59 protein-coding genes and 1 tRNA gene (2 of these 60 only partly in view) are annotated in these 55,504 nt (G+C 62.9%); 27 read left to right on the plus strand and 33 right to left on the minus strand.

Going from position 1 to position 55,504, the window contains the following annotated elements; genetic code table 11:
* On the plus strand, positions 1 to 169 hold the final stretch of the coding sequence (locus NP503_RS27530; protein ID WP_127271611.1) for a hypothetical protein. 557 nt of this gene lie to the left of the window's left edge; the window shows 169 of its 726 coding nt (coding positions 558-726); the start codon falls outside the window, past its left edge; its stop codon occupies positions 167 to 169.
* A gap of 69 nt (positions 170 to 238) precedes the next feature.
* On the opposite strand, the gene NP503_RS27535 is transcribed toward NP503_RS27530, so the two are convergent.
* Positions 239 to 442, minus strand: a complete 204-nt coding sequence (locus tag NP503_RS27535) for a DUF3126 family protein (protein ID WP_013531334.1) — start codon at positions 440 to 442, stop codon at positions 239 to 241.
* A 151-nt stretch (positions 443 to 593) separates the two neighbouring features.
* Entirely contained in the window at positions 594 to 1,442 is an 849-nt protein-coding gene (gene cysE, locus NP503_RS27540; protein ID WP_013531333.1) for a serine O-acetyltransferase, read from the minus strand.
* 147 nt (positions 1,443 to 1,589) lie between these two features.
* Here cysE and NP503_RS27545 point away from each other — a divergent pair, with 147 nt between their 5' ends.
* A complete protein-coding gene (locus tag NP503_RS27545; protein ID WP_127268140.1) occupies positions 1,590 to 2,195 on the plus strand; it encodes a hypothetical protein in 606 nt (201 codons plus the stop codon).
* 30 nt (positions 2,196 to 2,225) lie between these two features.
* Here NP503_RS27545 and NP503_RS27550 read toward each other — a convergent pair whose 3' ends face one another.
* Positions 2,226 to 3,131 carry a LysR family transcriptional regulator gene (locus NP503_RS27550; RefSeq protein ID WP_127268139.1) on the minus strand — a complete coding sequence of 302 codons (906 nt, stop codon included), beginning with the start codon at positions 3,129 to 3,131 and terminating at the stop codon, positions 2,226 to 2,228.
* Positions 3,132 to 3,252: 121 nt separating this feature from the next.
* Between NP503_RS27550 and NP503_RS27555 the strand changes: the two genes are divergently transcribed.
* The 7 genes from NP503_RS27555 to speB all read left to right on the plus strand — a co-directional run bounded on the left by NP503_RS27555 (position 3,253) and on the right by speB (position 9,126).
* The gene (locus NP503_RS27555) at positions 3,253 to 4,245 is read left to right on the plus strand and encodes an ABC transporter substrate-binding protein (protein WP_127268138.1); all 993 of its coding nucleotides are present in this window, start codon (positions 3,253 to 3,255) and stop codon (positions 4,243 to 4,245) included.
* 103 nt (positions 4,246 to 4,348) lie between these two features.
* Entirely contained in the window at positions 4,349 to 5,131 is a 783-nt protein-coding gene (locus tag NP503_RS27560; protein ID WP_236383447.1) for an ABC transporter permease, read from the plus strand.
* Between the two features lie 10 nt (positions 5,132 to 5,141).
* A complete protein-coding gene (locus NP503_RS27565) occupies positions 5,142 to 5,912 on the plus strand; it encodes an ABC transporter ATP-binding protein (RefSeq protein WP_127268137.1) in 771 nt (256 codons plus the stop codon).
* Positions 5,909 to 6,664: an SDR family NAD(P)-dependent oxidoreductase gene (locus NP503_RS27570; RefSeq protein ID WP_127268136.1), complete on the plus strand. Its 756-nt coding sequence runs from the start codon at positions 5,909 to 5,911 to the stop codon at positions 6,662 to 6,664. The genes NP503_RS27565 and NP503_RS27570 overlap by 4 nt, the downstream gene beginning before the upstream one ends.
* Positions 6,658 to 7,365 carry an SDR family NAD(P)-dependent oxidoreductase gene (locus tag NP503_RS27575; protein ID WP_127271827.1) on the plus strand — a complete coding sequence of 236 codons (708 nt, stop codon included), beginning with the start codon at positions 6,658 to 6,660 and terminating at the stop codon, positions 7,363 to 7,365. The genes NP503_RS27570 and NP503_RS27575 overlap by 7 nt, the downstream gene beginning before the upstream one ends.
* A 12-nt stretch (positions 7,366 to 7,377) precedes the next feature.
* Complete coding sequence (locus tag NP503_RS27580) at positions 7,378 to 8,148, plus strand: creatininase (RefSeq protein WP_127271829.1); 771 nt, start codon at positions 7,378 to 7,380, stop codon at positions 8,146 to 8,148.
* A 12-nt stretch (positions 8,149 to 8,160) separates the two neighbouring features.
* Positions 8,161 to 9,126, plus strand: a complete 966-nt coding sequence (gene speB, locus NP503_RS27585; protein WP_127271573.1) for an agmatinase — start codon at positions 8,161 to 8,163, stop codon at positions 9,124 to 9,126.
* 38 nt (positions 9,127 to 9,164) lie between these two features.
* Here speB and NP503_RS27590 read toward each other — a convergent pair whose 3' ends face one another.
* Genes NP503_RS27590 through NP503_RS27600 form a run of 3 tightly spaced genes read right to left on the minus strand, consistent with a single transcriptional unit; the run spans position 9,165 to position 11,134 of the window.
* The gene (locus tag NP503_RS27590; protein WP_164749085.1) at positions 9,165 to 9,932 is read right to left on the minus strand and encodes an alpha/beta fold hydrolase; all 768 of its coding nucleotides are present in this window, start codon (positions 9,930 to 9,932) and stop codon (positions 9,165 to 9,167) included.
* Between the two features lie 20 nt (positions 9,933 to 9,952).
* Positions 9,953 to 10,513, minus strand: coding sequence for a DUF192 domain-containing protein (locus tag NP503_RS27595; protein ID WP_127271578.1), 561 nt, complete (start codon positions 10,511 to 10,513; stop codon positions 9,953 to 9,955).
* Positions 10,514 to 10,537: 24 nt separating this feature from the next.
* Complete coding sequence (locus tag NP503_RS27600) at positions 10,538 to 11,134, minus strand: cold-shock protein (protein WP_032901396.1); 597 nt, start codon at positions 11,132 to 11,134, stop codon at positions 10,538 to 10,540.
* 217 nt (positions 11,135 to 11,351) lie between these two features.
* On the opposite strand from NP503_RS27600, the gene gloA reads away from it, so the two are divergent.
* Both gloA and NP503_RS27610 read left to right on the plus strand, forming a co-directional pair.
* Entirely contained in the window at positions 11,352 to 11,792 is a 441-nt protein-coding gene (gene gloA, locus NP503_RS27605) for a lactoylglutathione lyase (protein ID WP_127271577.1), read from the plus strand.
* Between the two features lie 145 nt (positions 11,793 to 11,937).
* Positions 11,938 to 12,231, plus strand: coding sequence for a DUF2218 domain-containing protein (locus tag NP503_RS27610; RefSeq protein ID WP_127271774.1), 294 nt, complete (start codon positions 11,938 to 11,940; stop codon positions 12,229 to 12,231).
* A 5-nt stretch (positions 12,232 to 12,236) separates the two neighbouring features.
* Here NP503_RS27610 and NP503_RS27615 read toward each other — a convergent pair whose 3' ends face one another.
* Positions 12,237 to 12,803, minus strand: a complete 567-nt coding sequence (locus NP503_RS27615) for a DUF1697 domain-containing protein (protein WP_127271772.1) — start codon at positions 12,801 to 12,803, stop codon at positions 12,237 to 12,239.
* The gene (ilvA, locus tag NP503_RS27620) at positions 12,800 to 14,056 is read right to left on the minus strand and encodes a threonine ammonia-lyase IlvA (RefSeq protein ID WP_127271834.1); all 1,257 of its coding nucleotides are present in this window, start codon (positions 14,054 to 14,056) and stop codon (positions 12,800 to 12,802) included. Before ilvA ends, NP503_RS27615 begins: the two co-directional genes overlap by 4 nt.
* Positions 14,057 to 14,490: 434 nt before the next feature.
* Between ilvA and NP503_RS27625 the strand changes: the two genes are divergently transcribed.
* The gene (locus tag NP503_RS27625; protein ID WP_127270256.1) at positions 14,491 to 15,564 is read left to right on the plus strand and encodes an alpha/beta hydrolase; all 1,074 of its coding nucleotides are present in this window, start codon (positions 14,491 to 14,493) and stop codon (positions 15,562 to 15,564) included.
* A gap of 143 nt (positions 15,565 to 15,707) precedes the next feature.
* Positions 15,708 to 16,871, plus strand: coding sequence for an alpha/beta hydrolase (locus NP503_RS27630; protein ID WP_127270257.1), 1,164 nt, complete (start codon positions 15,708 to 15,710; stop codon positions 16,869 to 16,871).
* A gap of 293 nt (positions 16,872 to 17,164) precedes the next feature.
* Here NP503_RS27630 and ade read toward each other — a convergent pair whose 3' ends face one another.
* Positions 17,165 to 18,973 (minus strand): adenine deaminase, encoded by a 1,809-nt coding sequence (gene ade / locus NP503_RS27635; protein ID WP_127271836.1) that lies wholly within the window; start codon positions 18,971 to 18,973, stop codon positions 17,165 to 17,167.
* Positions 18,974 to 19,120: 147 nt separating this feature from the next.
* Here ade and NP503_RS27640 point away from each other — a divergent pair, with 147 nt between their 5' ends.
* The 3 genes from NP503_RS27640 to NP503_RS27650 all read left to right on the plus strand — a co-directional run bounded on the left by NP503_RS27640 (position 19,121) and on the right by NP503_RS27650 (position 21,100).
* Positions 19,121 to 19,972, plus strand: coding sequence for an alpha/beta fold hydrolase (locus NP503_RS27640; RefSeq protein ID WP_127271933.1), 852 nt, complete (start codon positions 19,121 to 19,123; stop codon positions 19,970 to 19,972).
* Positions 19,973 to 20,066: 94 nt separating this feature from the next.
* Positions 20,067 to 20,732, plus strand: a complete 666-nt coding sequence (locus NP503_RS27645) for an outer membrane protein (RefSeq protein ID WP_127272804.1) — start codon at positions 20,067 to 20,069, stop codon at positions 20,730 to 20,732.
* Positions 20,733 to 21,014: 282 nt separating this feature from the next.
* Positions 21,015 to 21,100, plus strand: a tRNA-Leu gene (locus tag NP503_RS27650).
* Positions 21,101 to 21,293: 193 nt separating this feature from the next.
* On the opposite strand, the gene NP503_RS27655 is transcribed toward NP503_RS27650, so the two are convergent.
* The 3 genes from NP503_RS27655 to NP503_RS27665 are packed head-to-tail and all read right to left on the minus strand — an operon-like array spanning position 21,294 to position 24,468.
* Positions 21,294 to 22,742 carry an aromatic amino acid lyase gene (locus NP503_RS27655; protein WP_127271568.1) on the minus strand — a complete coding sequence of 483 codons (1,449 nt, stop codon included), beginning with the start codon at positions 22,740 to 22,742 and terminating at the stop codon, positions 21,294 to 21,296.
* A 26-nt stretch (positions 22,743 to 22,768) separates the two neighbouring features.
* Positions 22,769 to 23,353: a GDYXXLXY domain-containing protein gene (locus NP503_RS27660; RefSeq protein WP_127328233.1), complete on the minus strand. Its 585-nt coding sequence runs from the start codon at positions 23,351 to 23,353 to the stop codon at positions 22,769 to 22,771.
* Complete coding sequence (locus NP503_RS27665) at positions 23,350 to 24,468, minus strand: DUF2157 domain-containing protein (RefSeq protein WP_127269099.1); 1,119 nt, start codon at positions 24,466 to 24,468, stop codon at positions 23,350 to 23,352. The genes NP503_RS27660 and NP503_RS27665 overlap by 4 nt, the downstream gene beginning before the upstream one ends.
* A 236-nt stretch (positions 24,469 to 24,704) precedes the next feature.
* On the opposite strand from NP503_RS27665, the gene NP503_RS27670 reads away from it, so the two are divergent.
* The 5 genes from NP503_RS27670 (at position 24,705) to NP503_RS27690 (ending at position 27,945) form a co-directional block, all read left to right on the plus strand.
* Positions 24,705 to 24,845 (plus strand): DUF1127 domain-containing protein, encoded by a 141-nt coding sequence (locus NP503_RS27670; RefSeq protein ID WP_013531315.1) that lies wholly within the window; start codon positions 24,705 to 24,707, stop codon positions 24,843 to 24,845.
* A 49-nt stretch (positions 24,846 to 24,894) separates the two neighbouring features.
* Positions 24,895 to 25,035 (plus strand): DUF1127 domain-containing protein, encoded by a 141-nt coding sequence (locus tag NP503_RS27675; protein WP_013531314.1) that lies wholly within the window; start codon positions 24,895 to 24,897, stop codon positions 25,033 to 25,035.
* Between the two features lie 568 nt (positions 25,036 to 25,603).
* A complete protein-coding gene (trmFO, locus tag NP503_RS27680) occupies positions 25,604 to 27,013 on the plus strand; it encodes a methylenetetrahydrofolate--tRNA-(uracil(54)-C(5))-methyltransferase (FADH(2)-oxidizing) TrmFO (RefSeq protein ID WP_127269100.1) in 1,410 nt (469 codons plus the stop codon).
* A 3-nt stretch (positions 27,014 to 27,016) separates the two neighbouring features.
* Positions 27,017 to 27,583, plus strand: a complete 567-nt coding sequence (locus NP503_RS27685) for a hypothetical protein (protein ID WP_127269101.1) — start codon at positions 27,017 to 27,019, stop codon at positions 27,581 to 27,583.
* Between the two features lie 68 nt (positions 27,584 to 27,651).
* Positions 27,652 to 27,945 carry a type II toxin-antitoxin system ParD family antitoxin gene (locus NP503_RS27690; protein WP_164748858.1) on the plus strand — a complete coding sequence of 98 codons (294 nt, stop codon included), beginning with the start codon at positions 27,652 to 27,654 and terminating at the stop codon, positions 27,943 to 27,945.
* Between the two features lie 11 nt (positions 27,946 to 27,956).
* Here NP503_RS27690 and NP503_RS27695 read toward each other — a convergent pair whose 3' ends face one another.
* From NP503_RS27695 to yajC, 6 genes are all read right to left on the minus strand, one after another.
* Positions 27,957 to 28,907 (minus strand): sterol desaturase family protein, encoded by a 951-nt coding sequence (locus NP503_RS27695; RefSeq protein WP_206517173.1) that lies wholly within the window; start codon positions 28,905 to 28,907, stop codon positions 27,957 to 27,959.
* Positions 28,907 to 29,341 (minus strand): hypothetical protein, encoded by a 435-nt coding sequence (locus tag NP503_RS27700; protein WP_127271503.1) that lies wholly within the window; start codon positions 29,339 to 29,341, stop codon positions 28,907 to 28,909. Before NP503_RS27700 ends, NP503_RS27695 begins: the two co-directional genes overlap by 1 nt.
* Before the next feature lie 76 nt (positions 29,342 to 29,417).
* Entirely contained in the window at positions 29,418 to 30,260 is an 843-nt protein-coding gene (locus tag NP503_RS27705; RefSeq protein WP_164748857.1) for a phytoene/squalene synthase family protein, read from the minus strand.
* 1 nt (position 30,261) lies between these two features.
* A complete protein-coding gene (locus NP503_RS27710) occupies positions 30,262 to 30,654 on the minus strand; it encodes an Mth938-like domain-containing protein (RefSeq protein ID WP_127271505.1) in 393 nt (130 codons plus the stop codon).
* Between the two features lie 25 nt (positions 30,655 to 30,679).
* Positions 30,680 to 33,229, minus strand: a complete 2,550-nt coding sequence (gene secDF, locus NP503_RS27715) for a protein translocase subunit SecDF (RefSeq protein ID WP_127273192.1) — start codon at positions 33,227 to 33,229, stop codon at positions 30,680 to 30,682.
* Between the two features lie 51 nt (positions 33,230 to 33,280).
* The gene (gene yajC, locus NP503_RS27720) at positions 33,281 to 33,619 is read right to left on the minus strand and encodes a preprotein translocase subunit YajC (RefSeq protein WP_127270542.1); all 339 of its coding nucleotides are present in this window, start codon (positions 33,617 to 33,619) and stop codon (positions 33,281 to 33,283) included.
* Between the two features lie 276 nt (positions 33,620 to 33,895).
* On the opposite strand from yajC, the gene NP503_RS27725 reads away from it, so the two are divergent.
* Positions 33,896 to 34,771 carry an ATP-binding protein gene (locus NP503_RS27725; RefSeq protein WP_127272750.1) on the plus strand — a complete coding sequence of 292 codons (876 nt, stop codon included), beginning with the start codon at positions 33,896 to 33,898 and terminating at the stop codon, positions 34,769 to 34,771.
* A 39-nt stretch (positions 34,772 to 34,810) separates the two neighbouring features.
* Here NP503_RS27725 and NP503_RS27730 read toward each other — a convergent pair whose 3' ends face one another.
* On the minus strand, positions 34,811 to 35,629 hold the full coding sequence (locus NP503_RS27730; RefSeq protein WP_127273191.1) for an AraC family transcriptional regulator: 819 nt from the start codon (positions 35,627 to 35,629) through the stop codon (positions 34,811 to 34,813).
* Between the two features lie 112 nt (positions 35,630 to 35,741).
* On the opposite strand from NP503_RS27730, the gene NP503_RS27735 reads away from it, so the two are divergent.
* Complete coding sequence (locus tag NP503_RS27735; protein ID WP_127267603.1) at positions 35,742 to 36,632, plus strand: NAD-dependent epimerase/dehydratase family protein; 891 nt, start codon at positions 35,742 to 35,744, stop codon at positions 36,630 to 36,632.
* Positions 36,633 to 36,745: 113 nt separating this feature from the next.
* On the opposite strand, the gene NP503_RS27740 is transcribed toward NP503_RS27735, so the two are convergent.
* The 13 genes from NP503_RS27740 to NP503_RS27800 form a co-directional block, all read right to left on the minus strand.
* Positions 36,746 to 38,257, minus strand: coding sequence for a peptidoglycan DD-metalloendopeptidase family protein (locus tag NP503_RS27740; RefSeq protein WP_127267602.1), 1,512 nt, complete (start codon positions 38,255 to 38,257; stop codon positions 36,746 to 36,748).
* A gap of 196 nt (positions 38,258 to 38,453) precedes the next feature.
* Positions 38,454 to 39,107, minus strand: a complete 654-nt coding sequence (locus NP503_RS27745) for a protein-L-isoaspartate(D-aspartate) O-methyltransferase (protein ID WP_127267601.1) — start codon at positions 39,105 to 39,107, stop codon at positions 38,454 to 38,456.
* Entirely contained in the window at positions 39,104 to 39,862 is a 759-nt protein-coding gene (gene surE, locus NP503_RS27750; RefSeq protein ID WP_023812184.1) for a 5'/3'-nucleotidase SurE, read from the minus strand. Before surE ends, NP503_RS27745 begins: the two co-directional genes overlap by 4 nt.
* A complete protein-coding gene (gene serS / locus NP503_RS27755; protein WP_127267600.1) occupies positions 39,862 to 41,166 on the minus strand; it encodes a serine--tRNA ligase in 1,305 nt (434 codons plus the stop codon). The genes surE and serS overlap by 1 nt, the downstream gene beginning before the upstream one ends.
* Before the next feature lie 196 nt (positions 41,167 to 41,362).
* Positions 41,363 to 42,238, minus strand: coding sequence for a twin-arginine translocase subunit TatC (tatC, locus tag NP503_RS27760; RefSeq protein WP_127267599.1), 876 nt, complete (start codon positions 42,236 to 42,238; stop codon positions 41,363 to 41,365).
* Positions 42,235 to 43,020: a Sec-independent protein translocase protein TatB gene (tatB, locus tag NP503_RS27765; RefSeq protein ID WP_127267598.1), complete on the minus strand. Its 786-nt coding sequence runs from the start codon at positions 43,018 to 43,020 to the stop codon at positions 42,235 to 42,237. The genes tatC and tatB overlap by 4 nt, the downstream gene beginning before the upstream one ends.
* 29 nt (positions 43,021 to 43,049) lie before the next feature.
* Positions 43,050 to 43,271 (minus strand): twin-arginine translocase TatA/TatE family subunit, encoded by a 222-nt coding sequence (locus NP503_RS27770; protein WP_023812188.1) that lies wholly within the window; start codon positions 43,269 to 43,271, stop codon positions 43,050 to 43,052.
* Positions 43,272 to 43,440: 169 nt separating this feature from the next.
* Positions 43,441 to 44,205 (minus strand): SMC-Scp complex subunit ScpB, encoded by a 765-nt coding sequence (gene scpB, locus NP503_RS27775; RefSeq protein ID WP_127267597.1) that lies wholly within the window; start codon positions 44,203 to 44,205, stop codon positions 43,441 to 43,443.
* A complete protein-coding gene (locus NP503_RS27780; protein WP_050596706.1) occupies positions 44,202 to 45,002 on the minus strand; it encodes a ScpA family protein in 801 nt (266 codons plus the stop codon). Before NP503_RS27780 ends, scpB begins: the two co-directional genes overlap by 4 nt.
* Positions 45,003 to 45,061: 59 nt before the next feature.
* On the minus strand, positions 45,062 to 46,081 hold the full coding sequence (gene nagZ, locus NP503_RS27785; protein ID WP_127267596.1) for a beta-N-acetylhexosaminidase: 1,020 nt from the start codon (positions 46,079 to 46,081) through the stop codon (positions 45,062 to 45,064).
* Between the two features lie 132 nt (positions 46,082 to 46,213).
* On the minus strand, positions 46,214 to 49,582 hold the full coding sequence (locus NP503_RS27790; RefSeq protein WP_127372995.1) for an SPOR domain-containing protein: 3,369 nt from the start codon (positions 49,580 to 49,582) through the stop codon (positions 46,214 to 46,216).
* 103 nt (positions 49,583 to 49,685) lie between these two features.
* The gene (gene argS, locus NP503_RS27795; protein ID WP_127272747.1) at positions 49,686 to 51,443 is read right to left on the minus strand and encodes an arginine--tRNA ligase; all 1,758 of its coding nucleotides are present in this window, start codon (positions 51,441 to 51,443) and stop codon (positions 49,686 to 49,688) included.
* 75 nt (positions 51,444 to 51,518) lie between these two features.
* A complete protein-coding gene (locus NP503_RS27800; RefSeq protein WP_127270655.1) occupies positions 51,519 to 52,733 on the minus strand; it encodes a deoxyguanosinetriphosphate triphosphohydrolase in 1,215 nt (404 codons plus the stop codon).
* A 90-nt stretch (positions 52,734 to 52,823) separates the two neighbouring features.
* On the opposite strand from NP503_RS27800, the gene erpA reads away from it, so the two are divergent.
* The 4 genes from erpA to NP503_RS27820 all read left to right on the plus strand — a co-directional run bounded on the left by erpA (position 52,824) and on the right by NP503_RS27820 (position 54,768).
* Positions 52,824 to 53,171, plus strand: a complete 348-nt coding sequence (gene erpA, locus NP503_RS27805) for an iron-sulfur cluster insertion protein ErpA (protein ID WP_127270656.1) — start codon at positions 52,824 to 52,826, stop codon at positions 53,169 to 53,171.
* A gap of 1 nt (position 53,172) precedes the next feature.
* Positions 53,173 to 53,568 carry a VOC family protein gene (locus tag NP503_RS27810; RefSeq protein ID WP_127270658.1) on the plus strand — a complete coding sequence of 132 codons (396 nt, stop codon included), beginning with the start codon at positions 53,173 to 53,175 and terminating at the stop codon, positions 53,566 to 53,568.
* Between the two features lie 17 nt (positions 53,569 to 53,585).
* Positions 53,586 to 54,380 (plus strand): exodeoxyribonuclease III, encoded by a 795-nt coding sequence (gene xth / locus NP503_RS27815; RefSeq protein ID WP_127270660.1) that lies wholly within the window; start codon positions 53,586 to 53,588, stop codon positions 54,378 to 54,380.
* 88 nt (positions 54,381 to 54,468) lie between these two features.
* Positions 54,469 to 54,768, plus strand: coding sequence for a hypothetical protein (locus tag NP503_RS27820; RefSeq protein ID WP_127270688.1), 300 nt, complete (start codon positions 54,469 to 54,471; stop codon positions 54,766 to 54,768).
* A 48-nt stretch (positions 54,769 to 54,816) separates the two neighbouring features.
* On the opposite strand, the gene NP503_RS27825 is transcribed toward NP503_RS27820, so the two are convergent.
* Positions 54,817 to 55,504 carry the 3' portion of a tetratricopeptide repeat protein gene (locus NP503_RS27825; protein WP_127270686.1) on the minus strand. 152 nt of this gene lie beyond the right edge of the window, so the window shows 688 of its 840 coding nt (coding positions 153-840); the start codon falls outside the window, past its right edge; it ends in the stop codon at positions 54,817 to 54,819.

Genomic DNA, 55,504 nt, shown 5'->3' on the forward strand with positions numbered 1-55,504 from the left:
GAGCGGACCGAGTGCCGACCAATCGCTGGCGCCTTGCGAGCGCGACATCCAGGTCGGCGACGAGCTCAGCCTCACCTATCGCTTCCCAAGGGAGTTTCTGGGCGATTGGCAGGCGCTCGACGCGGCAATCGCCACTGAAGCCGGGCGCGTCCTGAAAACAGGACGTTAAGAAAGCCTCGGAAGGTCCGGCCGGCCGGCCGCATTCGAGGCGGAGCCGGCCGAGCGCAAAATCGCTGGCTCAGGCCAGATCGATGTCGAGGATCGCCATCGAGAAATTGTAATCGCCGTCGTCCTCGTCCTTGAAGACGATGCCGAGGAATTCGTCGCCGACATAGACCTCGGCCGAATCGTCCTTGCGCGGCCGTGCCTTGACCTCGAGCTTGGGGTTCTGGAAGACGCGCTTGAAATAGGCGTCCAGCTTTCTGATTTCGTCCGGCTTCAACAGTCTTCTCCGATCATCGGGCTTGCTCGTTCGAACGCGCTTCTGGCACGTCGACAATGGCGATGTAAAGGCAAGCGGCCTGATAAGGCGAGACAACCGCCCGCTCCTGCCCGCGGCCGGAATCCGACAGCAGACGACGGCGCCGTGAAAATCAGATGTCGAAACTGACGACCTGATCCATCGTCTGCGACGGCAGAAGCTGGTCCATCTGGCGCGACGGCTGATCGCAGCCGGTCTCACCGACGACGCGGGCCGGCACGCCGGCAACCGTCTTGTTGTGCGGCACAGGCGACAGCACCACCGAGCCGGCCGCTATCTTCGAGCAATGGCCGATTTCGATGTTGCCGAGGATCTTGGCGCCGGCGCCGATCAGCACGCCGTAGCGGATCTTGGGGTGGCGGTCGCCGCCGGCCTTGCCGGTGCCGCCCAGCGTCACGCCATGCAGGATCGACACGTCGTCCTCGATGACAGCGGTCTCGCCGACCACGAGGCCGGTGGCGTGGTCGATGAAGATGCCCTTGCCGATGCGGGCGGCGGGGTTGATGTCGGTCTGGAAGACCGAGGACGAGCGGCTCTGCAGATAGAGCGCGAAATCCTTGCGCCCCTGGTTCCACAGCCAATGCGCCAGCCGATGGGTCTGGATGGCGTGGAAACCCTTGAAATAGAGCACAGGCATGATGAAGCGGTCGCAGGCCGGATCGCGATCGTAATAGGCCTGGATGTCGACACGCACCGTCGTCGGCCACTCCTTGTCGTCGGCCAGCATGGACTTGAAGGTCTGGCGGATGAGATCGGAGCCGATGTCCTGGTGCGCCAGCCGCTCGGCCAGCCGATGAATGACTGCTTCTTCCAGGCTGTCCTGGTTGAGGATGGTCGAATAGAGGAATGCAGCGAGCAGCGGGTCGCGGTTGACAGCCTCCATGGCCTCGTCGCGGATCGAACGCCAGATCGGATCGACCGGCTTCAATGCGCTGTGTCGGGAAATGCTGATGCTGTTCATCGCCGTCTCGTCCTGCGTCCTGCCTGGCTTGCCTGTTGTGCTTGCCTGTTGCCTGGCCGCACATATAAGCCAGATCATAGCACGATTGAACTCAATTTTCCTTAGTGCTTTGTCAAATGGATTTGGTTCGCGGGAATTCAAGCAGCCATGGAAAACGAACCCTTGATCGACGACGCGCTGAAAAGCGAGCTTTCGGCGCTCTACCGGGCACAGGGCCGCCACTACCACAACCTTGCCCATATCGAGGCGATGCTGGCACTCGCTGGCGACTATCGAGGATTGCTCGGCGACCCCGAGGCGATCGAAGCGGCGATCTGGTTCCACGATGCCATCTATGACAGCAAGGCCAAGGACAATGAGGCGCAAAGTGCTGCCCTTGCCGAGAAAAAGCTGGCGGGCCGCGCAAATCCTTCACGCCTCAACCGCATCTCGGCAATGATCGTCGCCACCGCCACGCACCAGGTGCCGCCGTTCGAAGACGCGGCGGCCACACGGGACGCAAGTCTTTTCCTGGATATGGATCTGTCGATCCTGGGAGCCGCGCCGGACGCCTTCGACGCCTATGAGCGCGCCGTGCGGCGCGAGTACCACTGGGTGGAGGAGCCAATGTGGCGGGCCGGACGCAGTGCTGTCCTGAAGACTTTCCTCGCCCGCCCGCACATCTTCCACACTGAAGAGTTTCGCCAGCGCTTCGAACCGCAGGCCAGGGAAAACATGACGCGGTCATTGCAGGCCCTGCAAACCTCTTTGTGATCTTCGCCGGTGGCGCGCTTGCATGTCGCCCTATCCCGCCACGGGCGTTGCATCGAACAATGCACCGAGAAACGCCTGAACAAGCGAGCGCTGGGCGTCGGTCTTGCGATAGGCGACGCGGTGTATGGAACTGAACGAATAGGCCCTTGGCTTGATCGCCCGCATGTCTCCGGCGGCGACCCAGGGATCGGCAAAATGGCATGGCAGAAAGCCGATGAAGTTGCCCGACAGGATCAGCATCAACTGCGCTTCCATGTGCACGACCGATGCACTCGCCTTGGGATGGCCGACCAGGTAGAGGTCGTCGAAATGTCGATAGCTGCGCACCGAGAACCGCGCGGCATCGACGGCGCCTTGATCGATCCTTGAATCGGGCATCGCAAAGAGCGGATGCCGGCGGCCGCAATAGAGAAGATGCGGTTCGCCGCAATAGTCGCGATAGACAACCCCAGGCGCTTTCTGCGACAGCGGCCCGATGACAACGTCGCGACCGCCATCGGCAACTTGTTGCTCGAGTTCGGACGGCGTACCCACCGAAAGGTCGATGAAGACGTCGGAATCGGGCCCCATGAAGCGGCTGAGCGCGTGCTGGATACCCAGTTCGCCACTGGTGAAGACCCCATCCGACGTGCCGACCCGCAAGCGGCCCGACAGGCTGCCGCTGGCTGCATTGATGCGATGTCCGAAATCGTCAAGGTCGCGGAACAGCCTCTGCGCCGCATCGTAGGTTGCCTGTCCAACCTCGGTCAGGCGGAATTGCTTGCGCCCGCGATGGCAGAGTTGGGCACCGATGCGTTTCTCCAGCTCCGCCAGATGCGTGCTCAGCGTCGGCTGTGACAGGTTGAGCGTGATTTGCGCAGCGGCGAACCCGCCTGAATCGGCCAGCGCCACGAAAACGCGCAGCAGGCGGATATCGATATTGTCCAGCCGGCGCATGCCATTCCCCATGATGCACAGAACGATACATCGATGTTATTCGATGTATCGTTCTAAATAAACTCATTTACATCAATGTCAGAAATCGCGAGCCTGTACGGAACAAAATTGGGGAACAATCATGAAACCGTTACCAGGCACCGCCTTGTCCGCAGCCCTGCTGCTCGCCAGTTCGCAGCTCGCCCTCAGCGCCGACCAGATCCGCATCCTGGCGCCGACATGGCTGGGATTTGCGCCTGTCCATATCGCCAGCGACCTTGGCTGCTTCACCGCCAAGGGCCTTGATGTCAGCATCAAGTTCGAGGATGACCTGACCAACGTCATGGCGGCGATGGCGCGCGGCGACATCGAGATGCAGATGCGCTCGGTCGGCGAATATCAGGGCCGCCCGCGCGACGCCTCGACGCCCGGCATCATCATCGGCACGATCGACGAATCCGTCGGTGGCGACGGCGTCATCACCGATGACAAGATCAAGTCCGTTGCCGATCTGAAGGGCAAGGTCGTCGCGGCCGAGCCCAACATCCCCTCGCGCCTGCTGCTGCAGATGGAGCTGAAGCAGGCGGGCCTGTCGCTGAAGGATCTGCAGATCAAGGACATCGCGACGGCCGATACGGGTGCGGTTTTCGTCGATGAATCGATCGCCGCGATCGCGACCTACGAACCGTTCATGTCGCAGGCGCTGAAGGCCTCGACCCGCACCGGTGCCCGCATGCTGATCTCGTCCAAGGATCATCGCGGCATCATCATCGACGCGATCATCGCCCGCAACGACGACTTCAAGGCGAACCCCGACAAATACGCAAAATTCCTCGGCTGCATCTATGAGACGGTCGATTTCATCAAGGCCGAGCCGGAAAAATTCGCCGACATGGCGTCCAAGCATTTCGGCCTGACGCCTGCCGAAGTGACCGACATCGTCAACTCCAGCCTGTCCTACACGACGCTTGCAGAATCCCTGGCCTACATGGGCAAGCCGGGAGAAAAAGGCACGTTGCACGGGATATTCGACACGGTGATGGATCTAAACCTGGAGAACGGCGCCGCCGACAACAGACTGGTGGCGGCGGACCAGATCGACAGTTCGGCGATCAACAAGATCCCGGCGAAATAGCGGCCGCGCGGCCGGGCCGGCAGCTTGTCTCGGCTGTCGGCAGCGATGTCATTCCGGCTCGCGCCGGTGACGGCCGTTCTTTCGATCATCCGGGGATAATGATTTGTTCAGCAGCCTGTTTGTCTTCCGCGGTCGCGCATCGCCGATGCTGGAGTTTGCCGTCAGTGTCGCCGCGGCTGTGCTCGTCGTTGCCCTGTGGGAGCTGGCGGCGCGCGCGGGCATCATTGCGCCGCAGTTCCTGCCCTCGCCGAGCCGCGTCGTCATTGCCCTGTGGACGATGCTGACCGAGCAGAACCTGCTGTGGCACGTCGCGGTTTCGACCACCCGTGTCTGGATTGCCTTCCTGCTGGCCGCCGTCATGGCGATCCCGATCGGCATCATGATGAGCAGCTACCGGATCGTCGGCGCCGCCCTGGAGCCGATGATCGATTTCATCCGCTACCTGCCGGTCCCCGCACTCGTGCCGCTGTCGATCATCTGGTTCGGCGTCGGCGAGGAGACCAAGATCTTCCTGCTCTGGCTGGGGACGTTCTTCCAGCTCGTGCTGCTCGTCGCCGACGACATGCGGCGCGTGCCGCAGGAGTTCGTCGAGGTCGCCCGCACCGTCGGTGCCAATTCGAGGCAGGTCATGGTCGACGTCGCCCTGCGCTGGATGGGCCCGACGCTGCTCGACAATCTGCGCATCACGCTCGGCTGGTGCTGGACCTATCTGATCATCGCCGAGATCGTCGCCGCCGATTCCGGCATCGGCTATGTGATCTGGACGGCCCGGCGCTTCGTCAAGACACCGGAGGTCATGGCCGGCGTCGTCGTCATCGGCCTGATCGGCCTTGTCACCGACCAACTTTTGCGCCTGCTTCACCGCCGGCTGTTCCGGTATCTGTGAGGAGCATGACATGACCGGATATGTTCAATTCATCGACACGGCCAAGTCCTTCGGCCCCGTCGATGTCGTGCGAAACACCAGCCTTGGCCTCGAGCGCAATTCGCTGGTCGTCTTTCTCGGCCCATCGGGCTGCGGCAAGACCACCTTGATGCGCATGGTCGGCGGCCTCGACGAACCGAGTTCGGGCTCGATCCTGCTTGGCGGGGAAAAGGTCGTCAGGCCGGACCGTCGGCGCGGCATGGTGTTCCAGTCCTATTCGTCGTTTCCCTGGTTGACGGTCAAAAACAACATCGCCTTCGGCATGCGCTACAGGAAGGACCTCGGTGCCACCGAAAGAGCCGAGCGTATCAGCCACTATCTCAAGCTGTTCGGGCTCGCCGACTTTGCCGACTCCTATCCAAACCGGATCTCGGGAGGCATGCGCCAGCGCGTGGCCATAGCCCGCACGCTCGCCGCAGGCTCAGACGTGCTGTTGATGGACGAGCCTTTCGGCGCCCTCGACGCGCTGACGCGCGAGCGGCTTCAGGTCGAGCTGCGGCAGATCCAGATCCGCGAGGAAAAGACCATCATCTTCGTCACCCACGACGTCGAAGAAGCCGTATTTCTCGCCGACCGGATCATCCTGTTCTCACGCCGTCCAGCCTCGATCGTCGCCGATATCGACGTGGCGGCAGAGCTTGGCCCGGACCGGCCGCTGGAGATTCGCGAAACCCAGAAATTCTTCGAGCTGCGCAACAAGGTCCTGCATCTGATCCGCAACGAAACCGGAGTGGTCGTATGAGCCTCTCCTTTTCCGGAAAGACGGTCGTGATCACCGGAGCGAGCCGAGGCATCGGGCTCGGCATCGCCAAGGGCTTCGCCCAGGCCGGCGCCAGCCTGCACCTCATTGCCAACGACGCGGCCGTGCACGAACGGGCCCACGACTTGGGCGCCACAGGCACGGAGGCCGACATCGCCGACCGCGAGGCGGTCGGCGCGGCCCTCGGACCGATCTCCCGGATCGACGTGCTCATCAACAATGCCGGCCTCGAGCTGATGACGCCGATCACCGACAGCAGCGACGAGGCCGAAGCCGCCTTCCGGCGCATCATCGAGATCAACGTCATCGGCACGGCGCTTGTCACCGCGCGCGCCTTGCCGCGCATGCAGGCCGGCGCTTCGATCATCAACACCGCATCGATCTGGGGCCGCGTCGCCGAAGCGCGGTTCGGCGCCTATGTCGCCTCCAAGCACGCCATCATCGGCCTGACGAAAACCTGGGCCAAGGAACTTGGATCGAAAGGCATCCGCGTCAATGCGGTCTGTCCGGGATGGGTCCGCACGGAAGCATCGATGCGCTCGCTTGGCCGGATGGCCGAGCAAGGCGCCGTCAGTGAAGCAGCACTGCTCGAAGACATCGTTGGCGCGCAAGCCCTGCCCGGCCTGATGGAGCCGGCCGACATGGCCGGCACCTATCTGTTCCTGGCGTCGGATCTCGCGGCCAACATCACCGGGCAGTCGCTCGGCGTCGACAGGGGAGAAGTGCCTTGGTAACCCCGCTGCACGGAAAACGCGCGCTGGTCACCGGTGCGGCCAGCGGCATCGGTCGCGCGACCGCGCTCGCCTTGCGGGACGCCGGAGCCATTGTTCTCGGCTTCGATCTCAAGGCATCCGACGGCGATATCCCGATCCTTGCCTGCGACCTTGCCAATGAGGCCGACATCATTGCCGCGGTCAGGCAAGGCGCGCAACGGATCGGCGGCTACGACATTCTGGTCAACAATGCCGGCATCCTCCATGAAGCACCGCTTGAGGCGATTTCGCTCGACCATGTCGACCGCATGTTCGCCGTCAATGTGCGCGGCGCCATCATCGTGGCACGGGAAGTCCTGCCGCACCTTCCCGATGGCGGCCGCATCGTCAACATCGCCTCCGAGCTCGCCTATCTCGGCCGGTCGAACGCCTCGGTCTATTGCGCGACCAAGGCGGCATTGCTCGGCCTGACCCGCTCCTGGGCGCGAGAGCTTGCCCCTCGCATCCTGGTCAACGCCGTGGCGCCGGGGCCGACCGACACGCCGCTTCTCGGTTTCGAGGCGCTGAGCGAGAGCCAGCGCGCGCAGGAAACGACACACCCGCTGGGGCGGATCGGCCGCCCGGATGAAATCGCTTCCGCGGTGGTCTTCCTTGCCGGCCCCGGCGCCACCTTCTTCACCGGACAATGCCTGGGCGCCAATGGTGGCGCGGCGATGCTTTGAAACGAGATGATCATGAAAGACCGAGTTTTCCTCGCTGAACTGCCATGGCCCGAAGCCGAGAAGAGGATCGCCGCCGGCGCTCCTATCTTCCTGCCGCTCGGCTCGACCGAGCAGCATGGCCACCACATGGCGATGAATGTCGATGTCGTGCTTCCCACCGCCATCGCCGAGACGGTCGCGAAGCAGGTCGGCGGCCTCGTCGCGCCGACCATCGCTTACGGCAACCGCTCGCAGCCGAGAACAGGCGGCGGCCCGGCCTTCCCCGGCACGATCAACATCACGGCGCATACGTTTTCGCTGCTGGTCAAGGATGTGATCTGCGATCTCTATCGCCAGAAGGTCCGGCGTATCGTTGTCCTCAACGGCCACTACGAGAACATCGGCCCGTCAATCGAGGGCATCGAACTGGCGCTCGACACCATCGGCCGCGAGCGTGCGGCGGATCTGACGATCCTGCGCATCGATCATTGGGAAATGGTGCGCACAGAGACGCTGGCGAAAGTGTTCCCCGATGGTTATCCCGGCATCGAGCTGGAACATGCGAGCGTCATCGAAACCTCGATGATGCTGGCGCTGCGTCCCGAGCTCGTCGACCTCGGCAAGGCACTGCATGACGGCCCGGCGCAGTTCAGGCCATATGATCGCTATCCCAAGCCAGCCGAGGAAGTGCCGCCATCCGGCGTGCTGTCGCTGACCGAGGGCTCATCGGCGGAAAAGGGCCGATGGTTGCTCGACGACTGCGAGACCCGCATTGCGGAAATCGTCAAACGCGAATTCTTCTGAGGTGCCGACACCATGAGCAGCAATTTCTTCCAGCCGATCGACGCCTCCGCCGTGCCTCGCTTCGCCGGACTTTCGACCTTCATGAGACTGCCGGCCGTGGCAAGCGCGGAGGGGCTCGACATCGCGCTCGTCGGCATACCGTGGGATGGTGGCACCACCAATCGCGCCGGCGCACGGCACGGCCCGCGCGAGATCCGCAACCAGTCGAGCCTGATGCGGCGCGCCCATCACGTCTCGGGGACCGAGCCGTTCAGCATCGCCAACGTCGCCGATGTCGGCGATCTCTCGGTCAATCCGATCAACCTGCTGGACGGGCTGAAGCGCATCGAGGACGGCATCGCGGCGATCGTGGCAGTGGGCGCCATTCCGCTTGCAGCGGGCGGCGATCATCTGACGACGTTGCCGGTGCTGCGCGCCGTGGCCCGCAAGGCGCCCGTCGGCATGATCCATTTCGACGCGCATTCGGACACCAATGACCGCTATTTCGGCGACAATCCCTATACACATGGCACGCCGTTCCGCCGCGCCATCGAAGAGGGGCTGCTCGATCCCAAGCGCGTCGTCCAGATCGGCATCCGCGGCTCGATCTATGAACCCGGCGAACATGACTGGGCGGTCGCCCAGGGCATCCGTATCATCTACATGGAGGAGTTCGTCAGGCGAGGCGCGGCCAGCGTCGTGGAAGAGGCGCGCGGCATCGTCGGAAACAATCCTGTTTATGTCACCTTCGACATAGACTGCATCGACCCATCGATGGCGCCTGGGACCGGAACGCCTGAACTTGGCGGCTTCACCACCCGCGAGGCCCAGGAAATGGTCCGCTTGCTCGATGGATTGAACATTGTAGGCGCCGACGTCGTGGAGGTGGCGCCGCCTTTCGACCTGGGTGGAATGACGGCGCTCGCCGGCGCGACGATGATGTTCGAGCTGCTGTGCGTGATGGCGAAGTCGGTTCAAGCAGCGAGAGCGCCAGACTGAGCGCAAGCGTCAAAGCCGCCTGACGCGTCGCCGTCCGCTCAAAGCGGATTCTCGGCATAGAACTCCAGCACGCGCTGCTTGAAGGTCTTGTCCCCGACGGCCAGCATATGGTCCCGGCCCTCGATGTGAAAGGCGCTGGCGTTCGGCATCAACGCTGCAAGCTCATCGGGCGAGCCGCCAATGTCGTCGGTGGTTCCGACGGCGACCAGCGTCGGCTGGGCGATGCGGGCGATATCCTGCTCGCTCAGCAATTCGCGCGATTTGGCGATGCAAGCGGCCAAGGCCCGGCGATCGCTGCGGGTCTGGTCGGCGAAGGCGCGAAACGACCGGCCGCGCGGATGGCTGGTGGCGGCCGGATCATCGGCAAGCAAGGCGGCGGCGATCGGATCCCAATCGCCGACACCGTCGACCATGCCGATGCCGAGACCGCCGAAGACCAGCGTCGCCACCTTGTCCGGATCGGACAGCGCCATGAACGCCGCGATGCGCGCGCCCATCGAATAACCCATGACATGAGCGCGCCCGATGCCGAGATGGCCGAGCAAGGCAGCGGCATCGGAAGCCATCTTGACCGGCGTGTAGTCGGCCTCCTCATAGCTCTTGGACGACGAGCCGTGGCCGCGATTGTCGAAGGCGATGGCGCGGTAACCGGCGTCGTTCAGCGTCTTGAACCAGCCGGGCGACACCCAGTTGACATAATGGCTCGAGGCGAAGCCATGGATCATCAGCACCGGATCGCCCTCGCCCGATGCCGGCTGGCGGTCGAGGAAGGTAAGCTCGAAGCCGTCATGGGTGAAAGACTGCATCTGCGATCCCGCCTGTGTGCTCAACCGCCACCGCCATTGGGTGCATCGCCATTGTCGGCTGGTGGCATGCCGGGGCCGGATACCGTGCCCACGGCCGGATGGCGCAAAAGGTCGCCATACTCGATGCCGTTCCTGGCGGCAGTGCCGGCCTTGAGCTCGAGCACGAAGCGCACCGGTACGCCGGGCGAAACGACGGCGTCCGATTGCGGCTCGCCGTGCTTGACCGCCCGGATCTTGCCATCCTGGCCGACGAAAATCAGATCAAGCGGCATTGGCGTGTTGTGCATCCAGAAGCCAACCTGCTGCTGGACCTCGAAGACGAACAGCATGCCGTGGTTGTCCGCCATGTCCTGGCGGTACATCAAGCCGGCCTCGCGCTCCGCGGCGGTGTCGGCGACTTCGATGGAAAAAGAGCGATCACCGCCTTTCGTCACCACGACCAATGGCGCCGGATCGGCTGGAAGGATCATCGCCCGGCTGTCCGCCGAGGTCGGCTTTTCGGAATAGAAGTAACCACCGGCGGCGGCGATGAAGGCAATCGCGCACATCGCGCCCGCGGTCAGCCAGTTCCTGTAAGCCATTCGAAATCCTCGGCCGGAAACGCCCTAGTGCGAGACCGGCAAGGTCCCCATATCGGGGTGAATTTCGGCGGCCATAAGGCCTTTGTCGCCGCGTCCGAAACGAACCAGCACGACCTGCCCCGGCCGAAGCTCGGTGATACCGTAACGGCGCAAGGTCTCCATATGGACGAAGATGTCCTCGGTGCCCTCGCCGCGGGTGAGAAAACCAAACCCCTTGGTGCGGTTGAACCATTTCACCAGGGCGCGTTCGAGACCGCTCTCCGGCGTCACCGCGACATGGGTGCGCTGCTCCTGCATCTCGGCCGGGTGGACCGCGGTGGTGACGTCCATAGAGAGCACCCGGAAGGCCTGCAATCCGCGGTCGCCATGTTTGACGAGGCAGACCACGCGTGCGCCCTCCAGGGCCGTCTGAAAGCCATCCCTTCGAAGACATGTCACATGGAGGAGGATATCGCCGGAAATGCCGTCATCCGGCAAAATGAAACCATAGCCCTTGGCCACATCGAACCACTTGATGGCGCCGGCTATTTCGAGCAAGTCCGCGGCATCGCCGCCTTCGTCACGCTGCAAGGCGTCGCCGAGGGGTCCGTCCCGCCCCGTCAAAGAGGCCTTTTCCCCCATAAGAATGCCCCCTTTTTTCAAGAACACCGCAACTGATTCTTGCCAACAGATTAACACTGCGGCTTCCGGTCTGTGCAAGACCTGCCGTGCCTTTTTTCACGGTTCATTTGGGCAATACCGGATTTGTTCTTTGCCGGCATTGCGCACCGCCGCACGATTGCCCTTTGACAGGGCCGACCCTATGTTGCGCCGCAACGCAATTTATCGAGGAAATCACATGCGCTATCTGCACACCATGATCCGCGTCACCGACGTCGATGCCTCGCTCGACTTCTACTGCAACAAGCTCGGCCTCAAGGAAGTGCGCCGCTACGAAAACGAGCAAGGCCGCTTCACGCTGATCTTCCTCGCGGCCTCCGAAGACGAGCAAAGCGGCATCGCCGACAAGGCACCGCTGATCGAACTGACCTACAATTGGGATCCGGAAGACTACAAGGGCGGACGCAATTTCGGCCACCTCGCTTATGAGGTCGACGACATCTACGCCACCTGCCAGCATCTGATGGACAATGGCGTCATCATCAACCGGCCGCCGCGCGACGGCAACATGGCTTTCGTCAAGTCGCCGGACGGCATCTCGATCGAGCTTCTGCAGAAAGGCCCGGCCAAGGCCAAGGCGGAGCCCTGGGCTTCGATGGCGAACACCGGAAGCTGGTAGCCGATCACGCTGTCTTGAGCGGACAATGCCAGGCTGACGGCCCGGTACCGTTTGGTTTTTCAGGGGCGGCGCCTATCTGTCTGGCTGAGGCGCCAGGCTTGGGCCGGCGCCCAGCCATGCAACAGGCGCTTGCCCAGGAGAATTCATGCCGACCAGCCATGCCGACGTCGCCACCGAACATGCCAGCCGCTACCTGCAGCAGCTGTGCAAGCACTGGGCGCACAAATTCCCGGTCGAGTTCGATCCCACCCACGGCACCATCGATCTCTCAATGGGCCGTACCGTCATGGATGCCAATGCGGCGACACTGCATATCACGGTGTCGACCGACGAAGCGGGATCGATCGAGCGCCTGGAAAGCGTTGTCGCCGATCACATCAAGCGCTTTGCTTTCCGCGAAGAACTGACCTTCGACTGGAAACCAGCACCGGCGGCATAGGCCGCCTACTTCCCACCGGTCTGAGCAGCCATCTCCAGCAGCGCCTGCACGGAGCGCCAGTTGCGTGCGGTGCCCGGGACTTTCAGCGTGCGCGGGATCAGCCCGGCAAACACCGATTTGCCCAGCCCGTCCGGCGCGTGCAAGTAGAGCACATCGCCCTTGATCTCGAAGCGTTCGGGGCCGGTGCACTTTTCGGTCAGTCGCGCCACCTCGTCCGCTGTCGGCTCGCGCTCCAGCACATAGGCATGCAGCTTGGTATGGTCCCCGGCAACTTCCGGGTAAGGGTTTTCGTTCACCAGCCGCTCGAACCATGAGAGATCGCGCACCATGATGCGCGAATAAAAACCCCATTTCTTCTCGAAGGCTGCTTCGATCTGTTTCGTCAGCGCGGCCGCGTCGCCCTTCTTCGCCCGGAACACGGCATTGCCGCTCTGCACATAGGTGGCGACATCGGAAAAGCCGAGATCCTCGAAGAACGACCGCAGCTCCGCCATTTTGACGATGCGGTTGCCGCCGACATTGATGCCGGAAAACAGCGCGACGAAGATTTTTCCTGCCTCCTTGCCGCTCATATGATGAACCCGGCCAATGTCTCGTTGTCGGTGATGTCCTGATACTGGACGCCCTCGGCCTCGAACTTCGCTTTGAGCAGATCGAAATTGCGGCGGTCCTTGGTTTCGATGCCGATCAGCACCGAACCGAAATTGCGCGCCGATTTCTTCAGATATTCGAAACGGGCGATGTCGTCGTCGGGCCCGAGCAGTTCGAGGAAGTCTCGCAGCGCGCCGGGCCGCTGCGGAAAGCGGATGATGAAGTATTTCTTCAGCCCCTCGAAGCGTAGCGCCCGTTCCTTAACGTCCGGCAGCCGCTCGAAATCGAAATTGCCGCCCGAAACCACGGCAACGATGGTCTTGCCCCTGATCTCCTTCTTGGAGAAATCCTTGAGCGCATCGATCGCCAGCGCGCCGGCCGGCTCCAGCACGACGCCTTCGACGTTGAGCATTTCGATCATGGTGGCGCAGAGCCGGTTTTCCGGGATCAGCCGCACTGTGTCGGCCGGAAAATCCTTGAGACGACGCAACGGCTCGCGGCCGATCTCGGCCACCGCGGCGCCATCGACGAAATTGTCGACCTTGGCGAGTTTGAGCCGTTTTCCCGCCGCAAGGCTTTCGCGCAGGCTCGGCGCGCCTGCCGGTTCGCAGAAGACGAAGCGTGCTTCCCTGCCCTGATCGGCGAAATAATGGGTGACGCCCGCGGCAAGTCCGCCACCGCCGACCGGCAGCATGACGATATCGGGCATGCGGGCGCCCGGCATCTGATCCGCGATCTCGTAGGCGACGGTTGCCTGGCCCTCGATAATGTCCTTGTGATCAAAGGGCGGCACCATATGGGCGCCGGAACTGTCGGTGAATTCCAGGGCCGCGCGATAGCAGTCGTCGAAGAAATCGCCGACCAGCCTGATCTCGATGAAATCGCCGCCGAACAGCTTGGTCTTGTCGATCTTCTGCTGCGGCGTCGTCACCGGCATGAACACGACGCCTCGCCTGCCGAAATGGCGGCAGACGAAAGCAAAACCCTGCGCGTGGTTGCCGGCGGACGCGCAGACGAACAGTTCAGCCTCGTTGCCGGCCGCCAGTGTCTTGCGGAAGAAATTGAAGGCGCCGCGGATCTTGTAGGAGCGGACCGGCGACAGGTCCTCGCGCTTCAACAGCACCCGCGCGCCGGTCTTTTTCGACAGATAATCGTTTTCCTGCAGCGGCGTTTCAGGGAAGATCTGGCGGATCGCGGCGGCAGCGGCAGCAACGCGGGAAGAGAAACTGTTCATCGGAAACCACCCTTGGGAAAGCCACCTTGTGTTGCACGCTGTCCGCGGACCTCTATCATTGATCGGGTCGCGCACGTTCGGTTGTTGAGCGCCGGGACAAGGTGCGGCGCGAGCCAGCCTATTGCATATCCGGCTACGTGGCGCCATCGTCCATCATGTGCGTCGTTCCGAGCGGAAATTTTGCGGAATATTTTCAGTTACTTGTGGGTACATTCTCATGCCCCTGGCATCAGGCGGCTTAAAATCGCTATCTCTGCGGGAATTGGAAGGCCGGCGGCGACGCCGCCATTTTGGCTTTCGCGCAACACTGCGATGGCCGTAGCGGGGCGCCGATCACATTTCGACTGGACATGACTTAGTTCTGCCGCACTCTGCCTGTCCGGGAGGTATCGTGAGGATAGACAGGCCTTTCGGCCGGAGTTGGAAATTCAGGCGTGCCTTTGAAGAAGATTTTTATCGTTGTCCTGGCCTTGCTCGTCGCCGGCTGCGCCGGCCAGCAAACACAGGAATTGCTGGGCAGCGCCATGGTGTCCGCGCCGGTGACGGAGATCGCCGGCAACCACTCGATCTTCATCGCCACGACGCGCAAGAAATCCGACGATCCCAACAAGGTTTTCGACGGCGAACGCTCGGCGACGCTGAACTATGCCCGCGTCAACGTCACCGTTCCGGGGCTTCACAAGACCGGCCAGATCGAGCGCCGCTCGCGCGGCAAGTCGGATGACCCGGCCAAATATTTCATGGCTTCCGAGGTCGTCGGCTACGACACGCAGCCGAAATTCTCCAGCGCGCTCAATGCCGACATCGCGGCGCGTGGCGGCCGCGTCATGGTCTTCGTGCATGGCTACAACACCGGCTTCGATGCCGCCGTCTATCGCCTCACCCAGATCGTCCATGATTCCGGCTATCCCGGCACGCCCGTGCTGTTTTCCTGGGCATCGGGTGCCAGGACCACCGACTACGTCTATGACAAGGAAAGCGCCAGCGCTGCCCGCGACCAGTTGGAGGTGACGCTCAGGATGCTGGAGCAGTCCGGCGCGCGGCGCATCGACATCGTCGCGCATTCGCTCGGAACCTGGGTCACCATGGAAACGCTGCGGCAGATGGCCATCACCGGCGACCGCGATCTCGGCGGCAAGCTCGGCGACGTGGTGCTGGCTTCGCCCGACATCGATGTCGACGTGTTCAAGAGCCAGATGCGGCGCTATGGCAAGCCCGACAAGCCGTTCATCCTGCTGTTGTCGGACGACGACCGCGCGCTGCGGCTCTCCGGCCTGATCGCCGGATCCCGGCCGCGCGTCGGCGACTACAAGGATGCCGCCGATCTCGCCTCCTATGGCGTGTCGGTCGTCGACCTGTCCAAGGTCAAGGGATCGGACAGCTTCAACCATACGAAGTTCGCCGACAATCCGACGCTGGTGAAGATGATCGGCCAGCGGCTGCGCGAGGATGACGGCTTTGCCAGCGACCGTGACGTGACAGACCGCATCAGCCTGCTTGGCCAATAGGTGCGGTCCCGCGGTTTTCGCCGTGCCTGCCCGGCATCGCGGACGTGTGGATTCACTTTGAACTGGACCGCGCCGGTCTCTGGCCTTATCGGAATAGCCAGCGACGTCACGCGTTTGACGTCCCCCTTGGCGGGAGCCGGCGTATGACCATGCGTTCGAAGAGCTACCTCGTCGTTGCATTGGCGCTCGCTGTCACCGGCTGCGCCGGCGGCAAAACGCACGACCTGCTCAACAAGACGACGGTCACGGTGCCCGCTTCCGACATCGCGGCCACGCATGAAATCTTCGTCGCCACCACCCGCCAGAGGGCAACCAAGGACCCGCGACAGGTGTTCGACGGCGATCGCTCGCTGACCACCAGCTTTGCCCGTGTCGACGTCACCGTCCCGAAAAACCATCAGGTCGGCGCCATCGAGCGGGCCAAGGGATCGGCAAACAGCAACCCGGCCAAGGATTTCACCGCCAAGGACGTCACCTTCTATGAAGGCGCGCCGCAGTTCGCCAAGGCGGTCGGCGCCGACATCGCCATGCGCGGCGACCGTGCGCTGGTTTTCGTGCACGGCTTCAACAACGGCTTCGATGACGGCATCTACCGGCTGACGCAGATCGCGCACGACACGAAATATCCCGGCACGCCGGTGCTGTTCTCATGGGCTTCGAGCGGCAAGACCACGGGTTACATCTACGACAAGGAAAGCGCCAACGCAGCGCGCGACGACCTCGAGGCGACCCTCAGGATGCTGGCCAAGACCAAGGTCAAGAGCATCGACATCATCGCCCATTCGATGGGGACCTGGGTGACCATGGAGGCTCTGCGCCAGCTTGCCATCACCGGCGATCGCGATCTCGACGACAAACTCGGTTACGTCATCCTGGCCTCGCCCGACATCGATGTCGACGTGTTCAAGAAACAGATGATCCGTTACGGCAAACCCGACAAGCCATTCGCCATCCTGCTCTCGGCGGATGACCGGGCTCTCAAGCTGTCCTCCCTGATCTCGGGCGATAAGCCGCGCGTCGGCGATTACGGCGATGCGGCCGACCTCGCCAGCTATGGCGTGTCGGTGGTCGACCTTTCCCAGGCCAAGGGCGGTGACCGCCTCAACCACGCCAAATTCGCCGACAACCCAATGCTGGTGCAACTGCTGGGCGATCGGCTGCGGGCGCCTGCCGGCCTTGCCTCGGACGAGCCCGTCCCGACTCAGCTCAACAATCTCGGCCAGGGCCTCGGCAAGGCCGTCGGCTCGGTCGCGGAAATCGTCATCACCACGCCGTTCAAGGTGCTGACCATCGCCACCGGCGGGTAGCCGGGGGCAGCTTCCTGGTGGAGACCATCAGGTGTCGAAGTCGGCGCTGCCCCTCACCTGCCTGCCGGCATCCTCTCCCCGTATAGTGACGGGGAGAGGGGCGCTATTATCACCGGTTTCGCCAATGACCAGCATTGCAAGAAGAGGACAGTCGTTGCGGCCAGCCCCTTCTCCCCGTCAGTATATGGGGAGAAGTGCCCGGCAGGGCGATGAGGGGCGGCGCCGACGCTCGGCAAAGGTGAATTCGAACCTGAAGCGATTGCCCGCCGGGCATGGCCTGAATATCAACAATCCTAGACGAACAGATCGACCTTCTGGAACGTCGTCACGTCGATCAGGCCGACATCGGAAATCCTGAGTTCGGGAATGACGACCAGCGCCAGCAGCGAGTGCTGCATGTAGGCGTTGTTCAGCGAACAGCCCATCTTGCGCATCGCCTCGGTGAGCTTCTCTGCCTTGGCCGCGACGATCTCGGCCCGCTCGTCCGACATCAGCCCGGCGATCGGCATTTCGACCAGCGCCAGTTCCTTGCCCTTGGAGAACAGCACGACGCCGCCGCCGACTTCGCCCAGGCGGTTTACGGCCAGCGCCATGTCCTGCTTGTTGGTGCCGACGCAGATGATGTGGTGGGCGTCATGCGCCACGCTGGACGCCATGGCGCAGTCGCCCACATAGCCGAAGCCGGAAACGAAGGCGTTGGTGACGCCGCCCGTGCCCCGGTGGCGCTCGACCAGCGCGATCTGGCAGATGTCGTTGCGGCGGTCCATGGCGACCAGCCCGTCCTCGACCGGCAGATCGGCCTCAAGCGCGCGCGTCGGCGCCTGGTTCTCGATAACGCCGATGACACGCACCCGCACCTCGTTGGCGCCCTTGGGCGCCGTGATGTCGAAGTCGTCGCCCTTCAGCTTCTTGCCGAGCTTGACGGTGTTCTTCGCCGTCTTCGGGTAATCATAGGCCGGAATATCGATTTCGAGCTTGCCGCCCTTGGCCACCCTGACGCCGCGTGCATAGACCTCGTCGATGGTCATTGCGGCGAGATCCGAAACGATCAGCAGGTCGGCCAGCCGGCCCGGCGCGATCGAGCCGATCTCGCGCTCCAGTCTGAAATGCTGGGCGGTGTTGAGCGTCGCCATCTGGATCGCCGTCACCGGCTTCAACCCCTGTTGGATGGCGTGGCGCACCACGCGGTCCATATGGCCTTCCTGGACCAGCGTGCCGGAGTGGCTGTCGTCGGTGCACAGGATGAAATTGCGCGGGTCGATACCGCTCTCCGTCACCGCCTTGATCTGCGAGGCGACGTCGTACCAGGCCGAGCCGAGCCGCAGCATCGCCTTCATGCCCTGGCGCACACGGGCGATGGCATCCTCGGCGCGCGTGCCCTCATGATCGTCCTCGGGGCCGCCGGCGACATAGCCATGGAACGGCAGGCCGAGATCGCGCGAGGCATAGTGGCCGCCGACCGTCTTGCCTGCATGAACCGTCGCCGCGATCTCGCCCGACATGACAGGATCATTGGCGGCGACACCGGGAAAATTCATCACTTCGCCCAGGCCGATAATGTTCTCCCAGGTCATCGCCTCCTCGACATCGGCGACCGTCAGCTCGGCGCCGGCATGTTCCAGCCCCGGCGCCGAAGGCACGCAGGACGGCATCTGCACATGCACGTTGATGGGCATGGCGACCGCTTCGTCATGCATCAGCCGCACGCCGGGCAGGCCAAGCACATTGGCGATCTCGTGCGGGTCGATGAACATCGAGGTGGTGCCGTGCGGAATGACGGCCCGGCAGAACTCGGTCACCGTCACCATGCCGCTTTCGACATGCATGTGCGCGTCGCAGAGACCGGGCACCAGGTAGCGCCCGCCGGCGTCGACCACCTTGGTGCCCTGGCCGATGGCACGGCTGGCATTGGGCCCGCAATAAGCGAAGCGCCCGCCGGCAATGGCGATGTCGGTGCCGGCGATGATCTCGCCCGAATGGACGTTCACCCAGCGGCCGTTGCGCACGACCAGGTCAGCGGGTTTGCGCCCCATGGCGACATCGACCAGATGTGTCGCCATCTCGGTCCACGGTCTGGGTTTTGCGAGCGTTGCTTTCGTCATTCGCGATTCCTTCGGTTGTCGCCAGTCTCGCAAATGTCGGCGGGCGCCGCCAGAGCCGTCGGGCCAACACACCGCGGCAGACTGAGCTTGTTGACTAATCTGGCCAAAGCGCGATGCTGGCTACGGACCGAGCCGTAAGGGGGAAACATGACCCGTTTTTGGAAAGCGTTCGCCGTCGTCATCTTGTTCGCAGCGTCGACCACTTTTGCCGCCGCCGAGGAACGTTGGCAGACCTTGCCGGAGCCTGCGGCCATGCCCAAGCCCGATCAGAGCGGATATGCGCCGGTGAACGGCATCCAGATGTACTACGCCGTTTTCGGAGCGGGTGACCCCGTGCTGCTCATCCATGGCGGCCTCGGCCACGCCGACATCTGGGCCAGCCAGGTGGCCACGTTTTCCAAAACCCACAAGGTGATCGTCGCCGACAGCCGTGGTCACGGCCGCTCCACCCGCACCGAGCAGCCCTATGGCTATGACTTGATGGCGTCGGACTATCTGGCACTGCTCGATTACCTGAAGATCGACAAGACCGCGCTCGTCGGCTGGAGCGATGGCGGAATTATCGGTATCGACATCGCACTGCATCATCCGGAGCGGCTGACAAGGCTCTTTGCGCAAGCCGCCAACGTAACCACCGACGGCGTCGATCCGGGCGTGATGACCAACAAGACCTTTGCCGCCTACATCGACCGCTCCGGCCGCGACTACAAGAAGATGTCGAAAACACCGGACCAGTATGACGCCTTCGTGGCGCAGATAAGCCATATGTGGGAGACCGAGCCGGCGTGGACCAAGGAGCAGCTCGCTGAGATAACCACGCCGACGGCGATCGTTGCCGGCGACCATGATGAAGCGATCAAGCGCGAACACACCGAATATATCGCCTCCGCCATCCCGGGCGCGAAGCTGATTATCCTGCCCAACGCCAGTCATTTCGCCATGCTGCAAGCGCCGGATGAATATAACCAGGCTGTGCTGGACTTCATCGACGCCAAATAGCGGATTCTGTGCGGCGACAGGGGGATTGCGATTGCGGCGAATGCGGTTATCCTTCTGGCGAGGATCTTTCTGAACCGTCATTTCGGGGAGTTCGATGTATCGCCTGATGGTCGCAAGTGCCGGTTTTCTTGCCGCTCTGGCCGTGCCGGCTTTCGCCGCCGACCCAGCGGCCGATGTTCCGATGACCGCGCCCGGCTTCGACTGGACCGGCTACTATGCCGGCATGCAAGCCGGCTATGGCTGGGGTCGGTCCGACATATCAGGAACAGAGGGCGAGCCGTTTTCGGCCACACCCGATGTTGACGGCGGTTTTGTCGGCGGCCATGTCGCCGGACTGTGGCAATTCGACCAGGCGGTGCTGGGCGCCGAGGCGGAACTCAACTATTCCTCGGTCCGCGGCACGACGGTATCGGCCTTCGGAAGCACATTCGGCACCGACATCAAGTGGTTCGGGTCGGTCAACGCCAAGGCGGGCTACGCCATGGACCGCTTGCTGGTCTATGGCATTGGCGGCGTCGCCTTTGCCGGCATCGAAACATCGCAAGTCGCGGGTCCGGCGTTCGACAGCACGCGCACGAATGTCGGCTGGACCGTGGGTGCCGGCGTCGACTACGCGTTGACCGACAAGTTCGTCGTCGGCGCACAGTATCGCTACTATGATTTCGGCTCCGAGCACTACGACGTAGCGGAACCCTTCAACGATCGCGATCAGAACGTGAAGCTCAACACGGTAGGCATCAATTTGAGCTACAAGTTCTGAGCAGGGCCACAATCGCGACGCTGCCGGACCAGGCAACCACTCAAAGGGCTCTTTCATGGAAGAGCGGCCGGCGCTCCCAGTGGGCGGGGGGAATGGGTTGGGCCTGAGAGGCGCCGGCCTTGGCGGATCAAATCCACCACACGCATCCTACCATTACCCGCCGCGCCGATAATTCCGTGATCGCGCCAGTATCATCAAGTCGCCCGGTCTGTTCGCACGTTCGGCGAACGCTCAACAACACGACTTGACGGGCTGTGTCTGGCGTCTGAAAAGGGCTGGCCTGCGGACGTGGCGGAATTGGTAGACGCAAGGGACTTAAAATCCCTCGATCTCTGATCGTACGGGTTCGATTCCCGTCGTCCGCACCACCCTTCGCTCTTCGAGCTTCGGGTGGCGGGCCACCTGAAGCTCGTTAGTGCATGCCGCCCAAAAGTGAACTCGGTTTTGGGAGGACGACATGCACAAAAAAAAGCGTCCTCCGAAGCCTTGGCGAAGGAGGACCGGTTCGAATTTCATCCGTTCAGGCGCACCAATTTCACCGGCTACAGCTTGTCGGCATCTCTACGCCTCGAACACCTTCTCAGTGAACCATTCCGCCAACCTGGCAAGCTCCGGCCCCAGCACGCGATCGGCGCCGACAGGCGGCACGATAGCTCTGATTTGATCGACGAAGGAGCGCAGTGCCGGCGGCGGCGTCCGTTCGGTGACGTGCAGCGCCTGCGAGGCGATCATCGCCAGCATCGCCATGGCCGCGTCGACGCAGCGGCCGGCGGTCGCTTCCTTGGTCCATGCGAAGAATGCCGTCGTGGCGACGTCGTCCTGCCCCGCGCCCGCTGATTCCGTGCCCGGCATGAAGGTACGTTGCGCTGCCAGCTTGGCCTGTTCGAGATAGCCGGTGATTGCCATCGGTACGTAGCCGACATTGCCATGGCCATCGCTGTCGGCCGAGTGACGTCCGGTCATCAGCAGATCCGGCAGCAGCGACACCTTGCCGTTCAGAAGCTTCGAGGCGTGGCGGTCGCAGAGCAGGCAGATATCGGCCCATATCGCCGCCAGATCGTCCAACGCCGGCGTCGCCATGGCGTTGTGATAGCCGCCGGTCGAGATGCAGCGGCCGAGCGGATGTGCATCGTCGGGCGGGATGTAGACCGGATTGTCCGATATAGAGGCCAGCGACACATTGGCCGCCCGCTCGGCCGACGACAACGCACGATGCGCCTGGCCGAGGACGCGCGGCACGATGCGGTAGCTGACCGGCGCCTGATAGTTGCGCCGCCCGTCGCCGGCGCCAACCAGAAATTCCCGCAAACCCTGCAGGGCCGCGGCCTCATGCTCATCGCCCCAGAGCGTGTCGAGGGCGGCGTCATAGTGTTCGAGGGGGGCACGAAACGCCTCGATCGACAGCGCGAACACCTGGTGCGCCATGCGGATCCGGCGGCGCGCCGCGAGCGCTGCGTCTGCCACCAGAGCGGCAGCGCAAGGCGAGCCGTTGATGAGCGAACCCCGTTCCTTGACCTCGAGGTCGAAACGCGTCGAAAGTTCTGCAAACAAGGGGTAGAGCGCCAGGATCTCACCGGCGCCGCCCTGGCCGGAGGCCGGCACGACAGGCATCGGCTCCCCGTCGAGCATTGCGGCCACGGCTAGCGCGATGCGCGGCGTTGTGGCGGCGTTGCCCTCGATGAAATTCGTCAGACGGGCAAGCACGATCGCCCTGACCACGCGATCCGGCAAGGGATCGCCGAACGAGGTGGCGGCGGCAAACGCCTTGATGCGCGCATGGCGATCACGCTCGTCAGGTTCGAGCTTTCGGCTTGCCAATTCCCCCATGGCGGTTGTGACGCCATAGATGACCGGTGGCGGATCGGATTCGATCAGCCTGAGAAACGAGGCGCGGCATTCGGCGATGCGCTGCAAGGCCTTCTCGCCGATCGCCACCGTGTCCTTCTTCCAGGCGACGCGGAAAACAGTGTCGAGGTTGATGTCGTCACGCTTCGACAGGCTAACTGGCATGCTTCACACCACTGGAAATAAGGGACTTAGTAGAGTGGTTCCTCGAATAGCGTCTTGTCGCCGTCGACCAGCGCCTTGATCTGCGCGGTGCCGTCGCCGGCGAGCGCAAGACGGATGCCGAATGGCCGCACCCGCATATCGTTCTGGATCGCCATCCCCTCGCCTTCCGGCAAATAGAAGCGCTCAATACCGTAGTCCGGCGCGATGGTCGCCTCTTCGCCGCGAAGGTCCCAGCCCTCGGCGACGTGGCCTGATATATCGGCCTCGTCGGCAGCGGCGGGCGTCGGCGCCTTGCCGAACCAGGCGGCCGTCGGCTGCCAATAGTTGTCGGACCCCTTGTTCAAGCGGACGACTATCGTGGTGTCGTCGCTTGAGAGTTTGTCGGGTGGAATGTTGGCGATCATTTTCACCGGTATGCGCGAAATATCGTAGCCCAGGATAATATAGTCGCCGCGCAGGAGGTCGCGCGGATCGACGGGCTCGATCTTCAGCAGCACCTCTTTGCCGTTGCGCAGGATCGCCGCGCGGCCGGCGATGATCCAGCTCAGGAAGCCGATCTGGACGAGCGCCAGCACCAGTGCCGAGATGACAAGCCTTTTCCCGGTGATCATGCCGTGGCTCCTTTGGCATCTGGACCTTTCATACGCTTTTCCACGCGGATGATGACGATCGCAAGGATGCCGAGCAGCACCGCGGCGGCCAGGAAGAAGCCGGCCGTATCGAGCATCGATTGCAAGGTCACCACATAGATGATGGCGAGTTCGAAGGCGAAGCCGAGATAGGCAAACCAGCGCAGCCCACGGCTTTCCCGCCCTGCCAGCACGATTGCGGCGACAATGCCGGCAAGCGCGATCACCGAAGCGAGGGCAAAACCGCTGTTGTAGGTGCTCTCGTCGGCGAGTTCGAACTGAATCATTGCGAGGCCGGTGAGGAAGCCGAGCAGTGCGTGCAAGGGCAAGCGGCCGCCGAGCTGCACGACCCGGTCGACTGGATCCGGCGCGAAGACCGAGGCCGCGAACAGCAGCGCCGAGACGACGACCAGCGGGATCGCCACCTGCAGCGTGTCGTGGTTGGTGACCAGCAGCACAAGATAGAACAGAACCGACAGGATGATCAGGTGGCGAGCCGCCTGGCTGCGGGTCCAGAACGAGACGGCAAACAGCACGATCGCCATGATCAAGAAGGCATGCGGAAATTCGCTGCGGCTGTAGTAGTCGAAGCCTTTCAGGAACAGCCAGGCATCGGCGATGCCGACCGAAGCGACCGTCAGCGGATTAGAACGCAGCGCCACCGCCGCCAGCGCCGTTCCGGCGCCCCAGGTGACCAGAGCCGAGGCCTCGTCGCCCGAGAGATGATACATCTGGCCGATCAGCGCGATCGAGCCGCCGAAAGCCGCAGCCGCCACGATCCAGAGCGCTTCGCCGATCGCCGCATGGTCGCGGGCCTTCAGCACCGCGCCGCCGACATAGCCACCAAGGATGACGGCAAACAGTGCCGCCACGCGCGCCAGCCGCGGGGTCGCGTCCCAATTGGCGGCGACGAAAATCAGGATGGCGGCTCCGAACAGCACGGCAGCCATCATCGCCAGGATAGAGCCGAAGCTGAGCGACTTGCGCTCGTTGGCCTCGACATCGCGCGAAAGCGAATCGGCTGTGGCGGCGTCAATCAGCCCGGCCTGCAGCCAACGCGCGATATCCGCCCTGACCCGCGACGAATAACTCGCCATGCTGCCACTCCCCCAGTTCGGTCTTTTTTTCAGCCGATCCGGTCAAACCGCTGACGCGGCGGCATTTTCCGATTCGGGTTTCTTTGTGTCAGGTCCGTGAACGCCCGTTAATGCTGCATTGCACAATTTGCATTGCTGCCATGCAGCCATAGCGCTTTTAAATCGATATGGGTCCGCCTATTTATAGTTCGTACACAAACGGAATGATCCGCAAGAAAGACGAAACGAGAACTACCATGAACCTGATCCGCAACTACCGCAACTGGCGCCGCTACAGGGACACCGTGTCCGAGCTGAGCCGCCTGAGCAACCGTGAACTGACCGACCTCGGCATCAGCCGCAGCGACATTCCTTACGTCGCTCGCAAGGCGGTCTAATTCTTCGGACCGCGAATGGTCCGAACCAGTTTTGAAAAAGAGAACGACAATGAACCTGATCCGCAATTATCGTAACTGGCGCGTTTATCGCGAGACGGTTACCGAGCTGGGTCGCCTTTCCAACCGCCAGCTGCATGATCTCGGTATCGTCCGCGACGAAATCAAGATCATCGCCCGCCAGGCGATCTAACCAGAATTTCGCCAGGGTCGACCTCCTCCCCGACCCTGACGGATCCGGTCAACCTTCACCTCCTCCCGAGGGTTGACCACCAAAACGGCGCCCGCCGCACCTCCTCCCGCGGCGGGCGCTGTTACCCGGGGCAAAAGGAATTTTGCCCCAAAAGGTTTCGCCCCTTTCAAACGGCGAAAGAGTTTTCGTCAAAGCCGACCTCCTCCCCGGCGATGACGAATAGGCCCGACCCTCACCTCCTCCCGAGGGTTGGCCACAAAAACGGCGCCCGCTGCACCTCCTCCCGCGGCGGGCGCTGTTTCCCCGGAGTAAAACGAATTTGCTCCAGAGGTTTCGCCCCTTTTAAAAATGGCGAAAGGAATTTCGTCAAAGCCGACCTCCTCCCCGGCGATGACGAATATGGTCGGCCTTCACCTCCTCCCGAGGGTCGACCCCAAAAACGACACCCGCCGGACCTCCTCCCCCGGCGGGTGTTGTCGTTTTCAGGAGGCGCTCCCATCAGCAGCTGTTTGCCCCGCACCGCGCACGGCAATTGCAATCGCCGCACCAAGCGATTATTCCGGCGCTCATGAGCAAAAACCCCATCCATATCATCGGCGGCGGCCTCGCCGGTTCCGAAGCCGCCTGGCAGGCAGCGCAGGCCGGCGTTCCGGTCATCCTGCATGAAATGCGGCCCGTTCGCGGCACCGATGCACACAAGACCGACAGCCTGGCCGAGCTCGTCTGTTCCAATTCCTTCCGCTCCGACGATGCCGACAACAACGCAGTCGGCCTGTTGCATGCCGAAATGCGGCTGGCCGGCTCGTTGATCATGAGCGCCGGCGACGCCAACCAGGTTCCGGCCGGCGGCGCGCTGGCCGTCGATCGCGACGGGTTCGCCGACGCAGTGACGAAAAAGCTCGAAGCACACCCGCTGATCACCATCCAGCGCGAGGAAGTGCCTGGTCTGCCGCCGGCGGATTGGGACCAGGCGATCGTCGCCACGGGCCCATTGACCGCCCCCGGGCTTGCCCAGTCGATCGCGGAAGCGACCGGCGCCGATGCGCTCGCCTTCTTCGACGCCATCGCGCCAATCGTCCATTTCGACACGATCGACATGGATACCTGCTGGTTCCAGTCGCGCTACGACAAGGTCGGGCCAGGCGGCACCGGCAAGGACTACATCAATTGTCCTATGGACAAGGACCAGTACCTTGCCTTCGTGCAAGCGCTGGTCGACGGCCAGAAAACCGAATTCAAGCAATGGGAAGGCACGCCCTATTTCGACGGCTGCCTGCCGATCGAGATCATGGCCGAGCGCGGCGTCGAGACGCTGCGCTACGGGCCGATGAAACCGATGGGGCTGACCAACGCGCACAATCCGACCGTAAAGGCCTATGCCGTGGTGCAGCTGCGGCAGGACAATGCGCTGGGCACGCTCTACAACATGGTCGGTTTCCAGACCAAGTTGAAGCATGCCGAGCAGGTGCGGGTGTTCCGCACCATTCCGGGTCTCGAAAACGCCGATTTCGCCCGCCTCGGCGGCCTGCACCGCAACACCTACATCAACTCGCCGACCTTGCTCGACGCTTCGCTGCAACTGAAGTCGCGGCCCGGCCTGCGTTTCGCCGGCCAGATCACCGGGTGCGAAGGCTATGTCGAAAGTGCCGCGATCGGTCTGCTTGCCGGCCGCTTCGCCGCAGCCGAGCGTCTCGGCCACTCACCGTCCCTGCCGCCGCTGACCACGGCCTTCGGCGCCCTGCTCAACCACATCACCGGCGGCCACATCGTCTCCGATGACGAACCGGGAAAGCGCTCCTTCCAGCCGATGAACGTCAATTTCGGCCTGTTCCCGCCGGTGGAGGCGCCGAAGACCGAAGGCAAACGCATGCGCGGCAAGGACAAGACCGTTGCCAAGCGCCATGCGATCACGTCGCGTGCGCAGGCTGATTGCCGAGAATGGCTAGGGCTGCCGGCACAAGCGCAAGCCGCCGAGTAGTCCATGGCCAAGCACTCCGAGCTGCACCAGCTTCTGCCGTCGGACCTGCCGCCGAGTGGCGAACCTTTCGCCGGCGACTACGAAATTTGCTGGAGCATCTATGTCAGATGCACCAACCTGCGGAAGCTGCGCGAAGTTCATATACCCGCTATCGAGGCGCTAATAGGTCAGCCTCACGGGGGCCAAGGTTGGCTGTACGAAAATGAAAATTACAATGAGAACCGCGATCGAAGCTTGAAGAGAATCATTGCCGTTCAGCCTGTCGAAGGTCCCTACAATGACCGGCTAATTCTGGATTTCATGAAAGCGATCTATTCGCTGTCATCCTTCTGGGCGATCCAAACCCGTCTGGATCCCTCACATCCTCATGGCGTCTACCTCAGTGCACGATTCACGCAGGAGGCTCCCAGCTCGGAGGCGCCGGCTATCGTCGACGCGCTGGTTGAGTTCGAAGCCAATTTTACAGATTTGGGGGGCCGTGAATTCGGCCGGCATTTCGGCACAACTCGGCGCATTAGCGCCACCATGCCGGATGGTTCGGAAGCCGGCCGGGCGAAACCCAGGCGCTAGGACCTCATCGTTGGCCGCACGGATGAAGCAGGATACAATCCTACTTGCGGTCCAATGGGAGCCGTTCCATGGAATTCGCCGAGAAACTTTCTGTCACAGTCACGCCAGCAATGGCCCGCCTTATCCGCCAAAAAGTCGAAGACGGCTCTTTCGGCTCGGCGAGCGAAGTCATCCGCGCGGCGCTCCGGGCCTTCCAGCGCGAGGAAGAGGAGCATGCCGAGCGCCTAGCCGCGATCCGGGCCAAGATAAAGGCTTCGATCGAAGATACGCGTCCCGCTGTTCCGCTGGATCACGCCATCGCGCAAGTGACGGAACGAATCGCGCAATTGGCGTACGACAGCGATGACGACGGACCCTCCTGACATAAGAAGTTCTACTCGGCGGGCTCGCCACCCACGCTTGGCAATCCCGGCTTCCCCGCCTCAGCAGGATTTCGCCTGACATAGGCAGCCTTCAAACTCTCCGAAGTCTCGCGCGAGCCGTCATGGCTCCACCCTGGCGGCTTGATCAAGTAGTTGATGCGGTCGCGCACCGTCAGCCTTGGCACAAACGCATCCCTGAACATGCCGATCCATTCATGGAACGCCACTTTCAGTGGATTGAAGGTGCCGAGGTTCCTGACGATGCCATAGCGCGGCCGGTCTTCTTCCAACTCTCCGACGAAGGTGCCGAACATGCGGTCCCAGATGATCAGCGTGCCGGCATAATTGGCGTCGAGATAGCGCGGATTGGTGGCGTGGTGGACGCGGTGGTGTGAGGGCGTGTTGAAGACGAACTCGAACCAGCCCCACATCTTGCCGATCGTCTCGGTGTGGATCCAGAACTGCCAGACGAGGTTGAAGCCGAAGGTGAAGGCAATCACCGCCGGATGGAAGCCAAGCAGCACCAGCGGCGCCTGCAAAACGAACATGAAGGTGAACAGGCCGGTCCAGTTTTGCCGCAGCGCCGTCGATAAATTGTAGTGCTGGCTGGAATGATGGTTGACGTGTTCGGCCCACACCCAGCGCACCCGGTGCGCGATACGGTGATAGACGTAGTAGCGCAAATCATCGAGCAGGAAGGCGGCCAGGAACACCCAGACCGACAGGCCGAGATTGAAGATGCGGAACTGCCAGAGCCACAGCAACGCCCAGTAGGACACGACGCCAAGCAGCAGCCCGGCAACGACATTGCCGGTGCCCATCATCAGGCTGGTCAAGGTGTCGCGCGTTTCGAACGAACCCTTGGCGCGGCCGGTGCGCACCAGCCAAAGCTCGATCAGGATCGCGACCACGAAGAACGGAATGGCCAGTTGGGTGACTTGCGGGAAATTGTAGCTGTCCATCATGCGGCCGCCCCAGTGGAATTCGAACGTTGCTGCTCAAGCGCTTTCAGCAGGCCCTGCGCATCCGTTGAGCTGGCAAAGCGGAAGCGGCCGCCCTTCCAAGTGAAGTCGGCGAGCCGCAGCGAAACCGTGTTCGCCCCTCCGGCGTTCAAAACCATGACATCTTGAGGTGTGACGATGCGGGTCAAGAAGCAATCGCCGATGCCGTGAACGATGCCGATGCGCCCTCGCCCGATATCCAGAAACGCAGTCCTGGCATCCGCTGTCAGGCGGACTACCGTCGCGATCTCGTCGGGAAAATCCTCAGCGAATCGGCTCACCGCGCGATTGGCACTGCTGAGCGTCGCTATCTTGCTGCCGCCGGTGAAATGCACCGCCGCAACCGACAGCGCGATGCCGAAGGTAACGATCGCCACCAATATGGGTAAGCTCATTCATCTCCTCCGGGCCGGCCTGTTGTCTTCGGCAACAGTTTGGCGCGGGGACGTCTTAACACGATTGACGTTTACGTCAAAGCGCAGGCCAGCCCTTGCTCGCGCGACGCAGCAGCAGCCAATGCCGGCGCAAGGCCGACAGCCGCGCCACGCCTTCGAGCGGCGAACCATTCTCCATCTTGCCGAGGTAGGCACGTGACAGGGCGAGCGGCAGGAATGCCGGACGCAGCGAGACAGGCAAGGTCGGTGCGCCTTGCTCGAAGGCGGAAAGATGTTCCCGTGCCAGCGCCATCATCGCCGCCACCGCGCGTTTGGCGCCGGGTCCGCCATCACCAGCAATGAATTCTTCCGGCGACGATCCCGCCGCCGCCAAAATATCGGCCGGGACAAAACACTGTCCGCGCCGGCGATGCAGCGGCAACAGCAGCAACAGGCCGGTCATCGCCTGCGCACAGCCTGCCCTGCCCGCCAGATCGGCAAAGCGCGGCGCCCCGACGGGATCGAGCACCATCGCCGCAAGCTGGATGAGCGCGGCAGCAGTCTCGCCGCAATAGCCTTCCAGGTCAGTGCGCGACGGCATCGGGTCGTCATAGAGGTCGAAGATGCGTGCATCGAGCATGTTCTCGAAGGCCGGCTTCGGCAGGCCGAACGTCGCTATCGTGGCGTTCAAGGCTTCGGCTGTGGGATGGCCGGCGCCCGCTTCTCCGCCAGCGGCAATGACATCGCGCCACCATTGCAGCCTCACCTCGCCCGGCAGCGCTTCATGGATGCGATCGCGGATTCCTGCGATCTCGGCATTGAAGGCGTAGAGCGAAAACAGCGCGTCGCGCTTGTCGTCGGGCGCGTAGAGCGCGGTCAGATAGCGGTCATGGTCGGCGGCGCGCACCGCGTCCATGACGATTTTGGCATTCTGGGACATGTCAATCGACGGCGATGAGCGCGGCGGCCACGGCGCGCTCTTCCGCCAGAAGGACATTGTAGGTCCGTACCGCGGCACCGGTCGACATCGGGTCGGACGCAATGCCGGCAGCCTTCAGCGCGGCTCGCAGTGCGGCGGGCAATGGCCGGAGATCCCTGCCCATGCCGACCAGCAGGATCTCGACCTTGCCGGCCTCAGCCAGCAGCTTGTCGAAATCCGCCACCGTCAGCACCAGAGGATCAGCCGGTTCCCAGCCATGGATGCCGGATGGCAGGCACATGAGCGAACCGCGATGCGACATGTCGGCAAAGCGGAACCCGCCATTGCCATAGGCTTCGATCGGCGCGCGGCCCGGAAAATGCGCCTCGCGGATGACGATGCCTTTGCCGGTCACCGCTATACCCCTTCGGGGCGGCGCGTCAGGTCGCGACCGCCTTGCCGCCATTGACCGGCTTCTCCTCGTCGGCCGAAGCCTGCGGCCTCAGCTTGAACAGGATCAGCAACGGTGCGGCGATGAAGATGGACGAATAGGTGCCGAAGACGACGCCGAACAGCATGGCCATCGTAAACGAGCGGATCACCTCGCCGCCGAACAGCACCAGCGCCAGCAGCGCCAGGATCGTCGTCACCGAAGTCAGCGTCGTTCTCGACAGCGTCTCGTTGATGGCGTTGTTCAACAGCTGCGGCAGCGGCATGCGCTTGTATTTTCGCAAATCCTCTCGAACACGGTCATAGACCACGATCGTATCGTTCAGCGAATAGCCGATGATCGTCAGGATCGCCGCCAGCGATGACTGGTTGAACTCCAGTCCGGTGATGACGAAGAAGCCGAGCGTCATGACCACATCGTGCACCGTCGCCACGATGGCGCCGACCGCGAACTGCCATTCGAAGCGGAACCAGACATAGACCAGGATGCCAAGCAGCGCGATCAGCATGGCGATCGTGCCTTGCTTGGCAAGCTCGCCAGAAACGGTCGGGCCGACCACTTCGACGCGGCGGAAATCGTAATTGTCCTGCAGCTCGCCACGCACCTTGTCGATGACGGTCTGCTCGGCATTCTCGCCACCATCCTGCGTCCCGACGCGGATCAGCACGTCGTTCGGCGTACCGAACTGCTGCACCTGAACTTCGCCGATGTTGAGCTCGGTCAGCCGCGCACGGAGGTCGGCGAGGTCGGCATTGCCGCTCTTGGCCTGCACCTCGATCAGCGAACCGCCCTTGAAGTCGATGCCGTAATTGATGCCGACGGTCATGAACAGCACCACCGACAGGATCGACAGTGCGCTGGAGAGCGTGAAGGTCCAGCGACGGATGCCCATGAAGGGGATCTTGGTGCCGGGCGGAACGAAGGTCACCGGTGCCTTCGGCAATTCCTTCGGGCGAGCCCGGCGCAGCCAGATCGAGACCAGCAGGCGGGTGAAGGTGAAGGCGGTGAAGACCGTGGTCAGGATGCCGATGGCGTAGGTGATGGCAAAGCCCTTCACCGGCCCGGTACCGAGATAGAACAGCACCACGGTGGCGATCAGCGAGGTGATGTTGGAATCGACGATGGTCGCCAGCGCCTTGGTGAAACCGGTATCGATCGCCTGGATCACGGAGCGGCCGGCGCGTCGCTCCTCGCGAATACGTTCATAGATCAGCACGTTGGAATCGACCGCCATGCCGATGGTCAGTACGATACCGGCGATACCAGGCAAGGTCAGCGTAGCGCCAAGCAGCGAGAGCACGCCGACGATCATCGCCACGTGCACCGCCAGCGCGATGTTGGCGAGGAAGCCGAGGAAGCCGTAGGCGACGAACATGAAGGCGACGACGAGGATAGAACCGATGATGCCGGCGACCTTGCCGGCATGGATCGAATCCTGGCCAAGGCCCGGACCAACGGTGCGTTCTTCGATCACCGTCAGCGTCGCGGGCAACGCACCGGCGCGCAGCAGCACCGCAAGGTCGTTGGCGCTCTGGGCAGTGAAATTGCCGGAAATCTGGCCGGTGCCGCCGAGGATCGGCTCGCGGATCTGCGGCGCCGAAATCACCTGATTGTCGAGGATAATGGCGAACAGCTTGCCGACATTCTGCGCCGTGGCCTGACCGAAGCGCGCCGCTCCTTTCGAATCGAAGCGGAACGACACCACCGGCTCGTTGTTCTGCGAATTGTATGTCGCCTGTGCGTCAACGAGGTTTTCGCCCGAGACGATGACGCGATTTTCGATCAGATACGGAACCGGCGGATCGTCCTGCGAATACAGCACCGATGACCCGGCGGGCGGACGGCCATTGAGCGCGTCCTGCACCGGCATCGACTGGTCGACCATCTGGAAGGTCAGCTTGGCGGTCTGGCCGAGGATTTCTTTCAGTCTCTGCGGGTCCTGAAGACCCGGCACCTGGACAAGGATACGGTCGTCGCCCTGCCGCTGCACGATCGGTTCGGTGGTGCCGAGTTCGTTGACGCGGCGTTCGACCACCTCGATCGACTGCGTCAGCGCGGTCGACGTGCGGTATTTGATGCCGGCGTCGGTGACGTTGAACTTGAGCAGGCCGGGCTCGGAATCGTCGAGCGTCATTTCCTGGACGGAGCCGCCGGTGAACAGGCCGGCAGCGACCGGATCGGTCAGCGTCTTCAGCGCCGTCTTGGCGGCATCGATCTGGGCGGGATCGGTGATGCGGACCTGCAGGGTCCGCCCCGTGCCGGCAAGGCCGGTATAGCCGATCTTGGCGTCGCGTAGCAGCGTGCGGATTTCATCGCGCGTCGTCTCCAGCCGATCCTTGATCAGATCGTTCTGGTTCATTTCCAGCAGGATGTGCGAACCACCCTGCAGGTCGAGGCCGAGCGTCATCTGCCGCTTCGGTACCCAGCTGGGCAATTGCGCCAGCGTGCTGGCGGAGAACAGGTTGGGCGCGGCGAGGATCACTGTGATGGCCACGGCCACCCAGATCAGGATCATCTTGAAGCGCGAAAAATACAGCATATGGCGTCGTCCGTCAGAGCGTGTCCGCGGATCGCTCCGCCTAAAATTGGATTATTTCTTGGCGTTCTGGTTGGCCACCGGCTCGCCCTTGACGCGCACATCGGCGATCGTCGAGCGCAGCGCCGTCACCTTCAAGCCGTTACCGAGGTCGATCTCGAGCTCGTTGTCGTCGATCACCTTGGTCACCTTGCCGACGAAGCCGCCGCCGGTGACGACCGTGTCGCCGCGACGGACAGCCGCCAGCATCTCGCCGCGCTTCTTCAGCTGCGTGCGCTGCGGCCTAATGATCAGAAAATACATGATCACGAAAATCAGGACAAAGGGCAAAATGCTGATGAACATGTCGGGAGAAGCGCCGACGCCTTGGGCGTATGCCGGTGTCACGAACATCGAGGTACTCCTGATCTTTGAAAACAGCCGCCAATTTGGCGGCCCTTGAAATTTGGCCGGAATATAGTCGGTAAAGTTGTCAATGCAACTGCGCGGCCGGCCAAATCGGCTGCTTTTACGGCCTGTTGAGCCGTGTTAGAGCATGATCGCGAAAAGCGCGAGCCGGTTTCCGCAAAAGATTATGCTCTAACAAAAGGTTGCGACCGGTTTTGTATCAGGCGGAATCGGGCAGCTTCACGCCCCCAGACATCAAAAACGCGAAAACAAAAGACAGTCATGACCGACAGCAGCATTGAATCCCTGAACCAGAAACTCGACCGGCTGATCGAGGCGGTGAGCCGCCTTGCCCCGCCGCCGGTGCCCCAAACCGACCTCGGCGAGGCCGATTGTTTCGTCTGGCAGGCCGATCCCGGCTATCTGGAGCCGGTGCGCAGGGTTAACCGCGTCGACATCGGCCTGATCCGTGGCGTCGACCGCGTCCGCGACATCCTTGTCGACAACACCGAACGCTTCGCCGCCGGCTACCCAGCCAACAACGTGTTGCTGTGGGGCGCGCGTGGCATGGGCAAATCGTCGCTGGTCAAGGCCGTGCATGCCGAAATCAACGCCAGGACCAAGTCCGACCTGCCGCTGAAGCTGATCGAAATCCACCGCGAGGACATCGACACGCTGCCGAAGCTGATGGGATTGCTCAAGGCGGCCCCCTTCCGCTTCATCCTGTTTTGCGACGACCTCTCCTTCGACCATGACGACACTTCCTACAAATCGCTCAAGGCAGCGCTCGAAGGCGGCGTCGAGGGTCGGCCAGTCAATGTCATCTTCTACGCCACCTCGAACCGCCGCCATCTGTTGCCCCGCGACATGATCGACAATGAGCGCTCGACCGCGATCAACCCATCCGAGGCGGTCGAGGAAAAGGTGTCGCTGTCCGACCGGTTCGGGCTGTGGCTCGGCTTCCACAAATGTTCGCAGGACGAGTATCTCGACATGATCGATGGCTATGTCCGGCACCATGGGCTGGCAATCGATCCCGACACGCTGCGTGCCGAAGCATTGGAATGGGCGACGACGCGCGGCAGCCGCTCGGGCCGCGTCGCCTGGCAGTTCACCCAGGACCTGGCTGGACGGCTCGGCAAGCCACTGAGGGACTGACACGTTGGGTGGCGTCGCCAACGCCATCCAATGACAAGATCATTTGGGCTGCGCCCGGCGCAAATCACGCGGCGTTTGGCCGATCTCGCGGCGCATCCAGTGCGCCAGATGTGACTGGTGCGCAAAGCCCGTCAATTCCGCCACCTTGCTTGTGCTGAGATCGCCTCGCTGCAGCAGGGCGCGTGCGCGTTCGACGCGACGTCGCACCACGTAGCGGTGCAGGGTGACGCCCGTCGCCGCCTTGAACCAAGCCCGCAAGTGCGAGCTGCTCGCCCCGGCAACTCGGCTCAATCGCTGGATTGAAAGGGGCTCGTGCAAGCCAGCTTCGATATGCTCCAACACTCGCTTGAGCTGGGCATCTGACAACCGGTTTGTTCGCTCGACATCGGAATTCTCAAGACCGAGCAGCCTCACCGCCAGAGCGGCGCCAATGCTGTCGGCAAACAAAGATCCACTCGGTGAGTTTGCGCCGAGATCGCTCTCGAGTGCACGGGCGAGATGTTGGATGCGCTGATCACGAAGCAGATGACGTGTGTCGAGCGGCAACGCGCGCGCCTTGCCACCTAGCTCAGCCGCCACCCTTTCCATCAGGGCTGGTTGTAACGCGATCTCGATCGTGTCGAACGGGGTTTCGGTCTCGAAGCCGCCCTCTTGGCCAGCGGGCACCAGGTCAATATCGCCAGCGCGCCTCACGAAATATCGACCAACCTCATTGCAGTAGGAACGCGTCGCCGCGCTTGCATGCACCATGATGCGATGATGGGCCGCCCTGGAGAGACGATGGACGCCCGCTTCGATATGCCAGAAGGCCATTGTGACGTCGGGCGGAAATCGGGCCGGAACAGACTGCGAATGCATGCTCTCTCGCTTCCTGGCAAAACCTGTCCAAGAATTGGCAATTCCCGCGCGATTTTCAATGCCGGGGACATGTACCTACGCCTCTCCATCGAGCTTGGACGAGAGGTTAGCCATGAGTTTTTATGTAGTTGTCGGAGCAGGCCCGGTCGGGCACGAGACCGCGCGCCTTCTGGGCGAAGAAGGACATGACGTCGTTCTCACGAGCCGGAGTGTCGGCTCAAACGCGTTGCGGAACGTCCGGGCGGTGCAGGCCGATGCCACCGATGCCGTTGAACTGGCGCGTATCTGCCGAAACGCCGACGCCATTTTCATGTGTGCCATGGCCGCCTATCACCGGTGGCCGACCGACTTCTTCCCAATCATCGACGGCACCGTGCGTGCCGCGGAAGCGGTCGGCGCGAAGCTTGTGGTTCTCGGAAACCTCTATGGCTATGGGAAACATGCCGATAGCCCGCTTCACTCCGACCTGTCTCTGGATCCGACTTCGAAGAAAGGGACCGCCCGCACGATCATGTGGCAGCGGGCGGTCCGTGCGGACGTGCCGGCAGTCGAAGTGCGGTCCAGCGATTATCTTGGACATGGCGCGATCAGCTCTTTCTCACTGGTCGCGCTGCCCTCCATAATCGAGGGGAAGCCGACTGCTTTCATTGGAAACCTCGACGCGACTCATGCCTGGTCCTTCACGAAGGACGTGGCCAGGACGCTGGTCGCCGCTTCCCGCTACACGGGCAAATGGCGACGGGCGTTCCATGTTCCATCGCAACACGCCTCACCCCGGGAACTCATCCTGACGACGGCGGCAATGCTTCACCGTGAAATTCCAGAAACACGTTCCTATTCCATCCCCGAAATGGAAGCATTGGGCATGCATGAACTCATCGAGATGAGCTATCTCTTCGACAATCCCTTGCTGGTCGATTCCTCCGACGCGGAGACGCTTCTCGGAATCAAGGCCAGCGGCCTTGACGTCATGATCGCCGACACTCTGCGTGATCATCTTTGAAGCTTGAAGACTGGCGCGTCGCGTTGAAACTGAAAAAGCCCGCTCCTTTCGGAACGGGCTGAGCCGGCGGGCCGGACTGGAGGTCAGACGGCCCGCAAATTGCTTTTTTTCTTCTATTCGAGGTAACCCGAGGGATCGACCGGGGCCGAGTTCTTGCGCACTTCGAAGTGCAGCTTCGGCGAGTCCGTCGTGCCGCTCATGCCCGACAGCGCGATTTCCTGGCCGCGCTTGACCTTCTGGCCGCGCTGCACCTCGATCGAGCTGGCGTGGCCGTAGACGGTGACCAGGCCATTCTCGTGGCGCACCAGCACCGTGTTGCCGAATTCCTTGAGGCCGTCGCCGGCATAGATGACGACACCGTTCTCGGCTGCCTTGACCGGTGTGCCCGAGGGCACGGCGATGTCGACGCCGTCTTTGCCGGAGCCGAAACCGGAGATCACGCGACCGCGCACCGGCCAGCGCATCTTGCCGATGCCGGTGGCGTCAGGCGCGACGGCATCGTCGGCCTCGGCCTGCTGGATGACCTTCGAATCCTTCTTCGGCGGCGTGTAGGACGCCAGCGTTTCCGACGGCGTGGTCTTTGCCGCGGGCTGCGTCGTGGCCGTCGTCACCGGATCGACCTTGGCCGGTTTGGCGGCGGCGACGGTCGCGGTTCCACCCGCCGGCACCTTCAGGGTCTGGCCGATCTTGAGCAAGCCATCCTGCATGCCGTTGGCCTGCTTGATGGCAACGACTCCGACACCGGTTTTCCTGGCAATCGAGGAAAGCGTGTCGCCCGACTGAACCGTATAGGTGCCAGCTGCATTGGTCGCCTTGGCCGCGGCTACCTGCGGCTTGGGCTCCTTGGGCTGGCTCGCGGCGGCCGACGTATCGACCTGAGCGGTGGATTTGCCCTCCCTAGGCTTCGGCTGCTGCGGCAGGACGGCGACTTTGTCCGGCGCAGTGGCCGGCAGGTTGTGCTTGGTGTCTTTCGCCGGCTTGGCATCCGCGAGCTTCGGCTCGCTCTTGCTCGAATAGGCGTAGGCCGGGATGACCAGCTTCTGGCCGGTCTTCAGCCCCTTGGTCGCGCTCAGCCCGTTGACCTTCATGATCACGTCGGACGGCACCTTGTAGCGCTGCGCCAGGCCGCCGATCGTTTCGCCGTCCCTGACGACGATCTCGGTTGCATGCGGAGTGCCGGAAGCAGCCACGCGGGGTTCGTCAGGTTGCGAAACCTTGAAAGGCGATGCCACCGGGGCGACGGTGCCGGTCGTGGTCCTGTCGACATGCGGTGCGGGAGCCAATGCGGTGCGCACCGGCTTCGATACCGGCGCCACTTCGGGAGCCTGGGCAACGGGCGGAGGCAGCGGCCGCGTCGAGACCGGATCGAGGCTGGAGCGGCTGACCGACTGTGTATGGCTGCCATCGATCGGAGCGGCGGCGACATCGCCCGGATAAGGCTGCTGTACGGCATCCTGCTTGTTGATGATGGTGCGCTGATTGTTGGTCGAGGATGTAAAGACGTCGTCGACGCCATTGAACCGCGAAACTTGGGAACTGCACCCCGCAGCAGCACCCGCGACCATCAGTATGGCGCAGCCTCGCGCCAGATTGCGACCGCTTGTCTTCAAAACACTGAGTTGCATCGCACTAACCCGCACATACCCGGTACAAACTAGGCATGATTAAAGCGCGTTAATGTTACTCGACGGTTAACCCCATGGAATCCGGCGCAATTTTTCTTAAAATATTAGAGAGCGAGCCCAGGGGAGATTTTCAGGTCATGCCGGCCGGGGTCGAAGACGCACCCGACGCGGCGCGGCCTGAACATCGACATGCGCGCTAGATGATAGCGGCGACACCGCGCAGGATCGGCTGCAGGCGAACGAGGCCGATGTCTTCACGCTCGAAGCGGCTGCCGACCTTGGTCAGCTTGGCCAGCACCTGTTCGCCCTCTTCGGGGCCGATCGGCGCGATGACGATGCCGCCGCTCGACAATTGGTCGAGCAGGAAACGCGGCAGGCTGTCGAAGGACGCCCATGCAACGATGCGATCGAACGGCCCTTCATTCGGCAGGCCACCGGAACCATCGGCGTGGCGCACGATGACATTGCCGATGCCGAGCGCCTCGAAGCGCTGCCTGGCCTGCTCGGCGAGCGTCTTGTAGCGATCGGTGGTGATGACCCGCGCCGCCAGCCGCGACATCACCGCCGAGGTGTAGCCCGAACCGGTACCGATCTCGAGCACGCGGTTGCCCTGCTCGATAGCGAGCGCCGCGATCACCGCCGCCTGCATGTCGGCACCTTCGATCGCCTCGCCGCATTCGATCGGCAGCATACGGTCCGACCAGGCGATCTGATGGAACTGGGCCGCCAGGAAGCCGCGCCGCGGCGTCGCCTCGAAGGCGGCGATCAGCGCTTTCGGTACAGTCCCCCGACCGCGCAGACGCAGCAGAAAGGCGGCAAAACCTTCACGGTCATCGATCCCTTGGTTCATGCAAGCGCCTTGCTCAATTGGTCACGGATTTCATGCGCGGTCAGATCGAGCTGCAGCGGCGTCACCGACACCAGCCTGTTGCGCAAGGCGTAGAGATCGGTGCCTTGCTTGCCCTCGACCGGCTCGCCGCCGAAGCGCAGCCAGTAGTATGGCAGGCCGCGCCCGTCGCGGCGCTCGTCGACCCACAGGGAGTGCACGAGCTTGCCTTGCGTGGTGACCACCGTGCCGGCGACCTCTTCGGGCGTGCAATTGGGAAAATTGACGTTGAGCAGCACGCCGTCCGGCAACGGCGTCGCGACAAGCTTCTTCAGCAGCGCCGGCGCCAGCACCTCTGTCGTCTCGTAGGGCACGACGCGATCTTCGCCGACATAGCTGTAGCCCTGGCTGAGCGCGATCGAGCGGATACCGAGCAGCGCGCCTTCCATGGCGCCGGCGACGGTGCCCGAATAGGTGACGTCATCGGCGATATTGGCGCCCGAATTGATGCCGGACAGGATCAGGTCGGGTGCGCCAGGCAGGATTTTCTTGACGCCCATGATGACGCAATCCGTCGGCGTGCCGCGCACGGCGAAATGCTTCTCGCCGATCTTGCGCAGCCGCAGCGGCTCCGAGATCGACAGCGAATGCGCGTAGCCGGACTGGTCCTGCTCGGGCGCCACCACCCAGACATCGTCGGACAGCGTGCGCGCGACGCGTTCGAGCGACGCCAGGCCCTCGGCATGAATGCCGTCGTCATTGGTCAGGAGGATACGCATTATTTCGCTTCGATCTTTTCCAGGCCGCCCATGTAAGGCCGCAGCACTTCAGGAATGGTTACGCTGCCATCCTCGTTCTGGTAGTTTTCGATGACGGCGATGAGCGCGCGGCCAATGGCTGTGCCCGAGCCGTTGAGGGTGTGGACGAAGCGGTTGCCCTTGCCGTCTCTGTCCTTGTAGCGCGCGTCCATGCGGCGCGCCTGGAAATCGCCGCACACCGAGCAGGACGAGATCTCGCGATAGGCGTTCTGGCCGGGCAGCCAGACCTCGATGTCGTAGGTCTTGCGCGCGCCAAAGCCCATGTCGCCGGTGCACAGCGTCATGGTGCGGAACGGCAGGCCGAGCCGCTTCAGCACTTCCTCGGCGCATTGCGTCATCCGCTCATGCTCGGCAAGTGACGATTCCTGGTCCGTGATCGACACCAGCTCGACCTTGTAGAACTGATGCTGGCGCAGCATGCCGCGCGTGTCGCGCCCGGCCGAACCCGCTTCCGAGCGGAAGCACGGCGTCAGCGCGGTGTAGCGCAGCGGCAGTTTTTCATGCGCGGTGATTTCTTCACGCACAAGGTTGGTGAGTGGGACCTCGGCAGTGGGAATCAGGCCAAGCCTGCCCTCCCCGTGCGGCGTGAAGAACAGATCTTCCTCGAACTTCGGCAACTGGTTGGTGCCGAACAGAACATCGTCCTTGACCATCAACGGCGGGATGACTTCTTCGTAGCCATGTTCGGTCGTATGCAGGTCCAGCATAAACTGGCCGAGCGCACGTTCCATCCGGGCCAGTCCGCTTTTCAGCACCGTAAAGCGCGAGCCCGACAGCTTTGCCGCGCGCTCGAAATCCATCATGCCGAGCGCTTCGCCGATCTCAAAATGCTCCTTCACCCAGTTCGGCCGCGTCGGCACCTTGCCGACGAGGTGCTTGACGACATTGTCGTGCTCGTCCTTGCCGACAGGCACGTCGTCGAACGGCACGTTGGGAAGCACTGCCAGCGCATCGGTCAGCGCCTTGTCGAGCTCGCGTTCGCGCGCCTCGCCGTTCTGGATGAAGACCTTGATCTCGCCGACTTCGGATTTCAGCGTCTCGGCCAGGGCGGCATCGCCCGAACGCATGGCGTTGCCGATCTCCTTCGACGCGGCATTGCGGCGCTCCTGCTTGGTCTGCAGCTCGGTGACGTGCTCGCGCCGGGCCTCGTCCGAGGCGATCAGTCCGTCGACCATGGACTGCGCCTCACCGGCCGACCACGAGCGCTTCACCAGCGCCTCGACAAGGGCCTTCGGGTTGTCGCGAATCCATTTGATGTCAAGCATGGTTTGAAACGCTCCTGGGTAGCATGTCGCCCAAAAGTGCACAGCGATTTGGGACAACGACATGCTCAAAACAAAACTGAAACGCATCGCTTTGAGCGCGATGCGTTTCAGCCAGAGGGCGTAAACCGCATCCGGGATCGATGCAAGAGGACGGGGCGACGACTATGTTTTTCCGCCGCTGCAGCCGCTCTGTCGCCTATGAGGAGGCAGGTGCCGGGGGCTCGTCCGGTGCTTTGTCCGCCACCTCTTCCGCCGCGCCCTGCTTCTCGCGTGCCACGCGCTGCTTTTCCCGATCGCGCTCGATCAGCCGGGCAGCCCAGATGGACACCTCGTAGAGAAGGATGGTCGGGATGGCCAGGCCGATCTGACTCATCGGATCGGGCGGCGTCAGTATCGCCGCGACGACGAAGGCAATGACGATCGCCCATTTGCGCTTCTCGGCCAGTCCCTTGGACGAGAGCATGCCGACCCGTGTCATCAGGCTGGTCACCACCGGCAGCTGGAACACCAGGCCGAAGGAGAAGATCAGCGTCATGATCAGGCTGAGATATTCCGACACTTTCGGCAGCAGCGAAATCTGCACCTGATCGTCGGTGCCGGCCTGCTGCATGGCGAGGAAGAACCACATCACCATCGGCGTGAAGAAGAAATAGACCAGCGATGCGCCCATCAGGAACAGGATCGGCGATGCGATCAGGAACGGCAGGAAGGCGTTGCGCTCGTTCTTGTACAGGCCGGGCGCGATGAACTTGTAGATCTGCGTGGCGATCAGCGGAAAGGCGATCACCATGCCGCCGAACATGGCGAGCTTGACCTGGGTGAAGAAGAATTCCTGCGGCGCCGTGTAGATCAGCTCGACCTTGTGCGGATCGAGCCCTGCCCACTGCGTCGCCCATTTGAACGGCACGACCAGGAGGTTGAACAGTTTCTTGGCGAAGAAGAAACAGACCAGGAAGGCAACGAAGAAGCCGCCCAGCGACCAGATCAGCCGCCGGCGCAACTCGATCAGATGCTCCATCAGCGGCGCGGACGATTTCTCGATCTCGTCCTTTTCGGTGTCCGAAACGCTCACTTGGCGGCTCCCGCCGTCTTCTTGGCCACCGGCTTCTTCACCGCTGCAAGCTTCGGTTCGGCTTTCGCCCCCATCTTGGTCGCTACAGTCTTGGCCGCGACAGCGTTGGCCGCAGCGGGCGTCTTGGCGCTGGGCGCTTCAGGCTGTGCCGTCGTCATGGCCTTCGCCTGCGTCTTGGACGCAGACGCTGCCTTCGCGGCAACCTTTGCACCATTTGCCGAAGCTTTTGCAGCCGGCGTCGCTTTTGCCGGCGCAGGCTTGGCTGGTTTCTTCGCCGCGGACGCCTTCGGCGCCGCAACGGGTTCCGCCGGCGCTGACGAGGTCACCACCGATTCGTCGGTCATTGCCGGAAAAACCGGCGCTGCTGGCGCTGCTTCCGGCGCGTTGACGCCAGGCATGGTCGTTGCACCGTTCTTCAACGGCTCGGCCGTTTGCGGGGTCGAAGCGACAGAGCTTGCCGGATCGGCTGCCGGCTTCGGCTTCATCGCCGCATCGACGCCGGAGCGAACGTCGGCCGCGGCCTGTTCGAACGGATTGAGCTGCTTCCTGATCTCAGCCATCGGGCTCATGCCCCTGAGCTCGTCGACGGACTTCTTGACGTCGTCGAGCTCGGCTTCCTTCAGCGCCTCGTTGAACTGTTTCTGGAAATCGGACGCCATGGCGCGCAGCTTCGCCGTCGTGCGGCCGAAGGTGCGCAGCATATTGGGCAAATCCTTGGGTCCGACGACCACGATCATGACGATCGCGATGACCAGCATTTCGGTCCAGCCGACTTCAAACATGGCACTCTGTTCCGACTAGAACCTTGGGCTCAGCTCTTGCTGGCTTTTTCCTTCGCGGCCGCAACGGTCTCGTCGGCACGATGTTCGACGGTGCGCTTGTCTTCGGCAACCTCGTCGTCGGCCATGCCCTTCTTGAAGCTTTTGATACCCTTGGCCATATCGCCCATCAGCTCGGGAATCTTGCCGCGGCCGAACACCAAAAGCACGATCACCAGCACGATCAGCCAATGCCAAATCGAAAATGAACCCATAGCAAATCTCTCTCGAATGTTTTCCCTGGCGATGATCTATGCGTTTTCGCGTTGGGATTCAAACACAACTGCGACAGAGTTTATGAAAGGGTGACGGATGTCACGCATTTTCGACGGGAACGCCCGCTACGAATCCGCGCATCCTCATCAAGTTGGCCGCCAATGCCAGTCAATCTTCCGTGACGCGCGGCGTCAGCAGGCCGAGTTCCTCGAGATCGATGTCGGTCAGCGCATCCTCGTCGTCGGTCAATGCGTCGGGATCGGCCGGCGGCTGCGGAATGGAGAAATTCGACGGCATGCGGCCCGAAAGCAGTCCAGCCCCCTTCAGTTCCTCCATGCCAGGAAGATCGCGAATCTCTTCCAGCGCGAAATGGTCGAGGAAGGTCTCCGTCGTACCGTAGGTCACAGGGCGTCCGGGCGTCTTACGCCGGCCGCGCATGCGCACCCATTCCGTTTCCAGCAGCGTGTCGAGCGTACCTTTCGAGGTTTCGACGCCGCGGATGTCCTCGATCTCGGCACGCGTCACCGGCTGGTGATAGGCAATGATCGCCAGCACTTCGAGAGCCGCGCGGGAGAGCTTCCTTTGCTGGACGGTATCGCGGCTCATCAGGAAAGCCAGGTCGCCGGCGGTGCGGAACGCCCAGGCGTCGCCGACACGCACCAGATTGACGCCGCGCCGCGCATAGATCTGCTGCAGCTCGGCCATGGCCAGGGCAATGTTGATGCCGTCAGGGAGGCGTGCCGCGAGCTGCTTTTCGCTGACGGGTTCGGCGCTGGCGAACACGATCGCCTCGGCCATGCGCACGGCCTCGGCCAGATGCAGCCGCTCGGCCGGGTTCTGTAGCTGCTCGGCCGGATCCCGGGAAAGCGACTCCTCTTCGGGTGCATCGCCGACCTTGAACGGGATAACCGAAGCGTTGGCGCGTTCGCTCATGATGCCACCTCGACTGCCTTGATTGCCTGCGTGCGCCCGCGCAGGTAGATCGGCGCGAACGTCTGATCCTGCCGCACGTCCATCGTGCCGTCGCGCACCAGTTCCAATGTTGCCGCAAAAGAACTGGCGATTGCCGTGCGCCGCTCCTCGGGGCTGGTCATGTATGCGATCAGAAAACTTTCCAGCGCCGTCCAGTCGCTTGCAGCCCCGACCAGGCGGGTCAGGATGTCGCGCGCATCCTTGAGCGACCAGACACCGCGCCTGGCGATCGTCACATTGTTGATCGCCTGCTTCTGGCGTTGCTGGGCATAGGCGGTCAAGAGATCGTAGAGCGAGGCCGAATAGGCGTTACGCTTTTCGACGATGACCATTTCCGGCATGCCGCGCGCGAACACATCGCGGCCGAGCCGGTTGCGGTTGACCAGACGCGCCGAGGCGTCGCGCATGGCTTCCAGCCGCTTCAGGCGGAACTGCAGCACCGCCGCCAGTTCCTCACCGCTTTCGCCCTCGTCGCCGGGCTGCTTGGGGATCAGGAGCTTGGACTTGAGGAAGGCCAGCCACGCCGCCATCACCAGATAGTCGGCGGCAAGCTCCAGCCTGAGCGCCCTCGCCGTCTCGACAAAGGTCAGATATTGCTCGACCAGCGCCAGGATCGAAATGCGAGCCAGATCGACCTTCTGGGTGCGGGCAAGATGCAGCAGCAGGTCGAGCGGACCTTCGAAGCCGGCCACGTCGACAACCAGCGACGGGTCGCCGGTAACGCGTGAATCGTCATTCTCGGCCCACAGACGGTCCATCGGTGCGGCCTTCGAGGCCTTGCTTTCCAATGTCTCCGCCACTCCGTCACTTCCCTTTGCTATGCCACCGCATCGAAGTAGGTGGCGAATTCGGCACGTATTTCGGTTTCTTCGACCGTGTCACGGTTCTTTATATAGGTCAGCGCCCGCTTGGCGCGCTCCAACGACGTGCCCTCAAGCCCTGTGGTGCGCGATGCGATGCCGGCCATCTCCTCGAAAACGCCGTTGCAGTGAAGGACCAGATCGCAGCCCGCCGCAAGGATCGATGCCGCCTTTGTCGGGAAATCCCCAGAAAGTGCCTTCATCGAGGTGTCGTCGCTCATCAGCAGTCCGTCGAAGCCGATTTCGCGCCGGATGATCTCGTCGATGACCTTGCCGGAGGTGGTCGCCGGATTGTTGGGGTCGATCGCGCTGTAGACGACATGGGCTGTCATCGCCATCGGCAGATGGCTAAGCTCCTTGAACGGGGCGAAATCATGCCGCTGCAGATCGCTGAGCGAGGCATTGACCACCGGCAGTTCGAAATGCGTGTCGGCAAAGGCACGTCCATGGCCCGGAATATGCTTCATGACCGGCAGCACGCCGCCCGACATCAGCCCTTCCGCGGCTGCGCGGCCGAGCTCGATCACCGGTCGCGGATCCTTGCCATAGGCCCGCGCGCCGATGACATCGCTGGCGCCCTCGATCGGCACATCGAGCACCGGCAGGCAATCGGCTGTGATGCCGTAGCGCAGCAGGTCGAAGGCATGCAGCCGCGCCATCAGCCAGGCCGCGCGGGCGCCGGCATCATGATCGTCGCGCCACAGCGCGCCGAGCGCGCCGCCGGCGGGATAGTTCGGTGCCAGCGGCGGTCGCAAGCGCTGCACACGGCCGCCTTCCTGATCGATGAACACCAGCGCGTCCGGACGCCCTATGCAGTCCCGCATCTCGGCGACCAGATCGCGGATCTGTTCGGTCTCGCCAATGTTGCGCGCAAACAGGATGAAGGCCCACGGGCATTCATTGCGATAGAAATTGATTTCTTCGCGGGTAAGCGATTTCCCGGCACAGCCGAGGATCATGGATTTTGATTCGGTCATGTCGGCAGTTTAGGGCTTTGTGCGATCAAAGGGAATCGCCAGGGATTCATCCGGGACAACGCCGGATCTGCTTTCCCCATGAAAAAAGCCGGCGCGATGGACCGCGCCGGCTTTTGATGGTCGGCTCCGGCTTTAGCGCGAGACGAAGCAGTTGCCGCCGGCGGCCTTGTAGCTGGTGCACAAATTGATTGCGTCATTGCGTGACTGGGCCGGAACGCGCACGCGGTAGAACGTGCCTTTGCCGGCGATCTCGGCCTTGACGATATTGGCGGTACGCCCGGCAAGCACGCTGCCATAGCGGCGCTGCAGATCCTGATAGCTGGACTGAGCGCTTTCGACGGTCGGCTGCGAGGCGATCTGCATCGACCACGAGCCACCGCCGGCCGCAGTCGATGCCGGATCTATGGACGCAACCTGATCGGGCTTGACCTCGCCGACAACATCGACCGGCTGGTCGGATGGACGCTGCGGCGCGAGCGGAACCTTTGCCGGCGTGTTCGCCGATTGGGCCTCGGCTTTCGGCTTGGCGACCGGCTTGAGGGCCGGCACGTCGTCCGCCTGGGCGGCGGCAGGCGCCACGGTGCCGGTCTGGTCCGCGTCGGCTTGGGCCACTGGGGCAACATGCTGCGGCGCCGGATCGACCGGCTCGGTGGCGGCCACTAGCGGCGCGGCGGGCGCTGCCGGATCTTCACGCGGCACCAGCGAACCGTCCGACTTGACCACCATGGTCCTCACCTTGCGCGGCGCAACGGCGACGACATCGGCATTGGTGCCCTTGTCGGCATCCTGCAGCACCTGCGCAATGCGGTCCTCGGACTTGGGCGCGGGCGCCGTATTGTCGGCAGAAGCGTTGTCGGCCGAAGCGGCGCCGGCCATCGGCGCGGCATTGCCGACATCGGTTCCAGCGGCGGCTGCATTCTGGTCCGGCGAAAGGTCGATGGCGCGGGCCGGATCTTTCGCCTGGACGTCCACTGGCTCTTCGACGTTGGTGACCAGCTTTTCCTGGACCGGCTCGGCTGGCTTGGCGCCCCTGACCGCGTCGTAGACCTTGTTGTCCTGATTGGGCACCACGGCGCCGCCCGGATTCTCCGGCTTGACCTTGATCGGCGCGTTGTCGGCCTTGACGATGACAGGCGCTTCGCTGCCGCCCTTGCCGCCAAAGGACAGCGCAAAGGCCCCGAGACCGCCCGCGACCGCGACCGCGCCGACAATCGCGGCGATGAACAGTCCGCGTCCGCGCGTCGGCCTCCCGGCCTCACGCTCGCCGAGACCCGGAACAGCCATAGCCTCGTCGAGTTCGGGATCGTAGTCGAGTTCATCGACAGTAAAATCATCGGCTTGCGAAACCGGCTGGCTCCCTGGCAGGCCGTCGAGGTCGAAGCCGGAGGCGTCGGCATAACCCGTGGGCGCCGCCGCGCGGGCGGACATGTCCATCGGCCGCGCGGCATAGGTCCGCGCTTCCGGCTCATAGCCCGGCTTGAGCCCGTCGTAGCCCGGCTTGACCCCGTCATATGCCGGCTTGAGGCTGTCATAGCCCGGCTTGAAGCCCGCGGCATAGGAGTCATCATCGTAAGACGCGCTGGCCACATTGCTCGTGGGAACAGGAGCGACCTCCACCGCGTTCATCTCGGAGAGAAGGCTGGAGAACTCCGCATCGAGATCGTCGTAGCCAGACGACGCCGGCTGGTCTTCCTCGAAGTGCAGTTCGGGAATATCGAGATCGTCGGCTAGCGCGACGACACGCTCGGGTACATCGACCGTTTCGACGTCGGGCATGTCTTCGTAATGCGCAGGCTGGCGCGATTGGGGCGCCGGCACCGGGGCAGCGGGAGCCACGGTCTCGACCGGCTCGGACGAACGGTAGGACGTCATGGCGGCGACTGCCGGCGCGGCGGCCACGGATGCCACCGAAGCGGCCGGCTGAGCAAACGCAGGCTGAGCACTGAATGACGGCTGCTGCGGAACCGGCGTCACGCGGCTCCACGAACGCGTCGGCTCTGCCGGTTGGGAACGCTCCGCAAGCCAATCGAGAGAATCCGCCGAATTGTCCCGGTCAGTGGCTTCGTCACGCGGATCAAGATCCTTGGGCAAAGCCGCGTCGAACGCATCATCGTCGAAATCGACATCGCCAGCCGTGTGCCAAGTCGTATCCTGGAGTTCATCAAGCATAAGGTCGTCAATATCCGCATCGGCCGCTTGGGCCGTGCCAACATGCCGGTCCTGCTCAGGCGCGGGTTCGTCAAGATCCCAGTCGAGGTCGCCGACAAGATCGGCCGGTTCCTCGGCGGGCTCGGCAACAGGCGGCAGGGCGGCGACAGCCGGCTGAGCCGTGACGGGCTCACTGGCGACCAGCGCCGTGCGCGCCGTCATGGCACCCAGCAGCGCATTCAACTCGTCTTCCAGGCTCCGTTCGTCCGCGGCCGGGGCATGCGCCGCCGGCGCAACATGAGCCTCTGGCGCCGCCGGCTGGACCGTAGCGGCAGCAACCTCGGCGACCGGCTCTTCGGCCGTTTCGGCAAACGCGTCGTCCAAACTTAGGTCGAAAGCATCGTCCGAAATGCCTTCAGGGATGGGAATGTCGCCGTTCGCGTCAGTGATATCGACAAGCGCATCATGCGCGTGCGGCTCGTCGAAGGCATTCGGCTCATCCGCGCGAACGTCGAAATCCATGTCGACATCAGCCATCGCGTCGTCGAAATGGCCGGCAAAGCTCTCATCGGAAATTGCATGGCCGTCACGCGCCGCCTGCTCCGGCATGGGATACTTGACGGGCTCGGCGGCCATGAATGACTGTTCGGCCGCCGAATGGTCGTCGAGCACCAGCTCGTCTTCAAGCGAGACTGCCACCGCATCGTCGAATTCGTCATCGGAGGCAACTGGCTCGATAGAAGCGGGCGTGTCGGCAACGGCGTACTGGGCCTCTTCAGCGTACTGGGCCTCTTCGGCTTCCTCATCGATCCGGAGGTCCTGGTCGAGCGAAATGGCCAGCTCGTCCGCCATCGAATGATCGTCCTCGAAGGGAGAGACGTCCTCAAGCGAACCGGCGACGGCATCGTCAAAATCAGACGCGAAAGCCGGCTCGACGGACGGCGCCGCTTCAGCTGCGACCGCATGGCTGGCGCCGGCGACGTGATCGTCTATCTCAGCCATGTCCAGTTGGAAATCGTTGTCGAGCGACACCGAAAGCTCATCGTCCATCGCGCTGGCGTCAGCCGCTTCGAATGCCGGCTCAAGCACGAAGGTCGGCTCATGAGCCTGAACAACCGGAGCGGCGTCGCTGTCGTCAGCGCCGAACTCGCCCATCATTTCTTTTTCGAGATCGATATCGAAATCGCCCTCTTCGAGCCCGTGATCGGCGGCTGGGGCCTGCGGCTGGGCGGGCGATTGCGGCCTGACCGGCTGGCGCGGGTCGAATCCCATGATCCTGGTCAGTTCCGCGAACGGATCATCGTCAGCGATGTCGTTGTTGTCGGCTACTCTCAGCTGGGTTCTGTCTGCCATTATTGTTCCCGAACTCGCACTCATTCGGACGCCATGGACGTCGCGTAGGGTTGGCCCTTACCAGCGCAATGTGGGCAAAAGGTGACAGGTTATTTAGTCAAACCTAACGCATTTCGGTGGGCGCGGCGGCTCCGATCAACGTCAGGCCGGACGTCAAAACGTCCGAAACAGCCTGCACCAGCCCTAGTCTGGCATGCGTCAATTGTCGGTCGTTAACCTTAACAAAACGTAAGTCCGGATTATCCGTGCCACGGTTCCAGTGTCCGTGGAAGCTGGAAGCCAGATCATAGAGGTAAAATGCCAGCCGATGCGGCTCGAGCGCAAGGGCGGCGGACTCGATCAGCCGCGGGTATTCGGCAAGCTTGCGGATCAGGCCGATCTCGCCCTCGTCGGTCAGCAATGCCGCGGCAGACGCCAGGCTGTTGCGGTCGAAATTGGCTTCGCCCAGTTGCTCGCTCGCCTGCCGGAACACCGAATGACAGCGCGCCGAGGCGTACTGGACATAGAACACCGGATTGTCCTTGGACTGCTCGGTCACCTTGGCGAAATCGAAATCCAGGGGCGCATCGTTCTTGCGGTAGAGCATCATGAAGCGGATCGCGTCGCGGCCGACCTCCTCCACCACTTCGCGCAGCGTCACGAAATCGCCCGACCGCTTCGACATGCGCACCGGTTCGCCCTCGCGAAACAGCTTGACCAGATTGCACAGCAGGACAGTGAGCTTCACCTCGTCGCCGGCAATCGCCCGCGCCAGGGCCTCCAGCCGCTTGACGTAGCCGCCATGGTCGGCGCCGAGCACATAGATCAGGTCGACGAAACCGCGATCGACCTTGTCCTTGAGATAAGCGACGTCGGCGGCGAAATAGGTGAACGAGCCATCAGACTTGACCAGCGCCCGGTCCATGTCGTCGCCGACCGCGGTCGAGCGGAACAGCGTCTGCTCGCGGTCCTCCCAATCTTCGGGTTTCTCGCCCTTGGGCGGCGGCAGCTTGCCCTTGTAGATATGGCCCTTCAGCGTCAGATCGTTGATCGCAGAGCGGATCTTCCTGGCTTTGTCGGCGTGCAGCGTGCGCTCGGAGAAGAACACGTCGTGATGCACGTTGAGCATCGCAAGGTCCTCGCGGATCATCGCCATCATCGCATCGATGGTGCGATCCTTGACGATGGCGAGCGCCTCGTCATCGGGCATCTGCAGAAGCGAGCGGCCGTATTCCGCGACCAGCGCCTGGCCGACAGGCACCAGGTAATCGCCGGGATAGAGACCGGCAGGTATTTCGCCGATGTCGTCGCCCAGCGCTTCGCGGTAACGCAGGAATGCGGAACGGCCGAGCACGTCGATCTGCGAGCCGGCGTCGTTGATGACATATTCCTTGGTCACGTCGTAGCCGGCGAAGGCCATCAGATTGGCAAGCGCGTCGCCGACGACAGCACCCCGGCAATGGCCGACATGCATCGGCCCGGTCGGATTGGCCGAGACATATTCGACATTGGTCTTCCTGCCGCCGCCAACCGTCGAGCGGCCATAGTTGCGGCCCTCGCCGAGCAGTGCGGTCAGATGTGTCTGCCAGAAGCCGTCCTTGAGCCTGAGATTGACGAAACCGGGCCCAGCCACTTCCGTCGCCGCGACATCCTTGTCGTCGCGCAGCGCCTGCGCCAGTCTTTCAGCCAGCGCGCGCGGGTTCTGGCCGGTCGGCTTGGCCAGCACCATCGCCGCATTGGTCGCTAGGTCGCCGTGGCTGGCGTCGCGCGGCGGCTCGACGGCAATGCGCGACAGGTCAGGCGAAACGCCGTCTTTGTCTTTCAGATCAAGCGCTTCGACGGCTTTTATGATTCGCGCGGTGAAATCGGCGAAGATGTTCATTTGTGTGACTCTGGGGTCTGGCTCTGGCGGCTTTGCAGCGAATCCGGCTCGTTGGCCGGCAAAATCGAGCCCGCCCTAGCCCAATTCAGGCGTATGGTCAAACAAACGCCGGTGTTCCTTGAGCGCGTAGGTGTCGGTCATACCCGCCAGGAAGTCGGCGACGCTGCGCGCCTTGATGCGGTCGTCGGCCCGATCCAGCCCCTCGCGCCAGCCGTCCGGCATGGCGCGCGGATCGGCGAAATAGGCGTCGAACAGATTTTTGACGATCTGCTCGGCGTCCGCGCGCACCCGCATAACCTCCGCGTGCCGGTAGAGGTGCTTGTACAGGAAGGCCTTCAGTTCTTTCTCCAAGGCAGCCATTTCGGCCGAGAAAACCACCATCGTCTCGCCAGCTGCCCTCACCGCATCGGCGCTCCGCGGCCTGATGCGATCGAGATTGGCGGTCGTCGACTTGATCACGTCCTCGACCATGGCGGTTATCTGCCGCCGCATCAGCTCGTGGCCAGTGCGCACATCATCGAGGGAGGGATAGCGTGAGCGAACGCCTTTCAGGATCGTTCCCGGCAGCGAAACCGTCTCCAGCATGTCCAGCGTCAAGAGCCCTGCCCTCAAGCCGTCATCGATGTCATGCGTGTTGTAGGCTATATCGTCGGCGATCGCCGCGCATTGCGCCTCGATGCCGGCAAACCGGTCGAGTTCGAGATCGTGCAGTTCAGAGTAATCACGGATCGCCTGCGGCACCGGCCCTTTCAGACCTTTGCCGTTAGCATTCGTCAGCGGCCCATTGTGCTTGACCAGGCCTTCCAGCGTTTCCCAGGTCAGGTTGAGCCCATCGAACTCGGCGTAGCGCGCCTCCAGCCTCGTCACGATGCGCAGCGATTGCGCGTTGTGGTCGAAGCCGCCCCAGGCGGCCATCTTTTCGTTCAGCGCGTCCTCGCCGGTGTGGCCGAAGGGCGTGTGGCCGAAATCATGCACCAGCGCCACCGCCTCGGCGAGATCCTCGTCGCCGCGCAGCGCCCGTGCCAGGGCGCGCGCGATCTGCGCCACTTCGATCGAATGGGTCAGCCGGGTGCGATAGTGGTCGCCTTCATGCGCGATGAAGACCTGCGTCTTGTGCTTGAGCCGCCGGAAGGCCGTCGAATGGATGATGCGGTCACGGTCACGCTGGAATGGCGTGCGGGTCGGGCTTTCCACCTCGTCGAACAGCCGCCCGCGCGACTTTGCCGGATCGCAGGCATAGGCGGCGCGCGGCCGATAGCCGAATCCGATGTCGCCCAACTCGTTGGTCATGGCTGATGCTGCCGCAGTTGACTTAGCCAGGTTGACTTGGCCCCTCGCGCTTCATACCTATCATGTGAAACCGAAAGCAAGGTGACGCCCATGGGCGCTGATGCCAAGACTGCCATGAAAGTCGATATGACCGAGGCCGCCGCCAGGCGGATCGCCAGGATTGTCTCGAACGAGGCCGGCAAGACGGCGCTGCGCGTGTCGGTCGAAGGCGGCGGCTGCTCGGGCTTCTCCTACAAGTTCGACCTGGTCGATACGCGCAACGACGACGACGTCGCCATCGAGAAGGACGGCGCCACCGTGCTGATCGACGACCTGTCGCTGGTCTATATGGGCGGCTCTGTGATCGATTTCGTCGACGATCTGATGGGCCAGTCGTTCCAGATCCGCAATCCGAACGCCGTCGCCTCCTGCGGCTGCGGCACGAGTTTCTCCATATAGAATGCCTGCCATTAGTGCGATCCGTCAGATCGCGCTGTCGGCTGGCCGTGATCTCGACACCACGCTGGCTTTCTGGCGCGACGTGCTCGGCATGGCGGTTCATGCGCGCTTCGATCCGCCGGGCATCGCCTTCATCATGGCCGGCGATATCAGGCTGCTGTTCACTGACGGCATACCGGCCGGAACCGTCTATCTCGACATATCCGGCCTCGACGACTTCCATGCCTCTGCGGTCGCGGCAGGCGTACCCTTCACCGCGCCGCCAACACTTGTCCATCGCGACACGGAGGGCCAGTTCGGTCCAGCGGGGGAAAGCGAATGGATGGCCTTCCTAAAGGACCCGGCTGGCAATACGATTGGCCTCGTCGAACGCCATCCGCCGCAAGAATCCAACTGAATAGCATCGAGACCGCCATGAAAATCGTCACCTGGAACATCAACGGTGTCCGCGCCCGCATTGGCAATCTCACCCATTGGCTGACCGAGAGCGCACCCGACATCGTCTGCCTGCAGGAGATCAAGACCGTCGACGAGCAATTCCCGCGCGCCGAGATCGAGGCGCTTGGCTACAATGTCGAAACCCATGGCCAGAAGGGTTTCAACGGCGTGGCCCTGTTGTCGAAGCTGCGCTTCGACGAAGTCATCCGGGGCCTGCCCGGCGACGATGCCGATGAACAGGCGCGTTTCATCGAAGGCGTTTTCTCGACCGACAAGGGCGCCTTGCGCGTCGCCTCGCTCTATCTGCCGAACGGCAATCCGATCGATGACGAGAAGAAGTTTCCTTACAAGCTGTCCTGGATGGCGCGGCTGGAGCGCTGGGCCGAAGAACGGCTGAGACTTGAGGAGGCCCTGGTGCTCGCCGGCGACTACAACGTGATTCCCGAGCGGATCGACGCGCGGTTTCCGGAGAACTGGCTGGGCGACGCCCTGTTCCAGCCGCAGACGCGACAAGCCTTCCGCCGGCTGCTCAACCTTGGTTTCACCGAGGCGGTGCGCGCGGTCACCGACGCGCACGACACCTACACGTTCTGGGACTATCAGGCCGGCGCCTGGCAGAAGAACAACGGCATCCGCATCGACCACCTGCTTTTGTCGCCGGAAGCCGCCAACCGGTTTTCTTCCGCGTCGATCGAAAAGCACGTGCGCGCCTGGGAAAAACCGTCCGATCACGTCCCGGTGGCGATCGATCTCGCGCTTCAGCCGGCCTGAGAGAACCTCGCCGGGCACGCAGGCGCTGGACCTCATATCGCCACATTTCGCGCCGTTCATTGCGGTCCAGCATGGCGGCTGGGGTTCCATGAGCACACGATTTCATCTTTGTCCGATCGGCCTGGCATTTGCCATGGCCGCTCCCGGTGCGGCATTTGCCGACCAGGAATGCTTGGCCAATGGAAAATCCTACCAGCTTGGCCAGGTCGCCTGCCTGACGGTTGCCGACCGGAGCCATCTGGCCCGCTGCGACATGGTGCTCAACAACACATCGTGGACGAAGATCGGGGATAGCTGCCCGGAAAACACCTTGGCGCCACACCCCCATGTCACGCCGATCTCGACGCCGGCGCCCAGCATGGTGCCGACGGAGCCGATCGAGAACTGATCGCGATCGAAATCGAGTGCTGCTGGTGAAGCTGACGCAGCCGCGAGACTACTGGTCCGCGTTGTTGCCCTTGGTGAGGATATCATCGGCCAGCGAGATGGCGGTGCGGCGGTCGGCCTCGCCGGCGGTGGCAAATGCCTCTTCCTGCATGCCGCGGATCCAGGGCTGGTCAGCCGGCGAAGCGCGTTCGAGCGCTGCCGTCATCATCGCCAGGCCGCGAACGATCTTGCCGCTCTGGAACAACAAATGGCCCAGTGTCGCCTGGGCGCCGGCATGGCCTTTCTCGGCGGCGAGTTGGAACCAGCGCCCGGCCTGCTTGACACTGGCCTTCACGCCGCCCTCGCCCTTCAAGAACATCTGCCCCATCTCGAACTGCGCGTTCGGATTGCGGTAGTTGGCGGCGGCGCGCATGTAATATTCCTGGGCCGCCACCTCGTTCTCGGCGACCGGGCTGCCGGGAATGCCCGTGCGCAAATAGTCGCCAAGCGCCACCAGCGCGTCGGAGACATAGCTTTCCTCAGGCGAGCCGGGCTCGACGTCCTGGTCAACGATCTCGGAGAAGAACTTGAACGCCTCATAGTCATCGCGCGCCACGCCGTCGCCCTCGGCATACATGCGGGCAAGCTTCCAGGTGGCACCGATCTGGCCGTTTTCGGCAGCGTATTTGTAGGCCTCGGCAGCCTGTTCCTTGTGGCCGTTCTTGTAGGCGGAGAAGCCGAACTGGAAGACCGCCCAG

The sequence above is a fragment of the Mesorhizobium sp. SEMIA396 genome (genome assembly GCF_024518615.1).
Classification (GTDB): domain Bacteria; phylum Pseudomonadota; class Alphaproteobacteria; order Rhizobiales; family Rhizobiaceae; genus Mesorhizobium.

Coding starts and splice junctions, on each gene's coding strand:
- cysE (WP_013531333.1), bottom strand. CDS start 1,442: ATGAACAGCATCAGCATTTCCCGACACAGCGCATTGAAGCCGGTCGAT.
- NP503_RS27545 (WP_127268140.1), top strand. CDS start 1,590: ATGGAAAACGAACCCTTGATCGACGACGCGCTGAAAAGCGAGCTTTCG.
- NP503_RS27550 (WP_127268139.1), bottom strand. CDS start 3,131: ATGCGCCGGCTGGACAATATCGATATCCGCCTGCTGCGCGTTTTCGTG.
- NP503_RS27555 (WP_127268138.1), top strand. CDS start 3,253: ATGAAACCGTTACCAGGCACCGCCTTGTCCGCAGCCCTGCTGCTCGCC.
- NP503_RS27565 (WP_127268137.1), top strand. CDS start 5,142: ATGACCGGATATGTTCAATTCATCGACACGGCCAAGTCCTTCGGCCCC.
- NP503_RS27570 (WP_127268136.1), top strand. CDS start 5,909: ATGAGCCTCTCCTTTTCCGGAAAGACGGTCGTGATCACCGGAGCGAGC.
- NP503_RS27580 (WP_127271829.1), top strand. CDS start 7,378: ATGAAAGACCGAGTTTTCCTCGCTGAACTGCCATGGCCCGAAGCCGAG.
- speB (WP_127271573.1), top strand. CDS start 8,161: ATGAGCAGCAATTTCTTCCAGCCGATCGACGCCTCCGCCGTGCCTCGC.
- NP503_RS27590 (WP_164749085.1), bottom strand. CDS start 9,932: ATGCAGTCTTTCACCCATGACGGCTTCGAGCTTACCTTCCTCGACCGC.
- NP503_RS27595 (WP_127271578.1), bottom strand. CDS start 10,513: ATGGCTTACAGGAACTGGCTGACCGCGGGCGCGATGTGCGCGATTGCC.
- NP503_RS27600 (WP_032901396.1), bottom strand. CDS start 11,134: ATGGGGGAAAAGGCCTCTTTGACGGGGCGGGACGGACCCCTCGGCGAC.
- gloA (WP_127271577.1), top strand. CDS start 11,352: ATGCGCTATCTGCACACCATGATCCGCGTCACCGACGTCGATGCCTCG.
- NP503_RS27610 (WP_127271774.1), top strand. CDS start 11,938: ATGCCGACCAGCCATGCCGACGTCGCCACCGAACATGCCAGCCGCTAC.
- NP503_RS27615 (WP_127271772.1), bottom strand. CDS start 12,803: ATGAGCGGCAAGGAGGCAGGAAAAATCTTCGTCGCGCTGTTTTCCGGC.
- ilvA (WP_127271834.1), bottom strand. CDS start 14,056: ATGAACAGTTTCTCTTCCCGCGTTGCTGCCGCTGCCGCCGCGATCCGC.
- NP503_RS27630 (WP_127270257.1), top strand. CDS start 15,708: ATGACCATGCGTTCGAAGAGCTACCTCGTCGTTGCATTGGCGCTCGCT.
- ade (WP_127271836.1), bottom strand. CDS start 18,973: ATGACGAAAGCAACGCTCGCAAAACCCAGACCGTGGACCGAGATGGCG.
- NP503_RS27640 (WP_127271933.1), top strand. CDS start 19,121: ATGACCCGTTTTTGGAAAGCGTTCGCCGTCGTCATCTTGTTCGCAGCG.
- NP503_RS27645 (WP_127272804.1), top strand. CDS start 20,067: ATGTATCGCCTGATGGTCGCAAGTGCCGGTTTTCTTGCCGCTCTGGCC.
- NP503_RS27655 (WP_127271568.1), bottom strand. CDS start 22,742: ATGCCAGTTAGCCTGTCGAAGCGTGACGACATCAACCTCGACACTGTT.
- NP503_RS27660 (WP_127328233.1), bottom strand. CDS start 23,353: ATGATCACCGGGAAAAGGCTTGTCATCTCGGCACTGGTGCTGGCGCTC.
- NP503_RS27665 (WP_127269099.1), bottom strand. CDS start 24,468: ATGGCGAGTTATTCGTCGCGGGTCAGGGCGGATATCGCGCGTTGGCTG.
- NP503_RS27670 (WP_013531315.1), top strand. CDS start 24,705: ATGAACCTGATCCGCAACTACCGCAACTGGCGCCGCTACAGGGACACC.
- NP503_RS27675 (WP_013531314.1), top strand. CDS start 24,895: ATGAACCTGATCCGCAATTATCGTAACTGGCGCGTTTATCGCGAGACG.
- trmFO (WP_127269100.1), top strand. CDS start 25,604: ATGAGCAAAAACCCCATCCATATCATCGGCGGCGGCCTCGCCGGTTCC.
- NP503_RS27685 (WP_127269101.1), top strand. CDS start 27,017: ATGGCCAAGCACTCCGAGCTGCACCAGCTTCTGCCGTCGGACCTGCCG.
- NP503_RS27690 (WP_164748858.1), top strand. CDS start 27,652: ATGGAATTCGCCGAGAAACTTTCTGTCACAGTCACGCCAGCAATGGCC.
- NP503_RS27695 (WP_206517173.1), bottom strand. CDS start 28,907: ATGGACAGCTACAATTTCCCGCAAGTCACCCAACTGGCCATTCCGTTC.
- NP503_RS27700 (WP_127271503.1), bottom strand. CDS start 29,341: ATGAGCTTACCCATATTGGTGGCGATCGTTACCTTCGGCATCGCGCTG.
- NP503_RS27705 (WP_164748857.1), bottom strand. CDS start 30,260: ATGTCCCAGAATGCCAAAATCGTCATGGACGCGGTGCGCGCCGCCGAC.
- secDF (WP_127273192.1), bottom strand. CDS start 33,229: ATGCTGTATTTTTCGCGCTTCAAGATGATCCTGATCTGGGTGGCCGTG.
- yajC (WP_127270542.1), bottom strand. CDS start 33,619: ATGTTCGTGACACCGGCATACGCCCAAGGCGTCGGCGCTTCTCCCGAC.
- NP503_RS27725 (WP_127272750.1), top strand. CDS start 33,896: ATGACCGACAGCAGCATTGAATCCCTGAACCAGAAACTCGACCGGCTG.
- NP503_RS27730 (WP_127273191.1), bottom strand. CDS start 35,629: ATGCATTCGCAGTCTGTTCCGGCCCGATTTCCGCCCGACGTCACAATG.
- NP503_RS27735 (WP_127267603.1), top strand. CDS start 35,742: ATGAGTTTTTATGTAGTTGTCGGAGCAGGCCCGGTCGGGCACGAGACC.
- NP503_RS27740 (WP_127267602.1), bottom strand. CDS start 38,257: ATGCAACTCAGTGTTTTGAAGACAAGCGGTCGCAATCTGGCGCGAGGC.
- NP503_RS27745 (WP_127267601.1), bottom strand. CDS start 39,107: ATGAACCAAGGGATCGATGACCGTGAAGGTTTTGCCGCCTTTCTGCTG.
- surE (WP_023812184.1), bottom strand. CDS start 39,862: ATGCGTATCCTCCTGACCAATGACGACGGCATTCATGCCGAGGGCCTG.
- serS (WP_127267600.1), bottom strand. CDS start 41,166: ATGCTTGACATCAAATGGATTCGCGACAACCCGAAGGCCCTTGTCGAG.
- tatB (WP_127267598.1), bottom strand. CDS start 43,020: ATGTTTGAAGTCGGCTGGACCGAAATGCTGGTCATCGCGATCGTCATG.
- NP503_RS27770 (WP_023812188.1), bottom strand. CDS start 43,271: ATGGGTTCATTTTCGATTTGGCATTGGCTGATCGTGCTGGTGATCGTG.
- scpB (WP_127267597.1), bottom strand. CDS start 44,205: ATGAGCGAACGCGCCAACGCTTCGGTTATCCCGTTCAAGGTCGGCGAT.
- NP503_RS27780 (WP_050596706.1), bottom strand. CDS start 45,002: ATGGACCGTCTGTGGGCCGAGAATGACGATTCACGCGTTACCGGCGAC.
- nagZ (WP_127267596.1), bottom strand. CDS start 46,081: ATGACCGAATCAAAATCCATGATCCTCGGCTGTGCCGGGAAATCGCTT.
- NP503_RS27790 (WP_127372995.1), bottom strand. CDS start 49,582: ATGGCAGACAGAACCCAGCTGAGAGTAGCCGACAACAACGACATCGCT.
- argS (WP_127272747.1), bottom strand. CDS start 51,443: ATGAACATCTTCGCCGATTTCACCGCGCGAATCATAAAAGCCGTCGAA.
- NP503_RS27800 (WP_127270655.1), bottom strand. CDS start 52,733: ATGACCAACGAGTTGGGCGACATCGGATTCGGCTATCGGCCGCGCGCC.
- erpA (WP_127270656.1), top strand. CDS start 52,824: ATGGGCGCTGATGCCAAGACTGCCATGAAAGTCGATATGACCGAGGCC.
- NP503_RS27810 (WP_127270658.1), top strand. CDS start 53,173: ATGCCTGCCATTAGTGCGATCCGTCAGATCGCGCTGTCGGCTGGCCGT.
- xth (WP_127270660.1), top strand. CDS start 53,586: ATGAAAATCGTCACCTGGAACATCAACGGTGTCCGCGCCCGCATTGGC.
- NP503_RS27820 (WP_127270688.1), top strand. CDS start 54,469: ATGAGCACACGATTTCATCTTTGTCCGATCGGCCTGGCATTTGCCATG.